The organism is Lacrimispora sp. (assembly GCF_032078915.1).
Classification (GTDB): Bacteria; Bacillota; Clostridia; order Lachnospirales; family Lachnospiraceae; genus Lacrimispora.
Window position 1 is genome coordinate 1 of sequence record NZ_DAMAUN010000049.1, and the last position, 45,716, is coordinate 45,716.

Here is a 45,716-nt window from a genome sequence, read left to right on the forward strand (position 1 = left end):
GAAATTCCAAATAAAAACCTGCGGATACCCATGCGGGCTTTTAAAAAGCTGTGTTCCCTTTTGTCCAGAGTCTGTGCAATATCAGTATATCTTACAATGGGACCTGCGATCAGCTGAGGAAAGAAGGCCACATAAGTGGCCAATGACAGCAGATTCTTCTGGGCCTTTGTGTTTTTTCGGTAAACATCAATGGTATAGCTGAGAATTTGAAACGTATAAAAGCTGATGCCAATGGGAAGAACTACGTTCAGCATAGGAACTGATAATCCGGTCATGGAATTGATGTTTGCTATAAAAAAATCCACATATTTAAAATACCCCAGCATCCCCAGGGAAAAGACCACCGAAACAAGCAGCCATCTCTTCCCCCATGCCGAACCGGAGCATCGCTCGATGAGCAAACCAAGAATGTAGTTCACCACTATGGAAAGGGCCATAAATATGATGTATTTCGGCTCTCCCCAGCCGTAAAATATAAGGGAAGAAAAAAGCAACACACCGTTTTTCAACTTCTTCGGACATACAAAGTATACGCCAATAACCAAAGGTAAAAAATAATATAAAAATGTTATGCTTGAAAATACCATGCTGTCACTATTTAGATAACTTAAGGTCGAAATCTGTACCGCACATTTCCCTAAAGGCATCTACAACCTGTTGGGAGGTTACAGCATCCTTTAAATTGGAATCAACCATAACAAGCATTATCAAATCATTGTAAGTAACAATCTGGAGATCATCTGCCATAACACAAATCCACTTCCTCTGATCAATCCCATTAAGAATATCCCTTGCAACTGCTTCTGCATCGGCTGCATTATCTACACGGGCAAGTACCAGGGAATAGGCCTGTGAACCGATCATCGCCTCGGATACAACAGCTTCCTTTACTTTAGAAGCATCGTCAAGGCCCATGTTATATTTCACCATATCCTTATTTGTTAAATCAATAGGTGTGTTTTCCAGCCTTAAATCAACCTTTGCTTTCTCGTAAATTGTACCAATGATTGAGGTTAGATCTCCTTTCAGAGCCTCCGGCATCTCACCGCCGCCCTCTGTCTTCTTGCATCCGGTTACTAAAACCATAACCATGGCCGCAAATATAAAAATTGTTACTATCTTCTTTCTTATCTTCATAAACTATCTCCTTTATTTATCAGTCAATCGGATATTCACAATCCGCTTCGCTGCTAGATGAGGTTAAATCAGTGTTGATTTATCATCGGGCGCCCAAATACCGCATTGCCGGCTAAATTCTATTTCATTTAAATAAAAATCGTCCCTTTTGAGGACGATTCTGATTTTTAGGATAAAGCATTGCACCAGAAACACTGATCTACTTCTAGCATAGTAAACCTCCTGTTTTTTGTCTGTAAAGTAATTTTAATGATCATTGTTATTTTTACTTTTCCGTTTTAAATATACCATGAAAACAAACTCCCGCAAACCAACGATTTTCTTAAATAAACTTTACATTCCATTTAATACGCTGCATAAGCTTTACTTATGAATACTTGAATTATCATAAATTCTCTTAAGGTTCCATAAGAGAATTCATGATAGAAAGGATATTTTGCTTGCTCATTGGTTCCGCATGTCCCATGACACAAATATCAAAATCAAATCCTTCCATTGACGTTATTAATGAACGAAGTTTCTCTTTATCTAAGAAGCAGTTGTTATAATAATCCACCCCAACCGCATCTCCGATGAATAATACTTTTTCCTGAGGTACCAGGATACAGATGCAATCCTCACTGTGAGGAGATTCCACGTGATGAAGTTCCGCAGTTACATCTCCCAGATCAATTTCCATTAATTCGCCAACAGAAAGATCAGAGGTTACCACTCTTATCTCACAAAGCTGCTCGTATTCTGTACGGATACTAGTATCAGCAAATTCAATTTCGATCTTTGCCTCCAGTCTTTTTTTCATTTCTGCATCCGTCCATTCCCACTTCGCCATTTCTGCTAATTTAACATTAGTTTTTTTATGAGCGATTGTGATCCCTTCCACCGCATGCATACCAAATGTATGATCCCAGTGCCAATGGGTAACCGCAGTAATGCCTGGTTTTTTTAATCCTTTCCCGCACAGAGCTTCATAAAATAATTCAACATGCTTTTGGGAATTGCCTGCGTCTATCATTAAAGAATACTTCTGTCCATTTACATATCCAAGAACCGGCCGGTCGGCCGTTTTATCAAACATGCTGTAAAACACACGATCTGTTAGTTGCTTTAATTCCATAAATAAAAACCTCCTGAGTAATAGAGTCTTACATTCACATACTTTCTTTCACATTCAGCAATTATCGTTTTCTTTTTTCTGATTCCGCAGCATTCCGCACTTATCGTCCGGTAAATATTCAAAATGATGCTTATGATACAGTAAATCAGCAGGGCGATTTGCTATCAGACATATATAACTGTCCTCATGTGAGTTTTCTTCAAAGTAACTGTCAATGGCCTTCATAATTTGTTCTGCATAACCTCTCCGCCAGTATTCTTTATCAACCATAATATCACTTACGACGTAGGTGATGCCACCATCTCCAACCACTCTTCCAAAACCGATCAATTTTTCTTTATCATACAATGAAACTGTAAACAAAGAATTCTTTAAAGCTATTTTGGTTCTTTCCAAATCTTTATGATTCATTCCGGCACGTAACCGAAGGCTTATGTAATCCTGGGCTTCCGGAGCTTCATATACTTTCTGTATATCCATTTTTCCCTCCCTCAACTTTCTTAACTTTATATAAATAGAAACGTTCATTGTCTGATGATTGAATCAAACATTCATTTGCCTGCTTACCAAAATTTCTTCTACCGCCTGTCTCCAATACATTTCGGGAATATCTGGCCATATGCATTTACCTGTTTCAGCTTTACATAATGCCATAGCCCTTTTCAATACTGTGCTGTGAGGTATATTACCGTTTCGTAATAAATTTTCTGTTACAATGCACCAGTATGGTGCGTGTTTGTTAAGTCCTGATGTATGTAATTCCTCTATTACCTTTTCTACATCATATTCAATACTGATAAATTCTTCTTCCCACTGTTTGCCTGCTTGATGTAAAATTAAAAATTGAGATTTTCTATTACTAAACAAAGGAACTCCGACTGATCCAGCATTTAGTACCGTTTTTCCGTTAATTTCAAATTTGGTCTGAATGTGAGTATGACCGCATACTATAATAGACGTATCTACAGCATTTAAAGTTTCCAATATTCTATCGTTATCAGGCACCAATTTTTGGTTAGCCGCATATGGAGAACCGTGGCATATGGTAAATGAGGGCAGATTCTTAAGAGAAATTTTCCTTGATATTGGCAATCCTTTAAAAAAGTCCAAATCTTTTTCTACTAAATGCTGATATGTATATAGCAAAGAACCTGTTGTGGAATCTTTATTTTTCCAGCCAAGTTCACCATTATTATAATAATCGATCCAATAATCTTCTTTATTGCCTCTGATGAAATAGCAGTTATACTTCTCAGCCATTTCAAAAATCATCTTCATTGTCTTTTCAGGATATGCCAATTCACCAACATAATCTCCTAAAAAAGCAAAGGTTTTTACCTCTCTTGACAATGCGTATTCCACACATTTTTCCAAAGCAATGTAGTTACCATGTATATCTGATAGCACTGCAAGATCCATTTATGATTACCTCCTTATACCGGCATTTATTCTTCAATGGATCGCTTTGCAGCCCTTACTGCATGAATTTGTGCAGTATCAAAAACAGGCAATTCCAGATCCTTTTGCTGTATCAGCAGGCCGATCTCTGTACAGCCGAGAATGACTCCCTGTGCGCCTTGTTTTGCAAGGCCGTGAATAATACTGAGATATTTATCTTTCGATGCCTCAGAAATAATTCCCAAACACAATTCATCATAAATCACATCATTCACAATTTCTATTTCCTTTTCATCTGGGATAAGAACTGTAATTCCTGCATGAACTAATTTTTCTTTATAAAAATCCTGGGTCATGGTATATTTTGTACCCAGCAATGCGACTTTTGTAATATTATGATATTTTAATTCATCTGCCGTTGCCTCCGCTATATGTATAACAGGAATCCTAATGCTGCTTTGGATCTGGGGAACTACCTTGTGCATCGTATTTGTACAGATCACAATAAAGTCCGCCCCTGCATTTTCAAGATTTTTAGCAGCCGCTGATAAAATAGCAGCACTTTTCTCCCAGTCACCGTTTGCCTGGCACTTCTCAATTTCAGAAAAATCCACACTATATAAAAGAACTTTCGCTGAGTGTAATCCTCCCAGAACCTTTCTCACTGTTTCATTCACAATTTTATAATAAGTGACCGTACTTTCCCAACTCATTCCGCCAATCAATCCAATTGTTTTCAATTTTGCGTCCTCCCCCTTATCATTTATTGATATCATATCATAATTATCTTACATTGTCTTTGGATTTATTGATGGACGGGATTCGTTGCATTGGAACGAAAAAAGCGGCGGCTTTTATGAAAGCCGCCAGCCCTGCCACTCCTTTAAACACGGATTGCTGAAGTTTGCCCATGTGAAATTATTATCAATAGATCGGACCATTCTGTAAGCCATTGGTTTAAATCCACTGAATTTAGTTACAGGTTGTATTCCGCATTCTATTCCTTACTCATGCTTTTCGCCCATTCTTCTACTCTCCGGCTGCTTTCCTCTTCCGATAAATCCTCAATCCTGGTCATAATGGACCATCTCACTCCAAATGGATCCAGAATACTTCCAAACCGATCCCCTGAAACAAAGTTTGAAACAGGCTCCCGGACTTTTGCTCCTTTTGCCGCCGCATGATCAAACACCTCATCAACATCGGAAACATAAATTGCCAAAGAATAGCAGGCATTATCCTCCCCTGGCGGTAAAACCAGTTGATAAGCCGGATTTGCCGCTCCCAGCTGCAAAAAGCCGTTTCCAAAATCCAGTTCCGCATGAACAATGATACTATTGCCGTTTTCATCGGAAAATACCGTGCTGTCCTTAACCCTTGCATGGAATACGGACTGATAAAACTCAATAGCTTCTGAGGGGTTATTTACTACGATAAATGGTGTTATGGACGTAAAACCATTCGGCAGCCCATTTTTTGTATGATCTCCTGTTGCACCCATGTATTTCGCCATTGCTCTTCCTCCTTAATACAAATCATCAAGATTAACTCATTATATATCATCTACACTGACAGCTGCTGTCAGTATTATCGTTACATTTGATAATATTCCATCAACTCCGACGCAATGTCTGCCAGCCTTTTCTTCAGGCTCTCAGGCTCTATGACCTCAATGGCTCTCCCATAGGATAAGAGAGAATATGGCACATATCCATTCATTACTCCTTCTTCAACTAAAAAGACAGCCTGATTTGGAGTCCTCTCTTTCAGATGATGTCCTAAAAACCAGTGAATGCTCAAGTCATCCAAGGCCTCTGCCCTGCCCCTGATCACTACGGAAACCACCCTGTCCTTATTTGCTAAGTCAGGCAAAAGATTTTGTAAGAAGAATTCTTTGGCGGAAAAGGCTTCCGGACGTTGAAAAGTCATTTGCGTCCGGTTTATCTGTAAAATCCGTTCAGCACGAAAGCTGCGGATTTCATTTCTCAAGTGGCAGAATCCAATGGTATACCATTTATTGTTCCAGTAAATTACGCCATATGGATCAATTACCCTTTTCCTGGATTTTTCTTCATGGCTTGTACGATATTCAATTTCCACAGAATACTCATTTGCCACAGCCCGCTCTATTTCTGCCAATTTGGGCTTAACAGAAGAATCGATCTCACGGCTTATCACTTCAAAACCGGTTAAATGGCGATTGAGAATGCGTTCCTGTTCCCGGTTGGAATACATTTTCAACTTTTCAGTTGCCCTGCTTAATGCTTCATTGAAAGGGTATCCTGCTTCTTTTGCAAATACAGCTGCATGAAGAATAGCCTTTTGTTCATCAACATCAAAAAATAAGGGCGCATTGATAAAATTATTCAGCAGACTATAACCGCCATTCTGGCCTGCATCGGATACGATCGGCACCCCGCTGGCGCAAAGCGAATCAATATAGCGGTAAACCGTCCGTATATTGATCTCCAGCCTTTCCGCTATTTGTTTTGCAGTAATTTTTGTCCCTGAATTCAGCATCCAGAGAATTGCCAGCATATTATCGTTTTTAGACATTATCTAACCTCATTTATTCCCCTGTTTTCCATTCATCATTAGAAACAGTATTTATCCATTTTAATTAATTTACACAATAAGCATTAAAATTGCAAGCCACCAATCTGTTCTTGTGTCACAATCTTTTTAGACGCACACCAGATAATGTTATACTGTGATGGCCTGCAGCTCATGACTCCCCTATTTTGTTATATTCGCGGAAGATTTCCAATATATTAAACTGTAATGATATTATGAGGTATAATCAATGGCTGTTCCATTAAATCAAGTTACAAACCCCACGAATGAACAACGGCGCGAAATGATCAGAACTTCATTAGAAACGGCGGGCCGGCCGGAAGATTACGAATATATTGTTAATTTACTGAGTCCTCCCCCGGATATCACAAATTATGCATCGCCGGGAGAAATGAAAGGGGTAAAAATCGGTATCATCGGAGGAGGTCTGGCAGGTCTATCCGCCGCATTCGAGCTTCGTAAACTAGGAGCCGATATTACAATTCTGGAAGCCAATGAAAATAGAATCGGAGGAAGAGTTTATACCTATTATTTTGATCCGGAAGGCAAATACTACAGTGAATTCGGCGCTCATAGAATTCCGGTAACTCATGAGACCACCTGGCATTACATCAATTTATTAGGCCTTAACACCCTTCCGCTGTCCGTAAGGCAGCGAAATAATTTTATATACGTACATAATACCCGTTTGAGAACATCAGACTCCATTGAACAGATGCTTTATCCCTTATTTAATTTGACCCCTCAGGAAAGAAGCACTCCCTGGTCAGAGCTTGATGACTATGCCTTTTTGTATCTGATGATGCAGCTTCCGCCTGATATCCGGTCAGAGCTAATACGAATATTACCGGAATATTCCCCGGAATATCTGACTCTTACAAACTATTCCGTGCGGCAGACCCTGGAAAATCTGGGGTTAAGCCAGGGGGCGATCAGCTTGATCTCAGGAGTCAGCCCAGGTACCGGTGCTTTGCTGAATGTCAGTTATGCTGAATTCACCAACGAAGAATATACTCTCGATTACCGTAACACCTATACCATCGAAGGCGGGATAGTAAATCTGCCATATGCGTTTGTCCAATCCCTTCTCTCTGACAATCCGGCCCAGTATCAAAATATTCCGGCTTCCCAGCTTGGCACGGTTAAATATCAGCCTGGACAGACGGTTATAGGTATTTATCAGTCTCCTTATAATAATCAGATCATTCTAACGCATCGCAATGTACGGAATCTCAGGAGAACTGCCGATGTATTTGATTACGTTGTATGTGCGATTCCCTACTCCACTCTAAGAGAGGTTGAAATCAAGCCATATTTCAGCAACCTTAAAATGCAGGCCATTTTAGAGTTAAACTACATCAATTCACAAAAAACACTTTTTATGTGCAATGAACGCTTTTGGGAGCAGAATACCGATTACGGAAGAATGGCAGGGGGATTCTCCCAGACAGACCTGCCTATTCAGTCCATCTTCTATCCGGGAGATCATATCCTTTGCCCCGATGTTTCCTCCTGCTCGCCGGATGAGCCTGGAGTACTGGTGGCTTCCTATAATTATCATTTAAATTCAACAAGGGTGGGAAATATGGACGAAATCCCCCGGTATAAACTGATAAAAAGAAATGTGGAGGAAGTTCACGGATTGCCAAGGGGATTCTTAGATTCTATTGTGGAAGACCATAAGACAGTAGTATGGGATAATGAGCCTAATAACCGGGGGGCTTTTGCTATGGCACTTCCAGGTCAGAAAAAGCTATTTGCCTATGAGATGCTAAAGCCGGAATTTAATCAAAGAGTCTATTTTGCCGGGGAACACCTATCCACAAAGCATGGCTGGATGCAGGGGGCATTATATACCGGTATGGAAGCCGCCAATCAGCTGGCGAATACGTTTCACGATCAGTTTAAATAATACTCAATCGGCATGAGTAAAAACCGTTTCAGGCTATAGCCCATACATAAAACCGCTGCCCTGTAACATAGGGCAGCGGATCATTTAAGAAATAAATTCATGACTATTACGGTATGTTTCCTATTTCCATAGGTCCTTTTCACTCTGTCTACTTCTATATATCCCATCTTACACCAAAACCTATACCCTATGCGGTTATCTTCCAAGACCCCGATTCTTAATGCCCTTCCATGTTCTTCCAGAACCCAGTCTTTTATAGAATCATGTAATTTTCTTCCCAAACTGTTTCCTCTTTCCCTTGGGTCAAGCATAAGTAAGCCTATCATCCACTCTCCAGCCGCTTTGTAATCCTTAACCATATCAATTACAGCAATTAAAACATTCTTTTTATATACTCCAAATACAAACTTGTCTTTCATTGTTTTCCCCGGCGGCAAGTCAGACAGTATGCTTTTTCCTGCATCCTTTTCAGGCGGCCTGCCTTCAGTTAATTCAAAAAAGTCCGAGCATCTTTCACATAGATCTTGTACGTCTGTCTCATCATCACCGGACAATAACCGGATATTGTATTCATGTTGCTTTATAATTTTATTTCCTAACAATAGAATCCTCCTTTCCTATTCCTAAATTATAAAAACCGCCTTACTTTTTTACAATATACCATATATTTTTCTCCGTATATTCCTTTTAGCGACTGTTCCTAAAGAAGGATTTTACGGTTAAAAAGTCACAATTGAATGGCTCTTATCCCCAGCCTCTTTAATTGAAGGGTCCGGATCATAACAAGCATTACAAGCAAAACCAATGTTAATGCTGCGATATATCTTACCATGTGATTTACTCCTTAACGAAACACATCCCAGTTTACTCTAACATGAATGGAACCACTGTAGTTGCCAAAATAAAGACTGCAAGTGCAGCGATCGCTATGAGACTTTTAGGATTTCCAAAATTTAAGGTATAACCGATTCCGAATCGTTTTTCCACAAAAAGAGATGGATCTTCTTTGTTGAAATACAGAAAACCACCCAGCCAATAACGGTCATCGTCTACTTTGTTTCCCGCCGCATCATCCCTTATATCCAACCGACTTCCTCCCTGGCCGACCTTTGCCCCAAGATAAATGCAGCTCAAAAAAATAACAGCAAAAAAGGCAAAAGGCAGAACCATCATAAGTTTTTCATTTATTATGGACACCATAGTAAGTTGAATGCAGGTAAATAACAGCATTACCATAAATCCGACAGCATATAAGAAAATACTCATTATCCCCTGGAAGGCCTGAGTTCTCCGGTTATTCCGCTGATGCCTGGACGTGCCAATGCCAAAGTTGATCCCTGCAAACAAAAGGCCAGTGAAACTTTGGATCAATGGCATCACAGCAAAAGTTCCTATGGATTTTGCAGCATAGCGGTCCACTTCTCCTGCAAGGTTGTAATGCATGGGAATTTGCCCGGGTAAAGATGGATATTTAAACACTGCTGCAAAAACGGCAATGGCAATCGGAACCAGATACAAAAGATACCACGCAGTACCAATCGTTTTATCAGATTTTTCACTGATATTTGTCACTATCTCCGTATCAATCTCCCAATCACGTTCTTGTTTGATCGCCTTGATCTCTGAACGCGCGAAAAAATACAGGAAAGTACTGGCAGCGAGATACAGGAATATACCGCTAAGCTGGAGCCATAACGCCCGTTTTGCCGGCATCCAGATATAACAGATAGTGCTTCCAATTCCCAAAACCAGACCAAACACAAGACATCTGATGCAGTAATTGCGCCGCAATAATTTTATCTTAGGATCGTTATATTCGCTTATAGGTATAGAAATACCAAAGCAGATGTTTTTTTGTATAAAATATGGGGTTAAAGCAGTAGAAAACAATACAAGAACCCATGAGAACCCCATTATCCCAATGATATAGCTTATATTTACACTCAAGGCAATTACCTCCTGCTATGCTTTTATTCAAATTGTCATTCATTAAAACTGAAAGCCATTCTTTGCCGATGTACCTGGAATAAAGCTCAATGACAACCGGCAAATCATACGTCTACTCTACATTCATCATACATCAAATATATCACTAAAACAGGATTTGTCAATTTCATGATTTATAACCATTTAAATATACGTTGGCCGGACTTGCCGCGTTGCCGCTTTAACTACCAAAAGGTGACTTAAGGGTGTGTCAGGGATGGCGAAGCCGCTTGATTATCCTTGACACACCCTCATGGTTTTACTATCTGCACCTTTGAAAACATAGAGTATCGCTTATTTAGATTATCGTTTGAGTAAAATTACATTGGCTTTAGGTTTTTATTTAATCGTTCAATCATCCATGCCAAGCGCTTAACACGACCGGCGTCTGTTTTCGCATCAAAATATGCCCGTGTATATGTCTTTTTTACCGATGGTGTCATCGTTTGAAAATTCGTATAGGCCGGTTCATGCTCTTTCAACAATTCACATAAAAGCCCTATTTGTTCATCAGTAACCCCTGTAGGCTTGGGAGCGTCCCATTGTCCGTTTTTCTTAGCTTCCTCTATTTTGATTTTGCCATAATCAGTCATAAGCCCTTGTTTTTCAAGTTTTTCAGTTAGCGCCTTATTTTTCTCCGACCACTTACTATTCTCTCGTCGAGAAGAGAAATATTTTATATATTTATTATCGTCAATGCTCTTCATTTGACCGTCAATCCAACCGAAACAAAGTGCTTCCTCAAGCGCTTCATTTGCACCTATGGTCTTTGGCCCGCCTGCTTTTCCGAATAACAGCCAGATTCCGCCGCTGGTGAGGCATTTTTTTTCTAACCAATTTCTAAATTCATCCCGTGAGGTAAATAGCAAATGTTCAATCAAAATATTCACCATCCAATTCATTAATTCTCGTCTTATCGCGCCAAAAATGTACTACCGTACTAAAAGTTAAATTGGCCCGCAGTTTTTAATTATTCATCAATCAATTGCCGGGACCTTTTTTTACAGTGGCAAAAAAATCTTTTAGATCTTTTGAAATCCATTTATCACTATGATATATACAAAAGCCGCTTTCTTTATCAAAGAAGGACCGCCACCTTACTGCGACTGCTTAACTCTTATCAATACCATCCCACCTTTGCGCCCGAAGCCGGTCTCCCACAGCTCATAAAAAGACAGCCAGCGAAACCCTCCATAGGTTGCAATCTTTACAAAAAATTCATCTTCGAATTCTTCATATCCCACAAGCATGAACCAATGCCAGACCAGATCCTTAAAATCAACATTCTTATGACGCAGCAGCAGGAAAGGAATCGAGATCCCCTTGTCAATCTGGCTTATGATTTCCCTGACTGCTTCCTTAGCCGGAACTTCCCCCGGGCAGCCTGTCAGTTGTATATCCGCTGCACCCACATCCTGCAAATATCTATAATACCCGTCTATAAATATTTCAAGTGTATCGATTCCATGAAATCGCGGCTTTAAATAGGGCTTCATTATCTTGGAAAAATTTATATAATCTTCCTTGTCAAGTCTTTGAATATCATAGGGATACAGATGGGTTTTATTGTCATGGAGCGCTGTATTGATGCATGCATCACAAGCTGCTGCCGCCCCACAGCCGCCCAGATGCATCATTGGGTCCCGGAACCAATCCTGATTTCCGCCAAAGGAATCTCCGACTCTAAAATAGGATAATTCTTTCTTCATCTTTTCTCCTCACTTCATTTATGCTATAGATGAATTATAGTACCAGTCTTGCAATTCGTAAAGAAAAATAATATTATAAAAAGTCCATGTTTTTCAATATTCGAAAAACACGGACCTGTTTTTAGGATTTCCAACATATCTAATATTAATCTCTTCTTAAAATATGCTTACACCCGATATAAGTCAATCCAAAATAAACACCATAAATAAAAACAATAAATAATGCCGGGATAAGCACGCTATCCATCACATTCACACGTTCAAAGGCCATCATTACATGATTTACAGCCGTAAGCCCAACAATAGAATGAACAATTCCAAGTATAAAAGGCAGTAAAAAGTAACAAAGTATTTGTACAAACAGCGCTCTGTCCAGCATTTTCTTTTCAGCCCCCAGCTTCCTTAACAATGCATAACGTTCCTTGTTATCCGATGCCTGGGCAAGCTGCTGGATTGCAAGAATTGCCGCACAGGCAACCATAAACACAATGCCAAGATAAATGGCTAAAAAGGATATAATGGCTTTCATGGCAAGCGATGAGGCATAGATCTCTTCTCTGCTTGAATAGTACCAAAAGCCCTTTTCCTGATAATCTTTGCTGTTTCGATATTGAATCAGGTTATCCTGAAGTTCCTTTGATCCTTCCCCAGTTTTGCATATCATGTTAAGCACCTGATCCGGTGATTTGTCAAGGATTTCGGAAAACCCGTCATTTACAACAAATGTAATACCGGAATCACTGTTGGAAAGCTTTATGTTTTGTACTTCCCCCTTTGGCTGGAGCGTTTTACCCCCAAGGGTAATTGTTACATTTCTATCAAGGAACTGCTGTGCAATATACTGGTAGACTTCGCCGGTCGCAATGATGAAATATCCATTTCCAGGAAGATCGTTTTTTTCCTTTCCCTGCATTTCTAAAAACTTCAGATAATCAGAAAACATAACAAAATCAAGGCCGCGTTTCCCTATATCAAAGGACAGGGAAGAATAATCGACCGGGAAATCCTTGAAATGAAGGTCCCCGCGGTAAATGCCATATTCATGGCTAATCCCATCAATACCTTTTATTGACAAAGGCAGGCTTTCATATATGGTCTTATGATCCCCTTTCCCATCGCCATAAAAACTGACATCATAGGGCGCAGTCTCCTTTAAATCGGCTGACAGAATATTCTTCATGCTGTAACCGGTTGAAAAAATACCGATTACCAGAAGCAAGACAATGCTGACCACGGATATGGATATAAAATTAGTATTGATCTTACTGGTGAGCTGACGGGTTACAAACATGGTCAGGTTTTTATAATACAGCTTCTTATTTGTTTGTACCAGCTTAGTAAGTATTCCCGAAAGAGAAAAGAAAAACAGCAGCGTACCAGCCGTTCCTAAAATAATGGACCAAAGGAAGATATAATTAATATTAATAATTCCATTTTTCAAAACCAATACATATGCGGTTCCCAAGAAAACAATGGATACCAGGAAAACCAGTACCGATAATTTGGTACTTCTGATTTTTAAGCTTTCATTTTTCCGGCCGCCATAGATCAAGTCAATCAGTTTATACTTGCTGACTGCAATTGTATTGAAAATGATTACGGTCAAAAAAATCACTGCAAAATAAAGGATACTTTTCACCGCTGCATCTGGAGAAAATATGAATTTGTAGGCGTTCATATCTGCCTCGAAAATTTTAGCAGTGAACACGGACATAAACTGGGAGCCGAAAACACCGAGGATCAGCCCTGCAATTAAAGCAAGGAGTCCCATGAGAAATGTTTCAAGTACAAGAATGGCAGAAATTTTACCTTTGCTCATACCAAGAGTCATGTAAATACCCATTTCTTTTTTACGGCGCCTGATGAAAAAACTATTTGCATATACGATCAAAAAACCCAGGATCACTGCAACAAACACTGATATGACGGATAATATCTTTCTAAGTGCAATCATGGAATCGGTCAATATTTCCGTCACTACCATGATATCCTTCTGTGCATAGATGGAGTTAAACATATAAAAGATAGAAACACCAAAAACAAGAGTGAAAAAATATACCGTGTAATCCTGCATGCTTTTTCCCACATTTTTAAAAACAAGCTTAGTCAGCACTTAAATCACCTCCAAGAAGGGCCATAACCTCCATGATCCGGTCAAAAAATTCTTTGCGTGATTCCTTTCCCCGGATAAGCTCATTAAACAGCTTTCCGTCCTTGATGAACAAAATGCGTTTGCAATAGCTTGCGGTAAAAGCATCATGGGTTACCATCAAAATGGCAGCATTTATCTGTTCATTGAGATTTTTAAAGCTTTCCAGAAGCATCTTTGCAGACTTAGAATCCAGGGCCCCGGTAGGCTCATCGGCAAGAATCAGGCTTGGATTCGTAATAATAGCCCTTGCTGCGGCCACACGCTGCTTTTGGCCTCCTGACATCTGATACGGATACTTATGCAGCACCTCTGTGATGTTTAACAGGGAGGCAGCCTGGTGGATCCGCTCATCCATTTCTCCTGCAGGAGCTTTCATGATTGCCAAAGCCAGGGCAATATTTTCATGGGCAGTCAGGGTATCCAGAAGGTTAAAGTCCTGAAAAATAAAGCCAAGTTTTTCACGTCTGAACTTTGACAGAGCCTCTGCTTTCATCTCAGTGACATCAGTTCCGTCAATATAAATATGACCTGAGGTCGCATCATCAATGGTGGAAACACAGTTAAGAATGGTGGTTTTACCGCTTCCCGATGCCCCCATGATTCCGATATATTCTCCTTCTGTAACATTAAAGCTGATATTATCAACAGCCTTTGTGACATTCCCTTTGTTACCGTAATATTTCTGAAGGTTCTGAACCTTTAAGATTGTATTCATAGTGTCTATCCTCTCCCCTAGTATTTAGAAATAATATTGGCTAAAATCACAAAAATATAAATATGAGCCGGATAAAAGGCATAAAAGAAATATTTCATTCCACGGCCCTTCTGCTTATTGTAAAGCAGCATAAATGGTAAAGCAAATACCATGTACCACTGAATGTTATCCAAAAACATGCTTTTCACACCGATCTCGGGGTTATAACCCATTGCAAAGACTAACATACTGAACACCAGATAAAATATGCCTATTTTCTTTTTATCCTGGTTGCATAAATATAATCCAACGCCTATAGCAACAAATATATAACCGCCCTCACAGAATAAAAGGGACGGAACAAAGAACATTATCCCTCTTGTTATAAATAATAAACTGGGATTAGACAAGGTCATAAGAATAATGATACTGCTGAAAACAGGAACAAGCATTAATAATACATATTGCAGAAACGGACGATTCTCTTTCCTGCATATAGAAATCCGCTGAATACTGAATATGATCAGGCATATGACTAATAGCGTAGAAAAAATATTATTTATGATAATACCCCCACTAGGCAACGGGAAATATTTATTAATCAGATCATTGCCAAAGCCCATGAATACAAATCCAATCCATAATCGCATTAAATATTTTACCGGGTTTCTTGTGTATCTCATGCCATTGGCCGTAGCAAAGATAAATAAAGGTGCGGATAGTCTGCCCAGCATTGTAAACCACATCGGAACTTGGAAAACACCTGTAAAGGCATAGTGAATATGATCGAATACCATGAGCACCAAAGCAATTATTTTAATCTGAAAACTATTGAGTCCTTTTTGTAACATTTATGATCTCCTTTTCTATTTCTAACTTATGTCTATTATAATTCCATCTGTCTCTGTACAGCCATTGATTTTGCTTACAGGGAACGAACATTTTTGTCACTTTTTATTATACCAGGAAAACAATGAGCCCAGCGCTGCAAAGCAGCATGTTACTAATGCAGCACGATAATAGAAGCTAACGTCTATTATACAGGAATCGCTTTGTAAACATTGGGATTGTACTTATTTGGACTTTTAATCGTCCATACAAGTGCTTTGATCTGCACGTTTGTCAGGTCCAAAGGCTCAACACCGTAATAATGATTCGCCGCCTGCTTCAGTCCATAGCATCCTTCCCCGTAGTAAGCAATATTACAATAAAGCTCCAGTATTTCATCCTTTGTAAGATCTTTTTCAAGCTGAAAAGCAACAAATAATTCTGCCACTTTCCGCTCATATTTCTTTTCAAAAGAAAAGTACATATTTTTTGCAAGCTGCTGGGTGATCGTGCTCCCCCCTTGCACGAAGCTTCCTGCCATCAGATTGTTTGCCATAGCCCTTGCCATAGCAATGGGATCAAAGCCAAAATGATAGTAAAAACGTTTATCTTCTGACTGTAACACCTGTTCTTTATATCCATCCGGTATCTCATCAAATGCAATATAACTGTTTTGCTGTTTAAGCTCCTCTACTTTATCCGGCACGCTTATGGCTTCTGTCGCATTCCTGTACATTTCATATCCGGCAGAAACTATAGGAGATATTTTTAAACTACCCATAAGGAAGCTGATGACAGCAAGTAACAATATACTGATACTAATTGTTTTATTTTTCATCAAAATCACTCCTTTCGTGGTTTGCTTCCTCAGTATAACAGGAGAAGAATTATGGAACCATAGATTTTACTTACGATAATCGAACAAATTTGTAAGATAAAAGGCTGTATGCTCCCGGAGAGGGAACATACAGCCTTTTTTGCTGACACACTGCTTTGCCTGCAGCGTATCATGTGTGATACGCTCTGTCAACGTTGCCGGGACACAACGATCAATTGGATTTAACGCCACATTCTTTAGGTTTGATTTATCTGTCTCCAGCTTTGCAGTTCAAGAATATTGCCTTCTGGGTCACGAGCATAAACAAATACCGCTTCTTTGCCGTTTGGATATGCCGCAGTAACCAACTCTCCTAGGTTACTTCCTCCCGCCCTGATAACTTCTGCTAAGGTCGCTTCCACATCATCCACTTCAAAAGCTATATGTGCAATTCCCGGGCGGTTAATCTCCGAAGGTATGGTTCCTTCCAGCATGTCGTATGAAAATATTTCCAGCGTTGGGTGGTCTTTCGCGTATCCGGGCAAAAGAAGATGCTCTCCTGTAATATGTGCATCCTTCAGTCCTGTTAGTCCGTCTAACCACACCCCTTGCAGGTCACGAGTTTCATTGATACTTTTGCAGTGAAACACCTGTTTATAAAAATCAATCAGGTTTTTTGCATCTTTAGCAATAATATTTGTATGTACATAGCGAAACATAACTATGAATCCCCCTCTTCCTTCTTAGAATTAATAATTTTCTGCATATCTCTGCTTCAAACTCAATGATACAGCACATGTTTCTAATCCACAATTATAGTTTACTTCCGGGCAATAAAAAAGTACTCCTTTCGTGACGAATACTACCGGCTATAAAACGGCAGGCAGGGCAAGTGCGTCGACGCTTAAATTGCTTGTCTAAAAGGCGAAAGGGCTCCGCATATTTTAAAGCGTAACCCTTTACTGCAGGAATGACTGTCTGTCTTTTGGAAATGCTATTTTAATTGTTGTACCGTTTCCGACGGATGACTGAACTTCTAATCCAAGATACATCTTATTACAAAGTTCTTTGCAAAGGTAAAGGCCGATTCCCGTAGATTTGGCGAAAGCTCTTCCATTTTCTCCCGTAAACCCCTTTTCGAACACTCTCCCAAGGTCACCTTCAGAAATTCCAATTCCGTTATCCCGGATAATAAGAATCATATTTTCCTGGTTTTCTGAAGCCGAAAACCATAGCGTCAAAGCATCCTTTTTATATTTGATACTATTTGCAATAATCTGCCCAATTATGAAATCAAGCCACTTTTCATCGGCATAAACCGTATGATCAAGATTGTCCAGTTTCACCTGTGCGCCGCACCCTATCAGCTGTTTTGAATGTTTCTTTACCCCAGCCTTCACTAAGCTGTCAAGAGAAAGCCTTCTGATGCTGTAGTCCGACGCTACGTTTTTACTCCTGGCATAATAAAGAGCCTGTTCGATATAAGAATCCACCCGTACTGATTCTTCGGATATTCTCTTTGTTATGTCATTGCGGTTATTTTGGCAGATTAGATCGATGCAGGAAATAGGGATCTTTATCTCGTGAATCCATGTTTCAATATATTCCCGGTATTCATCCTGGGATATCTTATAGGAGGCAATCTCATCGTTCATGGCTTTAGTAACATGCTTAAGAATTTCACATAGAACTTCCGCTTCGGCAAAACCAGGCTCTTCTAGCAGGGAAGCAATATACTGCTTTTGCTCCATTGACTCCAGCGTTTTATTTAATCTGTTATAATATCTGCTGCGTACCAGGTATTCGTAAGCCAGCGCAACGAAAGAGGTTATGATTATGGTCGTACAAATAAGTATCATGGCATAGCGGCTGATATGGTAGACATCTAACAGGAAGGCCAAAAAAACAATGATAAAGCTTTGCGCCAATAAAAACAGGATCTTATCCTTCAAAAAGCTTGAAAACTTCATATCATATACCCCTGGCCACGTTTGGTCTTTATAAAATCTGCAGCACCGATTTCTTCCAGCTTTTTACGCAGACGGTTGACATTAACAGTCAGTGTATTATCATCGACGAATTCATCCGACTGCCAAAGCTCATCCATCAAATCATCCCGTGAAATAATGCTGTTTGCGTTTTGCATTAAAACAGAGAGAATACGCAATTCATTTTTCGTGAGCTCAGCCTCTTTGTTTTCATAATATACTGTGCTTTTTGCCATTGACAATGTTAAGCCATGATATTCTACTTCTGATGAATAATTCTTCTGGTTGGTGCGTTTCAGTATGGCTCCGATTCTTGCAAACAAGATCTGAACATTATAGGGTTTTGTTATAAAATCATCTGCGCCCAGGTTCATGCTCATCAGTTCATCCATATCATTGTTTCGGCTTGTCACAACCATAATTGGCACATCCGATAATTTACGGATCTCCCGGCATACGTGATATCCATCATAATAAGGCAGGTTGATATCAAGCAAAATCAAATCTGCATTAGAATCCGTTGCTTCCGATATTATATTTTTAAAGTTATCACTTGTTTCACAAGAATAATTATAGCTTTCCAGCAGCGAAATCAATTCTGTTCTCAGAACGATATCGTCTTCAATAATAAACAGCTTCAAATTGAAATCACCTCCCCGATTCCTGTTTATCGGATTAATATTATACCCATCACTTATAATAGCTTGGCCATATAATATTCGTCCATATACGTTCCATCCACAACCATGGAATTTTTCTTTGTTCCTTCAACCACAAATCCATTTTTTTCGTAGAGGTGTCTCGCAGCATCATTGATACACATTACCGTTAATTCAAGCCTGGTGACCCCTTTTTCTTCGGCCCACTTGTCCAGCTGTTTAAAAAATGAGGTGCCGATCCCCTGCCGCTGATAGGCTGCACGAATTCCCACTACGATATATGCAGAATGTTTTACTCTTCTTAACATGCCTTTTTGCGCAGATATATATCCAACAATTTCATGATCTTCTTGGGCAACTAAAAACAGATTATTGCCTGTGGCAGCTTCCTTGATGGTGGATTTCATTCTATCGATATTTTTCGTCCGTTCATTTGGCTCGTACATCATATATTTTGTCTCAGCATCAAGTGCGGACATCATATGCCAAAGTGATTCAGCGTCGTTCTCCTCAATAGGTCTGATGATAACACTCATAAAACCTTACACCTCCTGTTTTGTTAACTGTGCATGGCTTTCGTTTCATCGGTTAAAGCTCGAAAAGAAACCAGCAAATAACTGATCCTGTTCCGGCTTATGGGTGACATAGCCGATAGCAATTTTATTGTTTGTCAGTTCTATCAATTTTTGCGCGCCTTCTTCACCAAATGCTCCGCATAATTCAACTGCCCCAACACCTTCACTTTCTAAGAAAACAAGCTTATCACAGGCCTCTTTAAAATTTCTGACGGTAAATATATAGCTGATTTGGTTCTCTGTCTCAAAGCAAGCCTGATGCAGCTCTGGGTTATAGTGACCTCCCATCAGTATAAATGCAAATTTTTTCTTCATGTTATTTTCTCCTTTCCCAATGCCGGCGAATCAACAGCAAGTGACAATAAAGCCTGAAAGATATCATACAGATATCTCTCAGGCCTTTATCATTCCGCACCTCAATTATAAAACTCTGAGTTCTCTCTTGGTCACAGACCGGTTAAAACTGCGGAACCCCAGAAAACCTAATCTTTTACTTTTTATATAATGATATCTTTTCAACTGGTTATCATTATATATTTTATGAGATCATTCGTCAATAATCTTTGCATAGCGTTTTGCAGGCATGTTAAGTTATTATTTCGCTGCCACTGCTTCAAAAGTGATGATATCTTCTGATGTTGTTGGATATCTCCCCAGTTTATAATCTGAAGAAATCACGATATCTTTAAATCCGATGCTTTCAAGCACTGACCGAAACTCCTCCACGCCATACCACCGCAGCGGAAAACGCTCTAATTCCGTCTGTACAAGCACGCCATCACGCCACTTTTCATACCGTCCGTGGGAAATCGTATATTGATTGATATCATCAACTTCTACAATTTTATTTTCTAATGTAATGATATCCCCATTGGAACACTCCCAAGTCCTTGTGGATACAATTCCTTTTGAAATATCACCTTGCAATAACAGATCTACGATTAACCGGCCGCCGTCGGATAGATGCTCATGGAAGTTTTGTAATGCTTTTATGGAATCGGCTCTTTTGTATAATAAAAGAATGGTTCCCGATGGTACTATAATAGCTTCATATTTTGAATCCAATGAAAAAGACTCCATCTTTGCCTCAAAAAGATTAGGATTTAAGCCCCTCCTTTTGCAATGATCATGACAGATACGCAGCATATCCTTTGAACTGTCAAATCCCTCAACATGGAATCCTTTTTCTAAAAGCGGAATAAGTACACGTCCGGTTCCTGTTGCCGGTTCAAGAATCGGGCCTTTACACGACTTTAACCGGTCCGCATAAAATTCTATATCTCCAAAAGAATGGCCCACAGGCTTATCCAAATCATAGACTTCGGAAGACAATCTACCATAATAGCTCAACATCCTTTATCACCTTTCCTTCCTGAAATTCTGTCATTATGCCTTTTTAACAGGGATATAGATATCCATAACCGTATCCTGCCTATGGTGACATCGTTCATCATAGAATTCAAAATCAAATTTACTTTCGTCGTAAACATAGCCGCTGCCCTGAAACCAATCTTCAAAAATATACTTCCATGTTCCTGCAATAACCCTGGCAAACTCTTTTTGTTCCCTATCATTGGTGGTATCCACAGGGCTGGTTGTAAAAACAGCGTACTCGGCCTTTGGAATTTCTGCTGTCATCATATCTTCCACTACATTTGTAAAATCATCCACAATCACGCCCAAAAGATAAATTGCATTGCCCTCTTCTGATAAAGGAACATACACTCCCACTTCCCCATGCTTTGCAGGATTCAGAATTTTGTACATTTTACTTTCTAAATTTTCACCGTTATAATTGCTCCAGAAGGAAGCAATATCCTTTGTATAGGCTGCTCCGGTAATATCAGTTTTAATCCCATATCCGGCCACCTTAAATGCGGGCCTCTTTACAATAACAGGATTTGCATTTTTTACATCAGCATACCCGGACATCCGCTCCACATACTGTGTGGGCGTATAGCCAAACGCTTTACGGAACGCTTTTGTGAAACCACCTGATGTCTCAAACCCATAATCCACAGCAATGTCAATGACTTTCCTTCCCTTGAATAGTTCCGTAGATGCCAAAGATAATCTGCGCTCTCGCATGTACTCCATAGCAGATACACCCATGCATAGGTTGAAAACCCTGCAAAAATGATAAAGAGAGTACCCGGATTGATTTGCAATTTCCTCTATTGTAATGTTTTCTCTGATATGATCTTCCATGAACTCAATACTTTTTTCTATATGTTCCCTGTAATTCAATGCCTATCCCTCCTTCCATTTCTTATATGGTATTATAGCATTCTTTTTATAAGAAAGATGCTCCTGCCTTGCTAAATGTATATGAAGGAATTTCTTCATTTTGATATAAGTAAAGTGCGTTTCCTTGTCCGGAGAACGCACTTTATTCATATGATCCATATGTTGCTTATCTAACAAATGGATCCGTATTCCATATAAGAGCTCCATTGCTCTCAATGACCTTCTGATACCAATAAAAACTATCCTTTTTCATTCGGTTCAAATCTTTCAGGCCCTCATCATCCCGATTGACATATACAAGCCCATAACGCTTTTGATACCCATTGCTGGTGCTAAGCACGTCCACAAACGACCATGGAAGGAATCCTTCCACTTCCACGCCCAAATCTATTGCACGATGTATCGCTTTGAGATGCTTCTTCCAGTAATCGATCCGGTAGTCATCATGAATTCTTCCATCTGCTTCCAGCATATCCCTGGCACCAATTCCGTTTTCCGTAATCATCATCGGGATCCGGTATCTTTCATAAATATCACGCAGCAGGTATTCCATTCCATCCGGATCAATGGTCCAATCCCAGTCATTGGTATCTGCATTGGGATTTTTAATGTATTCATAAAAATCAGGCATTACCTCATAGGCTCCCATCCCGCCTTTTTGTCCTGTTAAGTTGCTTTTTGCCTCTATGAGATGGTTTTTCTCCTTATCAGGATATTTTACACATTTACTTGCATAATAGTTGACTCCAAGGAAATCAAGACAGCCCTCCCCTATGATCTCCATATCTCCTTCGTGAATCTCCGGCGCCATCTGCTGCTCTTTTAAATAATTCAAGGCTCCAGGTGCATATTCACCTTTAAAATAAATATCCAGGAAGAAATGATTCTTTAAATCCTCTGCATTTAACATGGCCAACATGTTTTTAGGAGAGGAATCCAACCCATATACCGGGGAGTATCCAATTGCTGATCCAGCCCTCCCATCCTTTACATATTTATGAATCAGACTGCTCACCCTGGCCTGGGCTAAGTTCATGTGGTGATTGATTTGAAATTTTATCTGGGGATTATCATGGTATTTGGGTGGAATATAGTTTTTCTTTTTCCAGAATTCCACAATAATACTCTGCTCATTTATAATCAGCCAGTTTTTAATCCTGTCCCCGTATCTCAGAATCAAAAATTCTCCATAAGAAGCAAAATCCTCCACACTTTGCCTGCTGATCCAGCCATCATATTTTTCAACCAGAGCCATAGGCATATCATAATGATAAATTGTCGGGACCGGCGTGATCCCATTGCGCAGCAATTCATCGATCAAATCATCATAAAATGCGACACCCTTCGGGTTTACGTCTCCTACCCCATCAGGAAAAATTCTGGACCAGGAAAAAGAAAAACGGTAGGCATTAAATCCGCACTCCTTCATTAACGCTATATCTTCTTTATACCGATGGTAATGGTCACTGGCAATACTGGCATCAGAAAAGCCTGTATTCTGGTTTAGCACATCCATCTGGGACAGCTTTTTTCCATCCTCTGCAGCGGCTCCTTCCACCTGATATGCACTAGTGGCGGCTCCCCACAAAAAGCCATTCGGCATCTGTTTTGGTTTTTGATTCATTCCATCATCTCCTTATTTATGTACCGTTTTTTCTTCCATCTTGTTATAAAACTTTTCAAATAACACTGTTATCTTTTCCGCTAGGTTCACTTCTGTCATAATTGTCATTAACGTGTCCTGTGCATGGTTGAACAGCAGACTTGGCGGGAGGGATTCTTCTCCTGAGATTTCTGCCTGAATCATTTCGGTCTGGGCATTGTGGGCTTTTAAAATATCCTGCTTTGCCTCCTCTAAATATTCTTTTGCTTCATCAAAATCAAAGGTCTCCACACAATCCAGGGCTTTGCCAGCCTTGTTCCTGGCATCTCCTGCTGCCATGACAATTTCCATTGCCACTTTTACTACCCTGTCCTCATCCTTAAATTGCGGTTTTTCCATAAATTAACTCCTCATATTTCTTTATTTACTTTACTGCCTCTTCCTCCATACACTGTTTTTCATACACCTTATAAAATGGGTACCAGATTACAAGATACAAAGCAAACAACGCAATATACAAAGGCACAGCCCGCCAGTCTTCCGTAATCATTACGCTGGAAAACGGCGCTGGAATCTGTCCCACCTGTATCATTTTTGATGGTATATTTAAAAGACCAAAGTGCATGGTGAGCCAGACAATTGCAGGGCCGATGATACTGTTTACCCAGATAGGGAGCATAAGCAGAGGATTAAAAACTACCGGCGCTCCAAACATCAATGGCTCGTTGATATTAAACACGGACGGGCCAATACAAATCTTTCCCATTGTCCTAAGCTTTTTTGATTTCGATTTAAGCATCAGCACATTAAGAGGAAGAGTTCCTCCCCTGCCGCCCATGGTAATCAATGCCGCTGTAAAAACAGCTTCACTGGTGGCGATATTTAACGGTGCTCCCCCATTTGCAACTGCGGCTATGTTCTCTGCAATAGCGGCCATAAAAATCGGAGTCGTCACCGCATTGAATACCCAGCTGGAAATTCCCATAGAGTAAAAGATAACCGGAACAAAACAGATCATAATAAATCCGGGAAGCGTCTGAGCCCCTTTCTGCAACGGCATAAAAAGATTTACGATCAGCTGATAGAAATCAAGGCCAAGAACATTCCCCAGAATCATGGCTATTCCCAAGGTAATGGTAATGGGGATGATATTGTTAATCCATTCACTGACAAAATCAGGAAGTGCCATATTATTTTCCAATACGTGGAGCTTTGCATAAAAATGAAACACAACCGACACATAAATCCCCACCACTAATGCAAACATGATGCCGGCAGCTCCGATTCTACCATTGGCGATCTGAAAAACTCCATCAACTACCTGCGGCTTACAGAGCAATAAATAAGCTGCTATTGCTGTCAGGGAAGCATTGATCTGATACTGCCCATGATCCAGCTTAATCATAGCTTCATGCGTTACGATAAACACCACGAATACGGCTAAAAGTCCAAAAGTAAAGTTAGCGATTACACTTAAATCCGGCAAAAAGGCCAGATAAGACCGGAACACATTGTAAAAAAAGATCAGCGAGCCTGTCAAAATAAATGGAAGTACCTTTTTCATTGTACTGGCAACCGCATCAATCCACGGATTGGCAAATACCTTCCTGGCTTTTGGAGCGAATACATCGGATAACCATATCATCAACCCATTCATACCAATGTCCCTCCTTTTTCATTTTCAGCCAGAATCGCCAGATTCACCAGCTCTTCTCCATCTAAAGTGGAATAAATAACGGAAGGAATCAATTTCACTTTTATTCCGAGAGGTTCATATTCCTCTTTCAATTTGGCAAGCGCTCCTTCATAATGAGGACCAACTAACAGCACATCCATCTTATTCGCATATTCGCTGACTACGCTTTCACTTCTGGCATCAATTGACATATCCAGCTTTCTCTTTTTTGCGGCCTGCCTGGCTTTCTGGGCCAAAAATCCGCTGGAAAAGCCTGCGCCACAACACAATAACACTCTCAATGTACCCATAATATTTCCTCCACAATTTTACACATCAGTCTTATTAACACTTCTCCACATTGTCAATAATCCCCATCAAGGTTTCATAACGTTTGTCCTTAATTAAGCGTTTCATACAGTCTTCATCCATCATAATCTGGGGCGCCGTTCTGTAAAAGGTTTCCAGATTTTCTTTTCGGGTTGAAATAGACAGCAAAAATACTACCTGCACATCACAAAGGTACCATCGTATGGGCTTATTTAAAATTGCAACACATACAAAGGTTTCATCCGTCAAGGGCTTATAAGGATGAGGAATTGCAATTTGTCCGCAAAAATCCGTCTGCATGATCTTCTCTCTGTATAAGACACTTTCTTCAAATTCTTCCGGTGTCTTTCGTACCATTCCAATGCGCTGACAAAGCGTGTGAATCACCTCTTCACGGTTCTCCCCTTTTACATCTGTAAAAAACAAATCCTCAGAAAAATACCTCTTTATCGTATCTGGATGATTATCTTCTAAAATCCACTTTACCTGGTTAATATTATGTCTGTCAAAAAAATACTGCACCTGGTAAATTGGAACCGGAACAGGGAATGCTATGGGAACTGTAGAAAACACATAATCCACATCATTAAAATCCTTGCCCGGCAGAGAACCAATATCGCAGATTTCCACCTTATTTAAATATCCCTCGAATAATTCTTTGAACCGGTATTTAAACAGCCTGGCGCTGCCCTCTCCTGATGCACAAACCAGCAGAATATTTCGTTTTTTCTTTTTCTTATTCCGCTCCATGGAAAGAGCAAAGCATAATGCCAGATAGCCAATTTCATCCTCAGATACCATAACATGAAAATATTCAGAAAGTACGGTAGCCGCCTGCGCCGCTACTGCATATGGAAAGCTGTATACCTCCTTAATTTCTTTTAACATGGGATTTTCAAGTTTCAAATGATACTGCAGCCTTATCCGCAGGGATATCATATGCTGTCTCAGAGATGTGCTTAAGTCAAAATCTGATTTAAAATCCAGCTGAAATACCTGATAAACAGTTTCCAGCATCTCATTGACCAGCTGATTTATCTCCATATCAATGACCACATTCCCATTTTCACTGGTTAGCAGCTTCTTTTTCCCTGACAAATGAATGGCAAGATACTTGATTTCCGGTACCGGAAAACATATTCCCAGAGCATGTTCCAAACCCAGACTGCACCTTTCGGCCACCTTAATATCGCTCTCCTGCAGCCACTCCTTGCTGTCGACCTCTTCCATGGTGATTCCGCTCCCCATCTTCCATCGGTAAAGAGCAATCTGAATTTGAAGAACAATGTTGGAAATATCCGTCTCGTAAATGGTGTATCCCATCTCGCGGATATTGTCTAATATCTGTTTTCTGATTATTTCAGATTCTTCAAAAGTTTCATAAATTTTCCGAAACCACACATCGCTCAATTCATAAAACACAGCACTTAAGGCCAAACGGAAAGCAAACTCAGTTCCTTTCATTTTCAGCCCATAATATGGCTTTCGTTCTAACGATATTTGATGACGGTTTAAGAATTTTTCCACTCCTTTTAAGTCTACAGATATGGTTTTTCTTGACACAAACAGCTGGTCACATAGAGTCTCTATTTTTATGTGGCCCGGAGTCTGAAAAAGCAGTGCCAGCACATATTCCATTCTCTGTTCCCCGGAATCCGGAATTCTGGAAGGTATTTCTTTCTTACAAAATTCCTGGTACCGTTCCCTGTCCGTTATATGAAGCCGCAGCCCCTTCTTTCTCTGTCGTTCTATTATGGCGCCCTTTTCGTTCAGCTGTTGTTCCAATTGGTTAAGCAGATCTCTGACAGTTCTCTGGCTCAGCTGAAGCCTTAAGGCAAGTTCACCAACCGTTATGAAATTATCCTCTGAAAGGTCAGCCAGCAATGTATACAGTCGTCCATCCACTTGTATCCTCCTCCATAAAAAATTATCAACATACTTGTAACTGCAGTTCTTTTCATCGATAACCAAAGTATAGCATGTTAAAATTAACGATTCAATTTCGTATTTTTCCATTATCATGCGGAAAAAAGTACCTGGATCATGATTCTTTATAAAGCGGGACACATGAATAATTCATTACTCTTTTATCTATTTATATTGTCCTCTCATATCGATAATCGTTTCTGATATAAGTACAACTTATGTCATATATAAAAAGCATTAAGTTTACCAATATCAATTATCATGATATAATAAAGTGAATTAAATACATCCCATCAGCATTTGTCATGGGTTTAAAGGAGAATCATGCATATGGAGAGATTAATAGGTACTGTATCAAGGGGTGTACGTGCTCCAATCATCCGACAGGGAGACGACATTGCAGATATCGTTATTTCTAGTGTACTTGATGCAGCCAAAAGTGAAAATTTTGAATTGCGTGACCGTGATGTTGTCGCTGCTACCGAGGCCATCGTTGCCCGCGCTCAGGGAAACTATGCTACTGTAGATCAAATAGCCGCTGATATTAAAAATAAATTCGGTAATGAAACCATCGGTATTGTATTTCCTATTTTAAGCCGTAACCGTTTTTCCATTTGTCTTAAGGGCATTGCAAGAGGCGCTAAAAAGATCGTAATCATGTTAAGCTATCCTTCCGATGAGGTAGGTAATCACTTAATCGATCTTGATGCTTTGGATGAAAAAGGCATCAATCCCTGGACTGATGTTTTAACTGAGGCGCATTACCGTGAACTTTTTGGCTATCGTAAGCATACGTTTACCGGAGTTGATTACATTGAATATTACAAGGAACTTATCCAAAAAGAAGGCTGTGAAGTAGAAGTTGTTCTTGCAAATGACTGCCGGACAATCTTAAATTACACAAAGCATGTTCTTAACTGCGATATCCATACCCGTTTTAGAACGAAACGCTTATTAAAAGCTGCCAATGCAGAGACTGTGTTTGGTCTTGATGATATCTTAACCGCACCGGTTGATGGCAGTGGATATAACGAAAATTACGGCCTCCTTGGCAGCAATAAAGCTACCGAAGACACCGTTAAGTTATTCCCCCGCGACTGCGAACCCATTGTTAAAAGGATTCAAGACGGACTCCTTGAAAAGACTGGAAAGCATATTGAAGTTATGATTTATGGCGACGGTGCTTTCAAAGATCCTATGGGTAAAATTTGGGAATTGGCAGATCCGGTGGTTTCCCCGGCATATACAGAAGGTCTGGAAGGCCAGCCCAATGAAGTCAAATTAAAATATCTTGCTGATAACGATTTTGCTGATTTAAGCGGAGCGGAATTAAAGGCTGCTATTTCAGATTATATTCAAAGCAAGGACAGCAATTTAGTTGGAAGCATGGTATCTCAGGGAACTACCCCACGCCGGTTAACCGACTTAATCGGTTCCCTCTGTGACCTAACTTCCGGAAGCGGTGATAAAGGAACACCTATCGTATTAGTTCAAGGCTACTTCGATAATTACACCAAATAAATCTTGTTTATGGACATCTGCCAGGTGAAATGTCAAAACAAGCGTATCGTTCTCAATGAGCGATACGCTTGTTTTTTGTTTTCTCTGTCCCGGGAATGAGCGGCAGTGAAATGACGCAGCAAAAGCCGGGGTTGGAGTGGCTGCCCTTAAATAGAACTCTTGATGTTTTTAACAACTGGGCATATAATATTAATATTGTAGATTTAATACTGAATAACGATCGATATAAACACAGACGGAAATAGGTACTAACAACGCTATATTCGCTATAAAAAATGAGGGGGATGCCTATGAACTGGGAGCCGTGGACAGGCTGCTACAAAGCAAGTGATGGCTGTACAAATTGCTATTTTTACGGGCCATATGCGAAACGCTATGGTCAAAACACGATACAAAAAACAGATAAATTTGACTGGCCGATACGGACAAATGGTAAAGGCGATTACAGAATTAAAGGAGATAAAATTCTAGCCACATGTTTTGCCACTGATTTCTTTCTTCCTGAAGCAGACGAATGGCGTAAAGAAATTTGGGCTATGATCAGGAAAAGAACAGATATAGAATTTTTGATTTTGACAAAGCGAATTGACCGTTTTCTTGTGTCGCTTCCATCGGATTGGGGCGCAGGATATGACAATGTAAATATTGGGTGTACTGTCGAAAATCAAGAACTGGCGGACGAAAGACTTCCTTTATTTTTATCCTATCCGATAAAACGGCGCTTTATAGCCTGTGCGCCACTTTTAGAAGGGATAGATTTAACCCCTTATCTTCATGGAGTGGACCATGTTACAGTCGGTGGTGAAACAGGACGGGAAGCTCGTGAATGTGATTATGATTGGGTGCTTAACATCCGTGAACAATGTGCAAAAGCAAATATAACATTTTGGTTTAAAAACACAGGCTCACTCTTTAAACATGATGGAGTCGTGGATAAGATAAATCCATTTAAGCAAACCAGTACAGCCAAAGAATTTGATATAGATATTTCAGATGGAAAAAGGTTGTTTTGATGGAAACCGCACCAACGTGCAGATTAATCTGTTTTCCGTTCCCCGCCGCTCTCCATTCATCAACCCATAAGCCCAGCGGAATAATCCGTAAGCTTGATGAATGGAGGGGCCTGAACGTCATTGCTTTATATCGTGTTGATGTGTGTTAAAAATCATTGTTGTTTTGCTCTCACGTACTCCATTGCTTCCTTGCCGGTTATGTGCTCAACATCAATTGCAATAACGTAAGCATGGGTACAACCGGCTATTTCCTTGTTCCTGGCATCTTCCGGCAGATCGCCTGAATATTTTTGCACCAAAGCCTTAAATGCTTCCAATCGTTCATCACCTTCCACAATTCGGGCTTTTCCAAAAGCGATCACGCTGCGGAAGTAAGAAGTATATTCCTTACTTACAATCGTATCTTCATCGATTACCGAAAAAGATACCTTAGGATATTTTGTGATTGCATCAACTTTATGCCCGGCCTTTGCTGAATGGAAATAAATTTTGTCATTGAAATATACGTAGCTCAGCGGAACAGCGTAGGGATAATCGTCGTCCCCGAAGCATGCCAGGATACCATTGGTGCATCTGTCCATTACTGCGATTGTATCTTCAGGCGATAATAATTGTTTGTTTCTTCTCATTTCTCTAAACATTTGGTGTTTCTCCCCTTCCTTGCATGGTATTTACCTGCAATGATCAGATATCCACAAGTCATATTCTCACCTCTGGAATAAAATTTAAGCCCGAATGATATCATCCTGACATCTCCCAGACTTTTATCCTTCCGTGACACAGCTATGAAACTGCGAGTTCTCTCCCGGTCACAAACAGGTTAAACTGCGGAACCCTAGATCACTTAAATATTTAATAAGATCATGTTTTTTCAGATTAAACATGATTATAAACTCGTTTTCGAAATTAGTCAATGTTATTCGCTTTATGGGAAATATGCCATCAAGTGTTATAATTATTTTTTTATACCTCTCATTACCTTTTTATGTTTAATACCAGGATTTTTTTAAATTCGGAATATTCTTTTGAATCCATTCTTGCTATAGACTTTTTATCTGCTTTAAGCGGAGGTTCGATCCCTTTTTCTGCATTACAATCTTCTGCAGCTTCTATGAATGTGTTAGTATCATCGGACGTGTGTACCATAAAACCTGTTCCTTTCTTACCTTTCATACAGCCTTTCAGATGTCTTTACTATTATAAAATCTTCTGCTTTCATACATTATGAAATATGCTTTTTACCCATTAAATCAGCGAAATATTTCATATATACATATCACCAAAAAATTAAACTTACAGCGGAAAATGAGGTTCTTATAATTAGTAACATTACTTGGACATGCAAAATATACTATATTGTGAAAGGAGATATATTAATGTTATATCGTAATTATCGGGATCATAAAATACTGAATTATAAATCATTAATATTCAACGCCGGAAATATGAATGATGCTAATACTACTGGATCTGACACGGAACAACTGGGAGGATCCGGTATTTTTATATTAGGATGGCTTATGCCTCGAGGTGATACAGATGAATATTCATTAACTTTCAGTGTACCAAAAGATGCTCGGAAGGGATACAATAAATCGAGAGTATTTGTTCATTTAATAAGTGATAATTCAAGCATACCGATGGGAGACCGGTTCTCAATCAGACTCTCATCATTATTTGCCAAAGCGAACGAAGCAATCGATATAGATAATTTAAGTACTGTTAACAAGGAGAACATTCGTGTTAAACATTCACCTGGCAGCCAGCAGTATAATCATTATGTAATAGAATTTTTTTTAGATGATTTTGTACATGCAGAAGATTTTGCCTTACTAAGTATTGCCCGTATTCCAGCTATTAATGACTATGCCGGCGCAGTAGCTGTAACTAGTATAGAATTTAGATATATAAGCTATTAGATATAACAATCCGCTGATCTTGTAACATTGGATCAGCGGATTGTTGCCATTAACCTGGAATCCAGGAAATAATATACTGCACCTGTTCCGGGGTTTGTATCCCGGGTTTTGCAAGCTTTTGAAATTTCCCCGGCAATTCTTTTTCCAATGCAGCCATATGAAAATGGCAGGCTGCTATACCCATATCAACTCTTTGAATGTCAATTTTTTCTTTGTCGTTCTTAAGAGATCTTGCCAGATAAAAATGATACGTGTCTTTATCCTGCACGATTCTCCATGGCTGCTTATTAACAGCGGAAGGAGCCAGACGCACCATTTCCAGCGGGAAGGCAAACTCCCCCGCATCATCTTTCGTCAAAGGCTGTGAGAAGTTCTGTTTGAAAAACAGTTGGTTCCATTCCTTTCTCTGATCTGCCTTTGACACCCACCTCATCAATGAGTCCATAGCTCTTTTTTTACCTGCAGGATATCCGATGGGAGAAATGCAGGGAAAAAGATCCCCTTCTTTAAGATTCATGGCCGCAGCAAAACTGCTGCGGTTAAAGGTCCCCCCAAGAAAACAGGTGCCAAGTCCAAGGGATGTGGCATACAAAACCAGTTTTTCGAAAGAATAGCCAAGGGCTTCCAAAGCCAGTTCTTGATCTGCTGCCGATGCAACAATATAATTCCCTGCACCTTTAATGACACCATAGGTTCCCAGCTTTTCTCCATCGGCTGATGAAGCCTTTTCCAGAAGACGAAAGGTAACATCTGTGGAAAAAGGATTGGATAAGTTATCAATATAGGCGTTGATCTGATCCTTTTCATTTGCTGAAAGATCACGGTTTTCATATGTCCTGACACTGCTGCGTGCATTGACTGTTTTAGCAACAGGGAAATCCATTTTCATAGTTTGCTGCTCCTCCTTTTTCAGACTAACGTCTTATAAAGATTGATATTACCTGGTTTTTCCACGAGATCCGCAAACAAAGCGATGGCTTCCTTAAAATGCCTTGCCGCCATATGCTTGTTCAGCGCTTCCTGATCTTCCCATTCCTCAAGTATTGTCAAAAGCTGTGGTTCTTTTATGTCCTGCAGCAGCTCATAACGGATGCAGCCAACGTCGTTCTGCCGGGTATCCTCTACAAGCTGCTTTGCTAATACAATAAATTCTTCGACCTTTTCTGATTTTATAAAATTCTCCGCAACAACTTTAATCATTGATTTATAACCTCTCCTCTTCGTTTTGTCACCAGATTTCGTAATGCACCCGATCGGCCCTATAACGGTCAACAAATTCATTATGCTGTCCATCAGGGTATCCGATGGAAATCAGCGCAAAGGGCCTGATATGATCCGGAAGATCAAACAAACGGCTCACATTTTCTGTAACAACATCGGATGTGGCAACGCCAAGCCATACGCCCCCAAGTCCCAGATGAACTGCTTCCAGAAGCATGTTTTGTGCCGCAGCGCTCATGTCCTGCTCCCAACCGGTGGGTACCTTCAAATCTTTGTCATTGGCCAGCAAGACAAAGGTTACAGCGGAATTCTCAGCCAGTTTCGCATAAGGAGACGTTTGAGCAATTTGAGCCAGTCTTTCCTTATTCTTTACCACAATGAATTCCCACGGCTGCTGATTGGCAGCCGATGGAGCCTGCATGGCTGCGCGCAGCAGCTTATCAATTTTTTCAGGTTCCACTTCCTGCGCTTTAAACTTACGAATACTTCTTCTGATATAAATTTCTTCCATAGACATGACCTCCTTCATTTGATTTCTCATTTAATTTTTTTATTGTCCAGGCTTTCAAGAAGCTTGTTGCTGATTTCTATAAATTTAAGGGTTTCTTCTTCTGTCAAAACGTCTTTGTATTTCTCTTGAAGCTGATTCCATGCTGATAAAATTTCACTTTGCATGGTCAGACCCTCTGGTGTCGTACTAAGATATACATTCTTTCCTTCCGCTTGTTTAGCAATAAGTCCTTTTCGCTCAAGCCTTTCAAGCAGGCGGGTTATGGTTGACGGTGTCAAATGCAGCATTTCGCCAATTTCCTTCTGTGGTATACCACCTTTTAAGTTTACAATATACAGGAGCATTGCATGGCTGGGTGACAACCCGGTTTTGCTGAAGGCTTCATCTGCCATTTTTCCCAATTCCCGGGCGAGTTTCGCAGAAGTAAAAAACAGGCAGCCATTAAGCATACACTCCTGATCGTTTGATTCCTTATTACAATCCAAAACATTCCCTCCTTTGTTTGTACATACAAATATAACATTTCTTTATTTTACTGTCAAGTCCAATATTCACAAAAATAGGAACTGTGAAGCTGGCAGCTCCCTGGCGGCAGTAAAAAAAATTAGGGCGTATGTATCTGCTGCCCTAATTACGATTCTCTTTCTGATCAAACAGCTCCTCCAATTTATTCAGTGGAAATGGTGTCATAGCCAATGGCTTTACTGCAATGGACATGAGCATGGCTGGATTATCATCTGCTGCAATTCGATTGGAACTCAAGGTGCCGCACATTCGGCATCTGTGGATAATCGCCCATTCGCCTCCCTTGCGTACCCAAACACTGACCGGCTCCATAATTCCTTTGCAAAGGGAAGCTCGGTCGCCAGGATCATTGTCTATATGAATGCTTGACAAACACTTGGGGCAATGGTTTCGATGCCGGCTCCCGGCTCCCTCCGGCACCACAAGCGTTCCGCAGACTTTGCATGTGAAGCTCTCTGTGCAGGCAGAATGCCGGTAATCAATTTTGGGGGTAATGCTTGAAGCGGCTTTGACATCAGTCATCTTCTGATAAGCATCATATCGTTCTCTTTTAAGTTTCTTTGCGCGAAGGGCCTCAAGAACCTGACACCCATCTTCGTGGACATGAGTACAGTTCCTGAAATAACAGCCTTCTGTTAATTGTGCCAGCTCAGGGAACACCGCGTTTCGCTCCTCCTCGGAGATCTGCTGCAGGGCAAAATCCCGGAACCCCGGCGTATCAATCCATAAGGTTCCTTTAAGGCCAACCTCCAATACGCTGGCATGAGTGCCCGGCACCGGACAGCGGGGATCACTCCCACGTATGAGAGTTGTTTTTCCGCAGGACCTGTCACCAACGACAACCACAGTTTTTCCCTCAACTGTTTTAAATAGTTCTTCCTGCCGCTCACGGGCGGAACCTGCAAATACAAAGTCAGCAGTATTTTTATAAAGTTCCAGTTTGGCCTCTAACAGAGCCTGAGCGCTTTCCCCGAGCAGATCCCATTTGCTGATAAATATGCCTACTTGAATATCTGCGCGTCTGGCGGCAATGATCGCCGATTCCAGGTAACCAGCCTGATTGAGCAGGTAATCTGCAGTCACCACTGCCAAAAGACACTGAACATTCGCTGCTACCAGTACCTTCTCCTCTGGACAACGGCGGTTTCCCCGATATAAGGCAGTTTTTCTTGGGAGTACACGTATTAGTTTATATTGGCCGTTTCCGGCATCTCCTACTTCAACCTTATCACCAACAACCAGGGGATCCTTATTCGAGATCAAAGAACCGGGAAGCAGGCAAGAAAAGACTTCACCTTCTGATAATACTTTCACTTGTTTATTCATGATATTTACAACCGCAGCCTGAAAAGCTTCCGTATTTATATCCTTTTTGATTTTAATCTCTTTTTTCTTAGTCACCTATTTTACCTCCTGATCAGGAACAAGCATTTAAGCTGCACTTGCTCTTTTCATAAGATATTATAGGTTCTGTTTCTATATAGCGGCAACCGACTTAACGTTTCAGAAGCAAAGAAGCACCATGCGGTTTCATGGCGCTTCTTTGTTTACTGATTCTTCAGTTTTAATTTTGCAATAATCTTCTGTATGCTTTTGGGTGATAAATAATAAGTCTCCGAAAGATGGTCTATTGATATTCCTTTTGTATATTTTTCGTAGATCTCCATGTTTCTGAAATGAATCATCTCTTTGCTTCTGGTGTTTTCTCCCCATGCTTTGCGATTGATTTCTTTTCTTGGAACGTAAATATATTCACCGTCTATATAATCTTGTATTAAATCTATTATTTCTTTTGGCAGCACATCGGCTGCTTTGATATAGCTCATTATGCTCCTCCCAATCTGTATTTTCAGGAATGGGCAAAGGCTATACAAGTATCAATGTTCTGATGCCATGCAATAGCCCTTGCTATGCATAACGAACCGGGCTAAATATCATAAAATGCTTCCTCCTCTCATAAAGGTTGTTTATAAGCAGTACAATGTTCTGCTTCAAGCGGCTTCCATACCATCGTGAGCTCGCGTTCTTTTGTTTCCTCTTCAATCTGTTCCGCCGAAACAGCAAAGCCTTCTCTCAGATAGAACGCTGCTGCCCTCTCATTTCGTTTGTAAACATTTAAAAGAAGTTTGTTATGCCTCTCTTTGGCATAACCAAGCAGTTCTCTTCCAATTCCTCTGGATTGATAGTCTGCATCAACAAAAATCCCCTCAATGTAATCCCCGTTCAGTCCAAGGAATCCTTGGATCTGACCATTGGATTCATACACATAAACAGTTGCCTGGGGCAGCACTTTTTCGACTGTTACATAGCTTTTTAACCAATAGCTGCTGTCAATGAAATGATGGGCTTTGATATTCGTATCAAGCCATATCTTCATAATTTGATGGATATCGGTTTCTTTCAATTCTCTGATCATAATAAAATATACTTTCTCCTTTTGAGCGAAATAATTTAATTCCATTATGCGATATTCTGAACAATAAAAAACAGATAACTCTGTCACTTAGAGCTATCTGCTTACTTATCGCACACCAGCGTAAAAAACACGCTTTGCTGGTTTCTTACGGAATTGCGGCAGTCTCCTGGCGAACTTCCATTTATGTTCACCTGATTCATTGCCTGCGCAAATAAAACCTATAATTTTTCAATCGAATTACAGGCAGCCTGAGCTTCATATATCCGCAAAATAAGTACAACAAAAAACCCCTCGTGATATGAGAGCTAAATTTTATTGTTCATTATCTTAGCGAATAGACGACATCAAGCCACCTCCCTTTGTATCATTAAAATTATCATAACGAATTTTTCAAAACTTTGCAAGTTGTTTTTTGTGATGCGCTGCTTTTCTATTGTTTTATTCGTTTTTTAGCATACACAGAGCGAAAAAACTGTTCATACTTTTTAAGATAGTAAAAATCTTAAATGCCCATTCTTTTCTAAAGTCTCATATTTGGCAGACAATCGTGTGTATTGATCAGATCGCAAGGCCCTTGGCCCAACTGACAGCTTTCGGTAAATTTTCCTCTAAGCTTTTCTTTGGTTCTACAAAATCGATTTCACCGATGAATTCATTCCCAGTAAGCTCTTTCTTTAGTTTTGTAAAGCACTTTTGGGCTCCGCCTCCTGCGTGGCTGGCAAACAGCGCAATCCGTTTGCCCTGGATATTGTTTTGGCTGATAAAGCTTTTAATTGGCGGTGTAAATGACCCGGCCCAGATGGGTGTTCCAATTATAATCGTGTCATACTGATTTAAATCAACAGGTTTGTTTGTTAACTTTGGCTCCTCACCAAAAATGACACTCTTTCCTCCCCAAAAGTATTTCCGGAATCCTCCTGTCGGATAGTTTTTGCTTGTCTTTAACTCCGTAATGTCAGCGCCAAGCGTTTCTGCAATCTTTTCTGCAATGGGTTTCGTACTGCCAGTAAACGAAAAATATACAACCAGAGTGCTCATAGCGATTCTCCTTATATAATAAGTTTATAGCCTGTAAAAAACGGGTTATAAGCTTATTCTTTTTGTGGTATAGATGAATGGGTAAGTTTATGAAAGATCCCTCTCTTCTTAATTCGTCTATACGGTTAATAGTTACATTCTAAATAATATGATTCAGTTAATTATCATCTTCTTTCTCTATTATAATTTTCTTTGCCTCAACAGCCCAATCCCTCATTGCAGAATAAACATAAACACCGCAAAGTGCGGTCAGCTGACTGTAGGAGCAGTCAATATCCTGTTCCTTAAACTGCCCGCAGAGCTCCATATAGCCCTTCATTTCTTTGACCAGCTTATCATTCCTTCTGATAAAATTGTCCAGATGACCGAGCAGCACCTCCGGCTCCGTGTTTTCACCAAAAGAAACTTTAAGCAATAGTTCGTACCTGATCCTCTCGATTTCCGGCTCCTCCCTCAGCCAATCTGAGAGCTCTTTTCTGCCTGCGTCAGTGATATTGTATACGATCTGTCCCCGTCCATTTCCCGTCTGTGTATTATTTGAGGTGACGGCAAGCCCCTCAGCCACCATTTTCTTGAGAGTCGGATAAATCTGACCATAACTCTCCTGCCAGAAATGGCTGTATTCGTTCTCTATCCATTTTTTTATGGTATAACCCGTCTGCGGCATGCGGGCGAGCATTCCCAGTATTACATATTTTGATTTCCCTGTATTTTCTTTCATCTGTACACCTTTTGGTTGCTTAATATATCATCATGATATATTATTATGATATATCTTGTCAAGATGTTTCGATTGTAAATCTTCCAAATTATCTCCCTGGCTGTCATTCTGAGAATATTGGTGCTCTTCAGGGCAATAAAAAAGCTATGCTTTTCAAATTCCATGAAAAACACAGCATTTTATTTAATGGATCCTGGTCACCGGAATACCGTCGGCAAATAATTTCTTTTGATATTCCTTAACGGCAGGATGTTCGTTCGGTTCAGGCAAAATCTCGGTACCGACCTGATCTTCGGGAGAATCCCTTAAGCTCTTTTTATTTTGCAGAGGTTTTAATCTCCGAAATAAATAATCCCGACAATGTAAGTACAATCCCGAATACAGCAACACCGGTAATCGTTTCACGAAGTACGATCACGGAGGTAATAACGGTTATTACTGGAACCAAGTAAATATAAACACTGGTTTTTATTGCCCCCAATATTTTTACCGCAGTGTTCCATGTCACAAAACAAAGGGCAGATGCTCCCAACCCTAAGAACAAAATGTTAAACAGAATAACCGGCTGCATCAATTGATTGATCTTTGGTTCAAACCCAAATACGAATAATGCCGGTACCATGAACACCAGCCCATAAAAAAAGATTCTACGTGTCGCTTGGATCGTGTTGTAATGAAAACCGCTGATTTTCTTTGTCAGGACAGAATAGGCTGCCCATACCACAGAGGCCAGAACAGCCAATATATCTCCCAATGGATTCCATTTAAAATTACTGCTTCCATTAAAGCTAATGAGAATAATTCCCATAACCGCAACGGCAAAACCTATAAAAAATTGCAATCTTAATTTTTCTTTATCTAAAAACAGGTGTGCAAAAATGGCAGTAAAAAACGGTGCAATCGTAATGATGACCCCTACATTGGATGCAAAGGTGTAAGTCAGGGCAATGTTTTCAAACAAATAGTATAGTGTGACACCACACAAACCAGCCGCAGCAAAATAAAACTCCTGTTTTCTTTCCTTGATTTTGAGCCTATGAGGGTAAAACGCAAGCAGCACAATGAATCCTATTGTAAATCTTAAAAACAGTATTTCAATTGGAGAAATCGCTTTTAAAAGTATTTTGGTCGATATGAAAGTCGTACCCCAAATAAAAATTGTCATAAATGCAAACAGATGTCCTTGAATATCCTTTTTTCTGTCCATGTAAACCCTTTCGATAGAATTAATCAGCTTTGCTTCTCCATAAAAATCTTCATATACTGTTTTGGTGTCAGTCCTATGAACTTCTTAAAAAAGTTAGAGAAATGACTTTGGTCGGCAAACCCTGTCTGCAATGCTGCTTCCATTGGCAGTAGACCTTGTTCCAGCATTTTCTTTGCTTTATCGATCCGTATCGTTTCCAGGTATCTGTAAGGGGAAATGCCTTTTTGCCTGGTGAAAGAGCGAAGCAGATAATATTTACTTAACCCGGTCAGCTTGCAAAGGTCAGCCAGTGTAATGTTCTCCATGTAATGCTCTTCTAAGAATTCACAGATTGCTTTTACTTCCATACTTTGCTCTGCACGGACTGCCGGAACCTGCTGTTCTGTATATTCTTCCACTAATTGCTCCAATAGGAAAAAGTAGATTTCCTCCTTTCTAAAATCCCTGTCTTCCTCTATCATCATCTGATGTAATTCCCGGAGTACAGAAACCAATTCGCTATGAAATATTACCTGAGGTGTAAAATAAGGCAAATATTCTTTTCCTGTTATTTCAAAGATTGCCCTGCTCATGGTTTCCGGCTGAATATTGATACAGCGATAATCCAGTGTTTTACCATCGATTTGTTCACAAGCATGATTGTCATGTGGATTAAACAGTAATAAATCTCCCGGTTCTATGGTGTATTCCTTGTTTTTGCAGGATAAAAGCCTCTGTCCTTTTTCAATAAAACCAATCACATAATATTCATGAAAATGATTGGGAAACTTCTGCATAATTCCTTGAAAATGATAGGCTTCCACGTTCAATTCGGCATCATATTTTACAGTTCTTATCTCTTGTTTCATTCATACGCCCCCTTTCACGATTATCTGATATCCAGTGTACCACAAGAGATCATAGAATGCTTGTATGATATTGCCCTACCCCATCAATCAAGACAGAAAGCCCGCCTGCTTTCCAGCAGGCGGGCTTTCTGTCTTTCGGTCGTTATATAAATCATTTGCAATATATCGCTGCTGCGTCCCGAAGAAACACTGCACATCCGGGTGAGATTTTATCGTAATAAGCAGTAAAACGCGGATCATCCACATACATCTGTGTCACGCCTTTATGAGCTTCTTTGCTGTAATCGTCCCAATAAAAGCAGAGCCATTTTTTATGCAGCTCACAGGCTTTTTGCGCCAGTTCACTGGCTGGGTCGCCTTGCTCAAAGGCCGCTTTTAATGTTTCGTTCAAATTTTCCGTCAGCCTTTCCAATTCAGTGAATTGTTCCCTGCTCATATTTAAAACCTTGGTGTTGGAGCGGTTTATGCGCTCATCCCCGTATTTTGCCCGGGCTTCCTCTCCATATTGACGCTCGTTATGATCCACCAGCTTTTGAAGGAAGCCTTCAAACTTCTCCTGATCACTCATTATCATTTCTCCTTTCATGGTCTTAATGGTCTTTTCGACATTGGCGTCCAGCAAATTAAGTTGCTCTCGCCTGGCAAGCAGGGCGGTCAAATGGCTCTCCAGCGCCGATAGTCCGTCAAAGTCTTTGGAAGCAAGAATATTACGGATTTCTTCCAGGGATACGCCCAGTTCACGGTAAAAAAGGATTTGCTGCAGCCGATCGATCTCCTTTTGTCCGTAAATCCGGTATCCATTGGAACTGATCCGGGCAGGTGAAAGCAATCCCAACTCATCATAGTACCTTAGTGTTCTTGTACTGACCCCCGCTAATTTCGCCAGCTTGTTGATGGTATATTCCATCTTTTCACCCCCTTGCAAAACCCACTATAAACTATTACGCAGCGTTAATGTCAACCGTTTTATGAAAGATTTATCCTGATGTCAGATTTTTCTTCAGCCGGTTCGGGCAAATACCTACTTTACTTTTTGATTCCCGCTGCATGTTTGAAATATGGAACCCACTCTGTCCTTTATATCAAAATACCCAGAATCCATCATGATGGTAGGATTGACCTTTAAAGCATTTAGTTTGCCATTTTCCAGACAATCTTCATTCGCATATGCCGCAACAATTTCTCCGAGAAACATGGTAAAGTCAAAGATCGGAATCGTCTGAATTACTTTACAAAGATAATTTACCGGGCACTCTTTTATCATGGGAGCATTCCCTGCATCATCGTAAAATGACTCAAAAATGGTTGATTTATCTGTTTTATTTCCTGTTGCAGTCCCGCAATAATCCGTTTTCCCTATATCAGCGGAAGAGGGAATGTTTACAGAAAAGTATCCATTTTCTATGACACCGGCTGTTGTGTAATGGGTATTTTTTAGAGAAATATAAAGTACAGGCTTTTGGCTTACAACCCCATACGCTCCAATGGTGGCATAATTGGGCTTTCCTTTTACAGAAGCCCCTGCTAAAACAGTAACATACGGTCCATAAGGGATATTTGCTATCTTTGTTTTTGTCATTTTTATTCTCCTGTCAATCGTTTATATTTGTTGCAACAGCGAAAATTATATAATAAAATTTTATAAAAATATAGACTTTTTCTTTCTGATCGATTATCATATAGATAGAGTGCGCCCCATGGGAATACTCTTTTTTTGTTTGATACCTCATATTAAAATTATCATACCCTCATAAGGGAACCCATACGTCTGTCAGATATTGTTGACAAAGTAAGTCATGTACTATAAAATAAAAACATAAAATTTACAGAAAAGGTGATGGAAGTCCGGCATATCCGATGCCACATAATCGGTGACATGGATATCACTGGAAAAGAGCAGATAAAATCAATTCAATAGGTTTATGAACGAGCTGTTAACACAGTTTTGTTTTTGTGCCTGATGTTTGATTTTATTTTACTCTTAACTTCTATCTTTATCCCAGGGAGATTAGTCGTAGAGTAAAATCTACGGCTTTTTCTTTTGCTCATTTTTGAAAGGAGAAAACATTATGTTTAAAAGCTTAGTTACAATGTTAGAAAGACCGCCGCTGTACACGAAAACAGCAGTTCCATTTTGGGATGATGAGCATATATCCAGGCAAATGCTCAAAGCCCATCTGGATCCTGGCTTTGAAGGTGCAAGCAGAACGTTAGCGTTCATAGATAAATCTGCTATTTGGATAAAAGAGATTGCACCACCGTCAAAGTACAAACAGCTTCTTGACATTGGCTGCGGACCAGGAATATATGCGGAAAGATTTGCACAAATGGGCTATCAGGTGACGGGAATTGATTTTTCCAAACGATCTATAAACTACGCCATAGAATCTGCAAAAAAAAGAAGTTTGGATATTCAATACTTGTATCAGAATTATTTAACCATGGATTTGAACCGTAACTATGACTTTTCAACAATGATCTATTGCGACTACGGTGCGCTTTCAACAGCAGACAGGCATACGGTAATGACTGCGGTATATCGTCATCTAAAACCTGGGGGAAGGTTCTTATTGGATGTTTTTTCAATGGCTAAGTATAACGATTTTGAAGAAAAACAAACTTGGGAAATTTTTATGGATGGGGGATTTTGGCGCAAAGAGAACTATATTGCATTTAACGGATGCTATCGGTATCCAGAAAATGTAACATTAGAACAAACTTCTATTGTTTCTGATACAGGAGCTATCTCTTACTATTTATGGAATACCTGTTTTACCAGAGAAATGTTAATGAAAGAAGCGGCTGATGTGGGTTTCAAAGTATGCGAAGTGTTTGGAGATGTTGCAGGAGGCACTTATCGTACAGAGAACACAACGATTTCTATACTGCTGGAAAAATAAATGGAACGTGATCTCATCAATGCACCCTGCCGAATAAAGAACTATAATTCAGCAGGGTGGATTTTGAAAGGCGGTTGAAAGATAACCGCCGTATATGTGCATCTTTTTGCTTACGGTAAAATGTTCCCGGCGCTAAGGTAAATCTCGTACCATTCCTCCCGGGTCAGCTTAAGATCGGCGGCTTTGGCACAATCCTTCAAACGCTCCACATTCATGGTCCCTGTCACAGGCTGCATATGGGCCGGATGACGCAGCAGCCACGCCATGGCGATTGTCGTGTTGCTGACCTCATATTTAGCGGAAATTTCATCAATCTTGGCATTGAGCTTTGGAAACTTTTCATTGCCAAGGAATACACCCTCAAAAAATCCGTACTGGAAGGGAGACCAGGGCTGAATGGTGATATCATTTAAGCGGCAGAAATCAATTATGCTGCCATCCCGGTTCACCGCCTGATCATCAAGCATATTGACATGAATCCCCTGGGAGATCATGTTGGCGTTTGTAATGCTTAACTGCAGCTGATTCGCAATGATCGGCTGTTTAACAAACTTCTTCAGCAGCTGTATCTGCATGGGATTTTGATTGGATACACCAAAGTTACGTACCTTACCTGTGCTTTGCAGGATGTCAAATGCCTCGGCAACCTCTTCCGGCTCCACCAGAGCATCCGGACGATGGAGCAGCAATGCATCCAGATAATCCGTTCTCAGCCTTTTTAAGCTGCCGTCTACTGCTTCTAAAATATGTTTTTTGGAGAAATCGAAAGCGATACCTGGACGGATTCCGCATTTGGATTGAAGGAACATCGTTTCACGCACAGCCGCGTTCATATGTGCCGCTTCTGCAAATATCTCCTCCCATACACCGCCGCCATAGATATCCGCATGATCAAAAAAATTAGTGCCTAAATCCAGTGCTGCCTGTACGAAATGCTCTGCTTCGGACTTATCCAGTTTATTGATACGCATGCAGCCGACTGCAATTACCGGTACCTGCAAATTCCCTAACTTAACTGTTCTCATGACATTGAACCTCCTTATCAGAATTAAATTGTATTCTCTTTTTCAGACTATTTTTTATTGAGCCAGCTTATAAATCTCAAGGACATCCTGCCAGTACAGCTTTTTTAAGCCGCCAATGGGAGCCTCATTTCCAAATGCAGCACCTGTCGCTTTTTTAGCCATTATTTCAAGCCGGCTTGCGTCGATTCCAAGTTCTCCAAGGGTTGCCGGAAGCCCCATCTTGTTAAAAAATTCACGGAGACGTAAGACCGCTTCCTGAATCATTGCGTCCGGATCGCGATAGCTGCCCTTCACATCCATGACATTGACCGCAAACTGTACGAACATGTTCACATTGTCCTTGTATACATACTGCATCCATGCAGGAGTAAGTACAGCCAGACCGGCTCCGTGCGCCACATCGTAGATGGCACTGAGTTCATGTTCCATGCCATGACAGGCCCAGTCCTGTTCGCGTCCCATACCAACTAAACCGTTATGGGCGACTGTGCCTCCAAAACCTACCTCGCACCATGCATCGTAGTTCCCGGGATTTTCAAGGACAAGCGGAGCATTCTTTATGATGGTCTTTAATACTGTTTCGCACAAACCGTCCGTCAGATCGGTATGTGTGGTGTTGGTAAAGTAACGTTCAAAAACATGGCTCATCATGTCGGCCACACCGTTGGCGATCTGATTCTTTGGCAGGGTGCAGAACAATTCCGGATTCATGACGCTGAGCAAAGGACGCAGGTGGGGGCTGCCATAACCGTATTTTAGCTGTTTTTCCTCATTTGTGATTACTGTGTCACCGCTTGCTTCGCTTCCTGCAGCAGGAATGGTAAGAATGGTAGCTACGGGCAGCGCCTTTTCGATTGCTTTGCCTTGTTCATAAATCTCCCACACATCACCATCATAATATACACCCATTGCAATGGCCTTGGCAGAATCAATGGCGCTTCCGCCGCCCACTGCCAGGATTAAATCCACTTTTTCTTCTTTGCATAAGGCAATTCCATCATGTACCAGGGAAAGACGGGGATTTGGCACCACGCCGCCCAGTTCCACATAAGAAAGCCCATTCTCTTTCAGTGAAGTGACCACCGTGTCATAAAGTCCGCTCTTTTTAATGCTGCCTCCGCCGTAATGCAGCAGAACCTTGGTTGCATGGGGTTTTAAAAGAGCACCAATCTGTTTCTCCGTGTCTTTTCCAAATAGTATACGTGCCGGTGAATAGAAATCAAAATTAAGCATTATTTTACCCTTTCTTTTGGTTTATTTATTGGTTTGTTTTTTGGTTTATTTATTGGCTTTGTTTTGTCTTACCATGTGATTGTATCAGGATCTGCAGAATATCCACAGCAGCCTTTTAAGCCGGCAATTGTCTGCACATCCTCAGGGGAAAGCCGGAAATCAAATACATCAGCATTTTCCCGGATGCGTTCGGGCGTGATGGATTTCGGCAGCGGCAGATATCCGCGTTCCAGGCTCCACCCCACGCAAATCTGGGCGATGGACTTTCCATACTTTTGTGCCAGTGACTGCATC

Annotated in this window: 50 protein-coding genes and 1 pseudogene; 5 read left to right on the forward strand and 46 right to left on the reverse strand. The window is 40.4% G+C overall.

Going from position 1 to position 45,716, the window contains the following annotated elements; genetic code table 11:
• From RT269_RS18005 to RT269_RS18040, 8 genes and pseudogenes are all read right to left on the reverse strand, one after another.
• Positions 1-497 (reverse strand): annotated as a pseudogene (locus RT269_RS18005) (MBOAT family O-acyltransferase); the annotation flags it as partial.
• A 97-nt stretch (positions 498-594) separates the two neighbouring features.
• Positions 595-1,137: a hypothetical protein gene (locus RT269_RS18010; protein ID WP_313184633.1), complete on the reverse strand. Its 543-nt coding sequence runs from the start codon at positions 1,135-1,137 to the stop codon at positions 595-597.
• A 397-nt stretch (positions 1,138-1,534) separates the two neighbouring features.
• Positions 1,535-2,251, reverse strand: coding sequence for an MBL fold metallo-hydrolase (locus RT269_RS18015; protein WP_313184634.1), 717 nt, complete (start codon positions 2,249-2,251; stop codon positions 1,535-1,537).
• A gap of 54 nt (positions 2,252-2,305) precedes the next feature.
• Positions 2,306-2,731, reverse strand: a complete 426-nt coding sequence (locus RT269_RS18020; RefSeq protein WP_313184635.1) for a GNAT family N-acetyltransferase — start codon at positions 2,729-2,731, stop codon at positions 2,306-2,308.
• A 63-nt stretch (positions 2,732-2,794) separates the two neighbouring features.
• Positions 2,795-3,670, reverse strand: a complete 876-nt coding sequence (locus RT269_RS18025; protein WP_313184636.1) for a metallophosphoesterase family protein — start codon at positions 3,668-3,670, stop codon at positions 2,795-2,797.
• A 26-nt stretch (positions 3,671-3,696) separates the two neighbouring features.
• Positions 3,697-4,389, reverse strand: coding sequence for an aspartate/glutamate racemase family protein (locus tag RT269_RS18030; protein WP_313184637.1), 693 nt, complete (start codon positions 4,387-4,389; stop codon positions 3,697-3,699).
• Positions 4,390-4,646: 257 nt separating this feature from the next.
• Complete coding sequence (locus RT269_RS18035; protein ID WP_313184638.1) at positions 4,647-5,162, reverse strand: VOC family protein; 516 nt, start codon at positions 5,160-5,162, stop codon at positions 4,647-4,649.
• An 80-nt stretch (positions 5,163-5,242) separates the two neighbouring features.
• Positions 5,243-6,205, reverse strand: coding sequence for a helix-turn-helix transcriptional regulator (locus RT269_RS18040; RefSeq protein WP_313184639.1), 963 nt, complete (start codon positions 6,203-6,205; stop codon positions 5,243-5,245).
• A 247-nt stretch (positions 6,206-6,452) separates the two neighbouring features.
• On the opposite strand from RT269_RS18040, the gene RT269_RS18045 reads away from it, so the two are divergent.
• The gene (locus RT269_RS18045) at positions 6,453-8,135 is read left to right on the forward strand and encodes a flavin monoamine oxidase family protein (protein WP_313184640.1); all 1,683 of its coding nucleotides are present in this window, start codon (positions 6,453-6,455) and stop codon (positions 8,133-8,135) included.
• An 80-nt stretch (positions 8,136-8,215) separates the two neighbouring features.
• Here RT269_RS18045 and RT269_RS18050 read toward each other — a convergent pair whose 3' ends face one another.
• From RT269_RS18050 to RT269_RS18145, 20 genes are all read right to left on the reverse strand, one after another.
• A complete protein-coding gene (locus tag RT269_RS18050; protein WP_313184641.1) occupies positions 8,216-8,737 on the reverse strand; it encodes a GNAT family N-acetyltransferase in 522 nt (173 codons plus the stop codon).
• A 262-nt stretch (positions 8,738-8,999) separates the two neighbouring features.
• Positions 9,000-10,082 carry a DUF1648 domain-containing protein gene (locus tag RT269_RS18055; RefSeq protein WP_313184642.1) on the reverse strand — a complete coding sequence of 361 codons (1,083 nt, stop codon included), beginning with the start codon at positions 10,080-10,082 and terminating at the stop codon, positions 9,000-9,002.
• Positions 10,083-10,441: 359 nt separating this feature from the next.
• The gene (locus RT269_RS18060; protein ID WP_334308557.1) at positions 10,442-11,002 is read right to left on the reverse strand and encodes a YdeI/OmpD-associated family protein; all 561 of its coding nucleotides are present in this window, start codon (positions 11,000-11,002) and stop codon (positions 10,442-10,444) included.
• A gap of 216 nt (positions 11,003-11,218) precedes the next feature.
• Positions 11,219-11,830 (reverse strand): hypothetical protein, encoded by a 612-nt coding sequence (locus RT269_RS18065; protein WP_313184643.1) that lies wholly within the window; start codon positions 11,828-11,830, stop codon positions 11,219-11,221.
• Positions 11,831-11,975: 145 nt separating this feature from the next.
• Positions 11,976-13,943: an FtsX-like permease family protein gene (locus tag RT269_RS18070; protein ID WP_313184644.1), complete on the reverse strand. Its 1,968-nt coding sequence runs from the start codon at positions 13,941-13,943 to the stop codon at positions 11,976-11,978.
• Complete coding sequence (locus RT269_RS18075) at positions 13,933-14,697, reverse strand: ABC transporter ATP-binding protein (protein WP_313184646.1); 765 nt, start codon at positions 14,695-14,697, stop codon at positions 13,933-13,935. Before RT269_RS18075 ends, RT269_RS18070 begins: the two co-directional genes overlap by 11 nt.
• Before the next feature lie 17 nt (positions 14,698-14,714).
• Positions 14,715-15,527: a TraX family protein gene (locus tag RT269_RS18080; protein WP_313184648.1), complete on the reverse strand. Its 813-nt coding sequence runs from the start codon at positions 15,525-15,527 to the stop codon at positions 14,715-14,717.
• 185 nt (positions 15,528-15,712) lie between these two features.
• The gene (locus tag RT269_RS18085) at positions 15,713-16,342 is read right to left on the reverse strand and encodes a biosynthetic peptidoglycan transglycosylase (protein ID WP_313184649.1); all 630 of its coding nucleotides are present in this window, start codon (positions 16,340-16,342) and stop codon (positions 15,713-15,715) included.
• A 236-nt stretch (positions 16,343-16,578) separates the two neighbouring features.
• Positions 16,579-17,040, reverse strand: a complete 462-nt coding sequence (locus RT269_RS18090) for a VOC family protein (RefSeq protein WP_313184651.1) — start codon at positions 17,038-17,040, stop codon at positions 16,579-16,581.
• Between the two features lie 240 nt (positions 17,041-17,280).
• The gene (locus RT269_RS18095) at positions 17,281-18,291 is read right to left on the reverse strand and encodes a sensor histidine kinase (RefSeq protein WP_313184653.1); all 1,011 of its coding nucleotides are present in this window, start codon (positions 18,289-18,291) and stop codon (positions 17,281-17,283) included.
• Positions 18,288-18,950 carry a response regulator transcription factor gene (locus tag RT269_RS18100; protein WP_313184654.1) on the reverse strand — a complete coding sequence of 221 codons (663 nt, stop codon included), beginning with the start codon at positions 18,948-18,950 and terminating at the stop codon, positions 18,288-18,290. Before RT269_RS18100 ends, RT269_RS18095 begins: the two co-directional genes overlap by 4 nt.
• Positions 18,951-19,003: 53 nt before the next feature.
• Entirely contained in the window at positions 19,004-19,504 is a 501-nt protein-coding gene (locus tag RT269_RS18105) for a GNAT family N-acetyltransferase (RefSeq protein ID WP_313184655.1), read from the reverse strand.
• 45 nt (positions 19,505-19,549) lie between these two features.
• Positions 19,550-19,858, reverse strand: coding sequence for a DUF6506 family protein (locus tag RT269_RS18110; RefSeq protein ID WP_313184657.1), 309 nt, complete (start codon positions 19,856-19,858; stop codon positions 19,550-19,552).
• A gap of 279 nt (positions 19,859-20,137) precedes the next feature.
• The gene (locus tag RT269_RS18115) at positions 20,138-20,896 is read right to left on the reverse strand and encodes a class I SAM-dependent methyltransferase (protein ID WP_313184658.1); all 759 of its coding nucleotides are present in this window, start codon (positions 20,894-20,896) and stop codon (positions 20,138-20,140) included.
• A gap of 33 nt (positions 20,897-20,929) precedes the next feature.
• Positions 20,930-21,790, reverse strand: a complete 861-nt coding sequence (locus RT269_RS18120; RefSeq protein WP_313184660.1) for an AraC family transcriptional regulator — start codon at positions 21,788-21,790, stop codon at positions 20,930-20,932.
• A gap of 166 nt (positions 21,791-21,956) precedes the next feature.
• Complete coding sequence (locus tag RT269_RS18125) at positions 21,957-23,414, reverse strand: glycoside hydrolase family 1 protein (RefSeq protein WP_313184662.1); 1,458 nt, start codon at positions 23,412-23,414, stop codon at positions 21,957-21,959.
• A gap of 12 nt (positions 23,415-23,426) precedes the next feature.
• Positions 23,427-23,792: a PTS lactose/cellobiose transporter subunit IIA gene (locus RT269_RS18130; protein ID WP_313184663.1), complete on the reverse strand. Its 366-nt coding sequence runs from the start codon at positions 23,790-23,792 to the stop codon at positions 23,427-23,429.
• A 25-nt stretch (positions 23,793-23,817) separates the two neighbouring features.
• A complete protein-coding gene (locus tag RT269_RS18135; protein ID WP_313184665.1) occupies positions 23,818-25,050 on the reverse strand; it encodes a PTS transporter subunit EIIC in 1,233 nt (410 codons plus the stop codon).
• Positions 25,047-25,379: a PTS sugar transporter subunit IIB gene (locus RT269_RS18140; RefSeq protein WP_313184667.1), complete on the reverse strand. Its 333-nt coding sequence runs from the start codon at positions 25,377-25,379 to the stop codon at positions 25,047-25,049. Before RT269_RS18140 ends, RT269_RS18135 begins: the two co-directional genes overlap by 4 nt.
• 34 nt (positions 25,380-25,413) lie before the next feature.
• The gene (locus RT269_RS18145; RefSeq protein ID WP_313184668.1) at positions 25,414-27,303 is read right to left on the reverse strand and encodes a BglG family transcription antiterminator; all 1,890 of its coding nucleotides are present in this window, start codon (positions 27,301-27,303) and stop codon (positions 25,414-25,416) included.
• A 351-nt stretch (positions 27,304-27,654) separates the two neighbouring features.
• On the opposite strand from RT269_RS18145, the gene RT269_RS18150 reads away from it, so the two are divergent.
• Together RT269_RS18150 and RT269_RS18155 are read left to right on the forward strand one after the other, a co-directional pair.
• Entirely contained in the window at positions 27,655-28,845 is a 1,191-nt protein-coding gene (locus RT269_RS18150) for a coenzyme F420-0:L-glutamate ligase (protein WP_313184669.1), read from the forward strand.
• A 290-nt stretch (positions 28,846-29,135) separates the two neighbouring features.
• Entirely contained in the window at positions 29,136-29,858 is a 723-nt protein-coding gene (locus RT269_RS18155; RefSeq protein WP_313184671.1) for a DUF5131 family protein, read from the forward strand.
• Positions 29,859-30,010: 152 nt separating this feature from the next.
• Here the strand turns inward: RT269_RS18155 and RT269_RS18160 are convergent, their stop codons facing one another.
• Together RT269_RS18160 and RT269_RS18165 are read right to left on the reverse strand one after the other, a co-directional pair.
• Positions 30,011-30,499 carry a pyridoxamine 5'-phosphate oxidase family protein gene (locus RT269_RS18160; RefSeq protein WP_313184673.1) on the reverse strand — a complete coding sequence of 163 codons (489 nt, stop codon included), beginning with the start codon at positions 30,497-30,499 and terminating at the stop codon, positions 30,011-30,013.
• 334 nt (positions 30,500-30,833) lie between these two features.
• Entirely contained in the window at positions 30,834-31,031 is a 198-nt protein-coding gene (locus RT269_RS18165) for a hypothetical protein (protein ID WP_313184674.1), read from the reverse strand.
• A 203-nt stretch (positions 31,032-31,234) separates the two neighbouring features.
• On the opposite strand from RT269_RS18165, the gene RT269_RS18170 reads away from it, so the two are divergent.
• A complete protein-coding gene (locus RT269_RS18170) occupies positions 31,235-31,777 on the forward strand; it encodes a hypothetical protein (protein WP_313184676.1) in 543 nt (180 codons plus the stop codon).
• Positions 31,778-31,826: 49 nt separating this feature from the next.
• Here the strand turns inward: RT269_RS18170 and RT269_RS18175 are convergent, their stop codons facing one another.
• The 13 genes from RT269_RS18175 to RT269_RS18235 all read right to left on the reverse strand — a co-directional run bounded on the left by RT269_RS18175 (position 31,827) and on the right by RT269_RS18235 (position 41,843).
• Complete coding sequence (locus RT269_RS18175; protein WP_313184677.1) at positions 31,827-32,666, reverse strand: nitroreductase family protein; 840 nt, start codon at positions 32,664-32,666, stop codon at positions 31,827-31,829.
• A gap of 20 nt (positions 32,667-32,686) precedes the next feature.
• Positions 32,687-32,977 carry a putative quinol monooxygenase gene (locus RT269_RS18180; RefSeq protein WP_313184679.1) on the reverse strand — a complete coding sequence of 97 codons (291 nt, stop codon included), beginning with the start codon at positions 32,975-32,977 and terminating at the stop codon, positions 32,687-32,689.
• Positions 32,978-33,005: 28 nt separating this feature from the next.
• Complete coding sequence (locus tag RT269_RS18185; protein ID WP_313184680.1) at positions 33,006-33,509, reverse strand: nitroreductase family protein; 504 nt, start codon at positions 33,507-33,509, stop codon at positions 33,006-33,008.
• A 26-nt stretch (positions 33,510-33,535) separates the two neighbouring features.
• Complete coding sequence (locus RT269_RS18190) at positions 33,536-33,901, reverse strand: MarR family winged helix-turn-helix transcriptional regulator (protein ID WP_313184681.1); 366 nt, start codon at positions 33,899-33,901, stop codon at positions 33,536-33,538.
• 235 nt (positions 33,902-34,136) lie between these two features.
• On the reverse strand, positions 34,137-35,435 hold the full coding sequence (locus RT269_RS18195; protein ID WP_331664193.1) for an RNHCP domain-containing protein: 1,299 nt from the start codon (positions 35,433-35,435) through the stop codon (positions 34,137-34,139).
• A gap of 146 nt (positions 35,436-35,581) precedes the next feature.
• Positions 35,582-35,860, reverse strand: a complete 279-nt coding sequence (locus tag RT269_RS18200) for a CD3324 family protein (protein WP_313184683.1) — start codon at positions 35,858-35,860, stop codon at positions 35,582-35,584.
• Between the two features lie 128 nt (positions 35,861-35,988).
• Positions 35,989-36,450 carry an N-acetyltransferase gene (locus tag RT269_RS18205; RefSeq protein ID WP_313184684.1) on the reverse strand — a complete coding sequence of 154 codons (462 nt, stop codon included), beginning with the start codon at positions 36,448-36,450 and terminating at the stop codon, positions 35,989-35,991.
• Between the two features lie 558 nt (positions 36,451-37,008).
• Positions 37,009-37,488, reverse strand: coding sequence for a flavodoxin family protein (locus tag RT269_RS18210; protein WP_313184685.1), 480 nt, complete (start codon positions 37,486-37,488; stop codon positions 37,009-37,011).
• Positions 37,489-37,645: 157 nt separating this feature from the next.
• On the reverse strand, positions 37,646-38,209 hold the full coding sequence (locus RT269_RS18215; RefSeq protein ID WP_313184686.1) for a PadR family transcriptional regulator: 564 nt from the start codon (positions 38,207-38,209) through the stop codon (positions 37,646-37,648).
• A gap of 316 nt (positions 38,210-38,525) precedes the next feature.
• Positions 38,526-39,416 carry a DMT family transporter gene (locus RT269_RS18220; RefSeq protein ID WP_313184687.1) on the reverse strand — a complete coding sequence of 297 codons (891 nt, stop codon included), beginning with the start codon at positions 39,414-39,416 and terminating at the stop codon, positions 38,526-38,528.
• Between the two features lie 23 nt (positions 39,417-39,439).
• Positions 39,440-40,264 carry an AraC family transcriptional regulator gene (locus RT269_RS18225; protein ID WP_313184689.1) on the reverse strand — a complete coding sequence of 275 codons (825 nt, stop codon included), beginning with the start codon at positions 40,262-40,264 and terminating at the stop codon, positions 39,440-39,442.
• Positions 40,265-40,415: 151 nt separating this feature from the next.
• Positions 40,416-41,171 (reverse strand): MerR family transcriptional regulator, encoded by a 756-nt coding sequence (locus RT269_RS18230; RefSeq protein ID WP_313184690.1) that lies wholly within the window; start codon positions 41,169-41,171, stop codon positions 40,416-40,418.
• Positions 41,172-41,285: 114 nt separating this feature from the next.
• The gene (locus RT269_RS18235) at positions 41,286-41,843 is read right to left on the reverse strand and encodes a flavin reductase family protein (protein WP_313184691.1); all 558 of its coding nucleotides are present in this window, start codon (positions 41,841-41,843) and stop codon (positions 41,286-41,288) included.
• A 490-nt stretch (positions 41,844-42,333) separates the two neighbouring features.
• Between RT269_RS18235 and RT269_RS18240 the strand changes: the two genes are divergently transcribed.
• A complete protein-coding gene (locus RT269_RS18240) occupies positions 42,334-43,164 on the forward strand; it encodes a class I SAM-dependent methyltransferase (RefSeq protein ID WP_313184693.1) in 831 nt (276 codons plus the stop codon).
• A 110-nt stretch (positions 43,165-43,274) separates the two neighbouring features.
• Here the strand turns inward: RT269_RS18240 and RT269_RS18245 are convergent, their stop codons facing one another.
• From RT269_RS18245 to RT269_RS18255, 3 genes are all read right to left on the reverse strand, one after another.
• Complete coding sequence (locus RT269_RS18245) at positions 43,275-44,189, reverse strand: aldo/keto reductase (RefSeq protein ID WP_313184695.1); 915 nt, start codon at positions 44,187-44,189, stop codon at positions 43,275-43,277.
• Between the two features lie 54 nt (positions 44,190-44,243).
• On the reverse strand, positions 44,244-45,422 hold the full coding sequence (locus RT269_RS18250; RefSeq protein ID WP_313184697.1) for an iron-containing alcohol dehydrogenase: 1,179 nt from the start codon (positions 45,420-45,422) through the stop codon (positions 44,244-44,246).
• 68 nt (positions 45,423-45,490) lie between these two features.
• On the reverse strand, positions 45,491-45,716 hold a 226-nt coding region (locus RT269_RS18255; protein ID WP_313184699.1), incomplete at its 5' end, for an aldo/keto reductase.

Excerpts from the sequence above, each read along its gene's own strand:
- RT269_RS18130 (WP_313184663.1), bottom strand. The coding sequence starts at position 23,792 with ATGGAAAAACCGCAATTTAAGGATGAGGACAGGGTAGTAAAAGTGGCA.
- RT269_RS18065 (WP_313184643.1), bottom strand. The coding sequence starts at position 11,830 with ATGAAGAAAGAATTATCCTATTTTAGAGTCGGAGATTCCTTTGGCGGA.
- RT269_RS18180 (WP_313184679.1), bottom strand. The coding sequence starts at position 32,977 with ATGATTAAAGTTGTTGCGGAGAATTTTATAAAATCAGAAAAGGTCGAA.
- RT269_RS18045 (WP_313184640.1), top strand. The coding sequence starts at position 6,453 with ATGGCTGTTCCATTAAATCAAGTTACAAACCCCACGAATGAACAACGG.
- RT269_RS18230 (WP_313184690.1), bottom strand. The coding sequence starts at position 41,171 with ATGGAATATACCATCAACAAGCTGGCGAAATTAGCGGGGGTCAGTACA.
- RT269_RS18015 (WP_313184634.1), bottom strand. The coding sequence starts at position 2,251 with ATGGAATTAAAGCAACTAACAGATCGTGTGTTTTACAGCATGTTTGAT.
- RT269_RS18175 (WP_313184677.1), bottom strand. The coding sequence starts at position 32,666 with ATGAAAATGGATTTCCCTGTTGCTAAAACAGTCAATGCACGCAGCAGT.
- RT269_RS18140 (WP_313184667.1), bottom strand. The coding sequence starts at position 25,379 with ATGGGTACATTGAGAGTGTTATTGTGTTGTGGCGCAGGCTTTTCCAGC.
- RT269_RS18160 (WP_313184673.1), bottom strand. The coding sequence starts at position 30,499 with ATGTTTAGAGAAATGAGAAGAAACAAACAATTATTATCGCCTGAAGAT.
- RT269_RS18185 (WP_313184680.1), bottom strand. The coding sequence starts at position 33,509 with ATGGAAGAAATTTATATCAGAAGAAGTATTCGTAAGTTTAAAGCGCAG.
- RT269_RS18215 (WP_313184686.1), bottom strand. The coding sequence starts at position 38,209 with ATGAAAGAAAATACAGGGAAATCAAAATATGTAATACTGGGAATGCTC.
- RT269_RS18150 (WP_313184669.1), top strand. The coding sequence starts at position 27,655 with ATGGAGAGATTAATAGGTACTGTATCAAGGGGTGTACGTGCTCCAATC.
- RT269_RS18105 (WP_313184655.1), bottom strand. The coding sequence starts at position 19,504 with ATGAGTGTTATCATCAGACCTATTGAGGAGAACGACGCTGAATCACTT.
- RT269_RS18240 (WP_313184693.1), top strand. The coding sequence starts at position 42,334 with ATGTTTAAAAGCTTAGTTACAATGTTAGAAAGACCGCCGCTGTACACG.
- RT269_RS18075 (WP_313184646.1), bottom strand. The coding sequence starts at position 14,697 with ATGAATACAATCTTAAAGGTTCAGAACCTTCAGAAATATTACGGTAAC.
- RT269_RS18125 (WP_313184662.1), bottom strand. The coding sequence starts at position 23,414 with ATGAATCAAAAACCAAAACAGATGCCGAATGGCTTTTTGTGGGGAGCC.
- RT269_RS18080 (WP_313184648.1), bottom strand. The coding sequence starts at position 15,527 with ATGTTACAAAAAGGACTCAATAGTTTTCAGATTAAAATAATTGCTTTG.
- RT269_RS18205 (WP_313184684.1), bottom strand. The coding sequence starts at position 36,450 with ATGATCAGAGAATTGAAAGAAACCGATATCCATCAAATTATGAAGATA.
- RT269_RS18035 (WP_313184638.1), bottom strand. The coding sequence starts at position 5,162 with ATGGCGAAATACATGGGTGCAACAGGAGATCATACAAAAAATGGGCTG.
- RT269_RS18095 (WP_313184653.1), bottom strand. The coding sequence starts at position 18,291 with ATGAAGTTTTCAAGCTTTTTGAAGGATAAGATCCTGTTTTTATTGGCG.
- RT269_RS18110 (WP_313184657.1), bottom strand. The coding sequence starts at position 19,858 with ATGAAGAAAAAATTTGCATTTATACTGATGGGAGGTCACTATAACCCA.
- RT269_RS18210 (WP_313184685.1), bottom strand. The coding sequence starts at position 37,488 with ATGAGCACTCTGGTTGTATATTTTTCGTTTACTGGCAGTACGAAACCC.
- RT269_RS18040 (WP_313184639.1), bottom strand. The coding sequence starts at position 6,205 with ATGTCTAAAAACGATAATATGCTGGCAATTCTCTGGATGCTGAATTCA.
- RT269_RS18235 (WP_313184691.1), bottom strand. The coding sequence starts at position 41,843 with ATGACAAAAACAAAGATAGCAAATATCCCTTATGGACCGTATGTTACT.
- RT269_RS18220 (WP_313184687.1), bottom strand. The coding sequence starts at position 39,416 with ATGGACAGAAAAAAGGATATTCAAGGACATCTGTTTGCATTTATGACA.
- RT269_RS18090 (WP_313184651.1), bottom strand. The coding sequence starts at position 17,040 with ATGTTTCGCTATGTACATACAAATATTATTGCTAAAGATGCAAAAAAC.
- RT269_RS18225 (WP_313184689.1), bottom strand. The coding sequence starts at position 40,264 with ATGAAACAAGAGATAAGAACTGTAAAATATGATGCCGAATTGAACGTG.
- RT269_RS18170 (WP_313184676.1), top strand. The coding sequence starts at position 31,235 with ATGTTATATCGTAATTATCGGGATCATAAAATACTGAATTATAAATCA.
- RT269_RS18200 (WP_313184683.1), bottom strand. The coding sequence starts at position 35,860 with ATGAGCTATATCAAAGCAGCCGATGTGCTGCCAAAAGAAATAATAGAT.
- RT269_RS18010 (WP_313184633.1), bottom strand. The coding sequence starts at position 1,137 with ATGAAGATAAGAAAGAAGATAGTAACAATTTTTATATTTGCGGCCATG.
- RT269_RS18165 (WP_313184674.1), bottom strand. The coding sequence starts at position 31,031 with ATGAAAGGTAAGAAAGGAACAGGTTTTATGGTACACACGTCCGATGAT.
- RT269_RS18025 (WP_313184636.1), bottom strand. The coding sequence starts at position 3,670 with ATGGATCTTGCAGTGCTATCAGATATACATGGTAACTACATTGCTTTG.
- RT269_RS18020 (WP_313184635.1), bottom strand. The coding sequence starts at position 2,731 with ATGGATATACAGAAAGTATATGAAGCTCCGGAAGCCCAGGATTACATA.
- RT269_RS18155 (WP_313184671.1), top strand. The coding sequence starts at position 29,136 with ATGAACTGGGAGCCGTGGACAGGCTGCTACAAAGCAAGTGATGGCTGT.
- RT269_RS18245 (WP_313184695.1), bottom strand. The coding sequence starts at position 44,189 with ATGAGAACAGTTAAGTTAGGGAATTTGCAGGTACCGGTAATTGCAGTC.
- RT269_RS18190 (WP_313184681.1), bottom strand. The coding sequence starts at position 33,901 with ATGGCAGATGAAGCCTTCAGCAAAACCGGGTTGTCACCCAGCCATGCA.
- RT269_RS18085 (WP_313184649.1), bottom strand. The coding sequence starts at position 16,342 with ATGAAAAATAAAACAATTAGTATCAGTATATTGTTACTTGCTGTCATC.
- RT269_RS18250 (WP_313184697.1), bottom strand. The coding sequence starts at position 45,422 with ATGCTTAATTTTGATTTCTATTCACCGGCACGTATACTATTTGGAAAA.
- RT269_RS18135 (WP_313184665.1), bottom strand. The coding sequence starts at position 25,050 with ATGAATGGGTTGATGATATGGTTATCCGATGTATTCGCTCCAAAAGCC.
- RT269_RS18115 (WP_313184658.1), bottom strand. The coding sequence starts at position 20,896 with ATGTTGAGCTATTATGGTAGATTGTCTTCCGAAGTCTATGATTTGGAT.